Source organism: Methylobacterium sp. UNC378MF, assembly GCF_900103195.1.
In the GTDB taxonomy this organism is placed as follows: domain Bacteria; phylum Pseudomonadota; class Alphaproteobacteria; order Rhizobiales; family Beijerinckiaceae; genus Methylobacterium.
The window spans coordinates 53,168-109,388 of the sequence record NZ_FMWU01000002.1; the positions used below are offsets into that span (position 1 = coordinate 53,168).

General features: G+C 71.5%; 52 protein-coding genes (2 of these 52 cut by a window edge). 26 read left to right on the forward strand and 26 right to left on the reverse strand.

Features of this window, described 5'->3' with window-relative positions; all coding sequences use genetic code 11:
- The 3 genes from BLT59_RS02165 to BLT59_RS02175 form a co-directional block, all read left to right on the forward strand.
- Positions 1-24 carry the end of an acetyl-CoA carboxylase carboxyltransferase subunit alpha gene (locus tag BLT59_RS02165; protein WP_091775941.1) on the forward strand. Its footprint begins 939 nt before the window's first position, so the window shows 24 of its 963 coding nt (coding positions 940-963); the start codon falls outside the window, past its left edge; it ends in the stop codon at positions 22-24.
- Positions 21-752 (forward strand): DUF1796 family putative cysteine peptidase, encoded by a 732-nt coding sequence (locus tag BLT59_RS02170; protein WP_091775943.1) that lies wholly within the window; start codon positions 21-23, stop codon positions 750-752. The genes BLT59_RS02165 and BLT59_RS02170 overlap by 4 nt, the downstream gene beginning before the upstream one ends.
- A 214-nt stretch (positions 753-966) precedes the next feature.
- Positions 967-2,460, forward strand: coding sequence for a L,D-transpeptidase family protein (locus BLT59_RS02175; protein WP_091775945.1), 1,494 nt, complete (start codon positions 967-969; stop codon positions 2,458-2,460).
- Positions 2,461-2,464: 4 nt separating this feature from the next.
- Here the strand turns inward: BLT59_RS02175 and BLT59_RS02180 are convergent, their stop codons facing one another.
- From BLT59_RS02180 to BLT59_RS02220, 9 genes are all read right to left on the reverse strand, one after another.
- A complete protein-coding gene (locus BLT59_RS02180) occupies positions 2,465-2,638 on the reverse strand; it encodes a YqaE/Pmp3 family membrane protein (RefSeq protein WP_012318839.1) in 174 nt (57 codons plus the stop codon).
- A gap of 152 nt (positions 2,639-2,790) precedes the next feature.
- Positions 2,791-4,392, reverse strand: a complete 1,602-nt coding sequence (locus tag BLT59_RS02185; protein ID WP_091775948.1) for a c-type cytochrome — start codon at positions 4,390-4,392, stop codon at positions 2,791-2,793.
- Positions 4,393-4,423: 31 nt separating this feature from the next.
- Positions 4,424-4,774, reverse strand: coding sequence for a hypothetical protein (locus tag BLT59_RS02190; protein WP_091775951.1), 351 nt, complete (start codon positions 4,772-4,774; stop codon positions 4,424-4,426).
- Positions 4,774-5,265, reverse strand: coding sequence for a TspO/MBR family protein (locus BLT59_RS02195; protein ID WP_091776538.1), 492 nt, complete (start codon positions 5,263-5,265; stop codon positions 4,774-4,776). Before BLT59_RS02195 ends, BLT59_RS02190 begins: the two co-directional genes overlap by 1 nt.
- Positions 5,266-5,270: 5 nt before the next feature.
- Positions 5,271-6,497: a geranylgeranyl diphosphate reductase gene (locus tag BLT59_RS02200; RefSeq protein ID WP_091775954.1), complete on the reverse strand. Its 1,227-nt coding sequence runs from the start codon at positions 6,495-6,497 to the stop codon at positions 5,271-5,273.
- A gap of 4 nt (positions 6,498-6,501) precedes the next feature.
- A complete protein-coding gene (locus BLT59_RS02205; RefSeq protein WP_091775957.1) occupies positions 6,502-7,833 on the reverse strand; it encodes a BCD family MFS transporter in 1,332 nt (443 codons plus the stop codon).
- On the reverse strand, positions 7,833-8,717 hold the full coding sequence (gene chlG / locus BLT59_RS02210; protein WP_091775960.1) for a chlorophyll synthase ChlG: 885 nt from the start codon (positions 8,715-8,717) through the stop codon (positions 7,833-7,835). Before chlG ends, BLT59_RS02205 begins: the two co-directional genes overlap by 1 nt.
- Before the next feature lie 512 nt (positions 8,718-9,229).
- Entirely contained in the window at positions 9,230-10,675 is a 1,446-nt protein-coding gene (gene ppsR, locus BLT59_RS02215) for a transcriptional regulator PpsR (RefSeq protein WP_091775963.1), read from the reverse strand.
- A 29-nt stretch (positions 10,676-10,704) separates the two neighbouring features.
- Positions 10,705-11,595 (reverse strand): cobalamin B12-binding domain-containing protein, encoded by an 891-nt coding sequence (locus tag BLT59_RS02220; protein WP_091775966.1) that lies wholly within the window; start codon positions 11,593-11,595, stop codon positions 10,705-10,707.
- 318 nt (positions 11,596-11,913) lie between these two features.
- On the opposite strand from BLT59_RS02220, the gene bchF reads away from it, so the two are divergent.
- The 16 genes from bchF to BLT59_RS02300 all read left to right on the forward strand — a co-directional run bounded on the left by bchF (position 11,914) and on the right by BLT59_RS02300 (position 30,721).
- Positions 11,914-12,420, forward strand: coding sequence for a 2-vinyl bacteriochlorophyllide hydratase (bchF, locus tag BLT59_RS02225; RefSeq protein ID WP_091775969.1), 507 nt, complete (start codon positions 11,914-11,916; stop codon positions 12,418-12,420).
- Positions 12,417-13,691: a ferredoxin:protochlorophyllide reductase (ATP-dependent) subunit N gene (locus BLT59_RS02230; protein ID WP_091775972.1), complete on the forward strand. Its 1,275-nt coding sequence runs from the start codon at positions 12,417-12,419 to the stop codon at positions 13,689-13,691. Before bchF ends, BLT59_RS02230 begins: the two co-directional genes overlap by 4 nt.
- A 4-nt stretch (positions 13,692-13,695) precedes the next feature.
- On the forward strand, positions 13,696-15,288 hold the full coding sequence (gene bchB / locus BLT59_RS02235; RefSeq protein ID WP_091775975.1) for a ferredoxin:protochlorophyllide reductase (ATP-dependent) subunit B: 1,593 nt from the start codon (positions 13,696-13,698) through the stop codon (positions 15,286-15,288).
- Entirely contained in the window at positions 15,263-18,967 is a 3,705-nt protein-coding gene (locus BLT59_RS02240) for a magnesium chelatase subunit H (protein ID WP_091775978.1), read from the forward strand. The genes bchB and BLT59_RS02240 overlap by 26 nt, the downstream gene beginning before the upstream one ends.
- Complete coding sequence (gene bchL / locus BLT59_RS02245; protein ID WP_091775981.1) at positions 18,964-19,857, forward strand: ferredoxin:protochlorophyllide reductase (ATP-dependent) iron-sulfur ATP-binding protein; 894 nt, start codon at positions 18,964-18,966, stop codon at positions 19,855-19,857. Before BLT59_RS02240 ends, bchL begins: the two co-directional genes overlap by 4 nt.
- Before the next feature lie 16 nt (positions 19,858-19,873).
- Positions 19,874-20,704, forward strand: a complete 831-nt coding sequence (gene bchM / locus BLT59_RS02250) for a magnesium protoporphyrin IX methyltransferase (protein WP_244513791.1) — start codon at positions 19,874-19,876, stop codon at positions 20,702-20,704.
- Complete coding sequence (locus tag BLT59_RS02255; protein WP_091775984.1) at positions 20,701-22,128, forward strand: BCD family MFS transporter; 1,428 nt, start codon at positions 20,701-20,703, stop codon at positions 22,126-22,128. Before bchM ends, BLT59_RS02255 begins: the two co-directional genes overlap by 4 nt.
- A gap of 18 nt (positions 22,129-22,146) precedes the next feature.
- On the forward strand, positions 22,147-22,926 hold the full coding sequence (gene puhA / locus BLT59_RS02260; protein ID WP_091775987.1) for a photosynthetic reaction center subunit H: 780 nt from the start codon (positions 22,147-22,149) through the stop codon (positions 22,924-22,926).
- Entirely contained in the window at positions 22,923-23,573 is a 651-nt protein-coding gene (gene puhB / locus BLT59_RS02265; protein WP_091775990.1) for a photosynthetic complex putative assembly protein PuhB, read from the forward strand. The genes puhA and puhB overlap by 4 nt, the downstream gene beginning before the upstream one ends.
- A gap of 11 nt (positions 23,574-23,584) precedes the next feature.
- Positions 23,585-24,085, forward strand: coding sequence for a photosynthetic complex assembly protein PuhC (gene puhC, locus BLT59_RS02270; protein WP_091775993.1), 501 nt, complete (start codon positions 23,585-23,587; stop codon positions 24,083-24,085).
- Complete coding sequence (locus BLT59_RS02275; protein WP_091775995.1) at positions 24,085-24,381, forward strand: hypothetical protein; 297 nt, start codon at positions 24,085-24,087, stop codon at positions 24,379-24,381. The genes puhC and BLT59_RS02275 overlap by 1 nt, the downstream gene beginning before the upstream one ends.
- Positions 24,378-25,466 (forward strand): magnesium-protoporphyrin IX monomethyl ester (oxidative) cyclase, encoded by a 1,089-nt coding sequence (acsF, locus tag BLT59_RS02280; RefSeq protein WP_091775998.1) that lies wholly within the window; start codon positions 24,378-24,380, stop codon positions 25,464-25,466. Before BLT59_RS02275 ends, acsF begins: the two co-directional genes overlap by 4 nt.
- 1 nt (position 25,467) lies before the next feature.
- Positions 25,468-26,262 (forward strand): putative photosynthetic complex assembly protein PuhE, encoded by a 795-nt coding sequence (puhE, locus tag BLT59_RS02285; protein WP_091776000.1) that lies wholly within the window; start codon positions 25,468-25,470, stop codon positions 26,260-26,262.
- Positions 26,263-26,375: 113 nt separating this feature from the next.
- Positions 26,376-27,593: a 5-aminolevulinate synthase gene (hemA, locus tag BLT59_RS02290; RefSeq protein WP_091776003.1), complete on the forward strand. Its 1,218-nt coding sequence runs from the start codon at positions 26,376-26,378 to the stop codon at positions 27,591-27,593.
- A 173-nt stretch (positions 27,594-27,766) separates the two neighbouring features.
- Positions 27,767-28,783, forward strand: a complete 1,017-nt coding sequence (bchI, locus tag BLT59_RS02295) for a magnesium chelatase ATPase subunit I (RefSeq protein ID WP_091776005.1) — start codon at positions 27,767-27,769, stop codon at positions 28,781-28,783.
- A gap of 279 nt (positions 28,784-29,062) precedes the next feature.
- On the forward strand, positions 29,063-30,721 hold the full coding sequence (locus BLT59_RS02300) for a magnesium chelatase subunit D (RefSeq protein ID WP_244513792.1): 1,659 nt from the start codon (positions 29,063-29,065) through the stop codon (positions 30,719-30,721).
- A gap of 31 nt (positions 30,722-30,752) precedes the next feature.
- On the opposite strand, the gene BLT59_RS31085 is transcribed toward BLT59_RS02300, so the two are convergent.
- On the reverse strand, positions 30,753-30,899 hold the full coding sequence (locus tag BLT59_RS31085) for a hypothetical protein (RefSeq protein WP_173009180.1): 147 nt from the start codon (positions 30,897-30,899) through the stop codon (positions 30,753-30,755).
- A gap of 209 nt (positions 30,900-31,108) precedes the next feature.
- On the opposite strand from BLT59_RS31085, the gene bchO reads away from it, so the two are divergent.
- The 5 genes from bchO (at position 31,109) to BLT59_RS02325 (ending at position 36,615) form a co-directional block, all read left to right on the forward strand.
- On the forward strand, positions 31,109-32,017 hold the full coding sequence (gene bchO, locus BLT59_RS02305; protein ID WP_091776011.1) for an alpha/beta fold hydrolase BchO: 909 nt from the start codon (positions 31,109-31,111) through the stop codon (positions 32,015-32,017).
- Positions 32,018-32,115: 98 nt separating this feature from the next.
- On the forward strand, positions 32,116-32,901 hold the full coding sequence (locus BLT59_RS02310) for a gamma-glutamyl-gamma-aminobutyrate hydrolase family protein (RefSeq protein ID WP_091776013.1): 786 nt from the start codon (positions 32,116-32,118) through the stop codon (positions 32,899-32,901).
- 296 nt (positions 32,902-33,197) lie between these two features.
- Complete coding sequence (gene gntA, locus BLT59_RS02315; RefSeq protein WP_091776015.1) at positions 33,198-33,950, forward strand: guanitoxin biosynthesis heme-dependent pre-guanitoxin N-hydroxylase GntA; 753 nt, start codon at positions 33,198-33,200, stop codon at positions 33,948-33,950.
- Between the two features lie 102 nt (positions 33,951-34,052).
- Positions 34,053-34,649, forward strand: a complete 597-nt coding sequence (locus tag BLT59_RS02320; RefSeq protein WP_091776018.1) for a DUF1989 domain-containing protein — start codon at positions 34,053-34,055, stop codon at positions 34,647-34,649.
- 226 nt (positions 34,650-34,875) lie between these two features.
- Complete coding sequence (locus BLT59_RS02325; RefSeq protein WP_091776021.1) at positions 34,876-36,615, forward strand: methyl-accepting chemotaxis protein; 1,740 nt, start codon at positions 34,876-34,878, stop codon at positions 36,613-36,615.
- An 18-nt stretch (positions 36,616-36,633) separates the two neighbouring features.
- Here BLT59_RS02325 and BLT59_RS02330 read toward each other — a convergent pair whose 3' ends face one another.
- The 3 genes from BLT59_RS02330 to BLT59_RS02340 all read right to left on the reverse strand — a co-directional run bounded on the left by BLT59_RS02330 (position 36,634) and on the right by BLT59_RS02340 (position 39,760).
- Positions 36,634-37,887, reverse strand: a complete 1,254-nt coding sequence (locus tag BLT59_RS02330; RefSeq protein ID WP_091776024.1) for a cytochrome P450 — start codon at positions 37,885-37,887, stop codon at positions 36,634-36,636.
- A 356-nt stretch (positions 37,888-38,243) separates the two neighbouring features.
- Positions 38,244-39,515 carry an NAD(P)/FAD-dependent oxidoreductase gene (locus tag BLT59_RS02335; RefSeq protein WP_091776027.1) on the reverse strand — a complete coding sequence of 424 codons (1,272 nt, stop codon included), beginning with the start codon at positions 39,513-39,515 and terminating at the stop codon, positions 38,244-38,246.
- Complete coding sequence (locus tag BLT59_RS02340; RefSeq protein ID WP_091776030.1) at positions 39,515-39,760, reverse strand: ferredoxin; 246 nt, start codon at positions 39,758-39,760, stop codon at positions 39,515-39,517. Before BLT59_RS02340 ends, BLT59_RS02335 begins: the two co-directional genes overlap by 1 nt.
- A 213-nt stretch (positions 39,761-39,973) precedes the next feature.
- On the opposite strand from BLT59_RS02340, the gene BLT59_RS02345 reads away from it, so the two are divergent.
- A complete protein-coding gene (locus BLT59_RS02345; protein ID WP_091776033.1) occupies positions 39,974-40,573 on the forward strand; it encodes a hypothetical protein in 600 nt (199 codons plus the stop codon).
- Here the strand turns inward: BLT59_RS02345 and BLT59_RS02350 are convergent.
- The 9 genes from BLT59_RS02350 to BLT59_RS02390 all read right to left on the reverse strand — a co-directional run bounded on the left by BLT59_RS02350 (position 40,540) and on the right by BLT59_RS02390 (position 51,325).
- A complete protein-coding gene (locus BLT59_RS02350) occupies positions 40,540-42,312 on the reverse strand; it encodes a class I adenylate-forming enzyme family protein (protein WP_091776036.1) in 1,773 nt (590 codons plus the stop codon). The two genes, BLT59_RS02345 and BLT59_RS02350, sit on opposite strands and share 34 nt — an antisense overlap.
- A complete protein-coding gene (locus tag BLT59_RS02355; RefSeq protein ID WP_091776039.1) occupies positions 42,309-43,079 on the reverse strand; it encodes an SDR family NAD(P)-dependent oxidoreductase in 771 nt (256 codons plus the stop codon). Before BLT59_RS02355 ends, BLT59_RS02350 begins: the two co-directional genes overlap by 4 nt.
- Before the next feature lie 208 nt (positions 43,080-43,287).
- Entirely contained in the window at positions 43,288-44,064 is a 777-nt protein-coding gene (locus tag BLT59_RS02360; RefSeq protein ID WP_091776044.1) for an SDR family NAD(P)-dependent oxidoreductase, read from the reverse strand.
- Positions 44,065-44,066: 2 nt separating this feature from the next.
- Positions 44,067-45,125, reverse strand: coding sequence for a phosphotransferase family protein (locus BLT59_RS02365; protein WP_091776046.1), 1,059 nt, complete (start codon positions 45,123-45,125; stop codon positions 44,067-44,069).
- A complete protein-coding gene (locus BLT59_RS02370) occupies positions 45,122-46,375 on the reverse strand; it encodes an acyl-CoA dehydrogenase family protein (RefSeq protein WP_091776049.1) in 1,254 nt (417 codons plus the stop codon). The genes BLT59_RS02365 and BLT59_RS02370 overlap by 4 nt, the downstream gene beginning before the upstream one ends.
- Before the next feature lie 159 nt (positions 46,376-46,534).
- Positions 46,535-48,040 carry an ATP-binding cassette domain-containing protein gene (locus BLT59_RS02375; protein WP_091776052.1) on the reverse strand — a complete coding sequence of 502 codons (1,506 nt, stop codon included), beginning with the start codon at positions 48,038-48,040 and terminating at the stop codon, positions 46,535-46,537.
- Positions 48,037-48,957, reverse strand: a complete 921-nt coding sequence (locus tag BLT59_RS02380) for a branched-chain amino acid ABC transporter permease (protein WP_091776055.1) — start codon at positions 48,955-48,957, stop codon at positions 48,037-48,039. The genes BLT59_RS02375 and BLT59_RS02380 overlap by 4 nt, the downstream gene beginning before the upstream one ends.
- A 214-nt stretch (positions 48,958-49,171) precedes the next feature.
- On the reverse strand, positions 49,172-50,047 hold the full coding sequence (locus BLT59_RS02385) for a branched-chain amino acid ABC transporter permease (protein ID WP_043386828.1): 876 nt from the start codon (positions 50,045-50,047) through the stop codon (positions 49,172-49,174).
- A gap of 18 nt (positions 50,048-50,065) precedes the next feature.
- Positions 50,066-51,325 (reverse strand): ABC transporter substrate-binding protein, encoded by a 1,260-nt coding sequence (locus BLT59_RS02390; RefSeq protein WP_091776058.1) that lies wholly within the window; start codon positions 51,323-51,325, stop codon positions 50,066-50,068.
- Positions 51,326-51,650: 325 nt separating this feature from the next.
- Between BLT59_RS02390 and BLT59_RS02395 the strand changes: the two genes are divergently transcribed.
- Positions 51,651-52,676: a cyclase family protein gene (locus BLT59_RS02395; RefSeq protein WP_091776061.1), complete on the forward strand. Its 1,026-nt coding sequence runs from the start codon at positions 51,651-51,653 to the stop codon at positions 52,674-52,676.
- Positions 52,677-52,705: 29 nt separating this feature from the next.
- On the opposite strand, the gene BLT59_RS02400 is transcribed toward BLT59_RS02395, so the two are convergent.
- From BLT59_RS02400 to BLT59_RS02415, 4 genes are all read right to left on the reverse strand, one after another.
- Positions 52,706-54,694 carry an SDR family NAD(P)-dependent oxidoreductase gene (locus tag BLT59_RS02400; RefSeq protein ID WP_091776064.1) on the reverse strand — a complete coding sequence of 663 codons (1,989 nt, stop codon included), beginning with the start codon at positions 54,692-54,694 and terminating at the stop codon, positions 52,706-52,708.
- A gap of 87 nt (positions 54,695-54,781) precedes the next feature.
- A complete protein-coding gene (locus BLT59_RS02405; protein ID WP_091776067.1) occupies positions 54,782-55,633 on the reverse strand; it encodes a DUF1206 domain-containing protein in 852 nt (283 codons plus the stop codon).
- Between the two features lie 119 nt (positions 55,634-55,752).
- A complete protein-coding gene (locus BLT59_RS02410) occupies positions 55,753-56,094 on the reverse strand; it encodes a hypothetical protein (protein ID WP_012318792.1) in 342 nt (113 codons plus the stop codon).
- A gap of 48 nt (positions 56,095-56,142) precedes the next feature.
- Positions 56,143-56,221 carry the 3' portion of a Uma2 family endonuclease gene (locus BLT59_RS02415; protein WP_091776070.1) on the reverse strand. It continues 485 nt past the right edge of the window, so 79 of the gene's 564 nt are visible here — the last part of the coding sequence; the start codon falls outside the window, past its right edge — the gene reads right to left on this strand; its stop codon occupies positions 56,143-56,145.

Sequence of the window (56,221 nt, forward strand, 5' to 3'; positions counted from 1 at the left end):
CTGGCGATCGGCCGGACCCTGTGAGCGAGCCCGGGGCGACGGGCGGCCTGTTCGGCGCGATCGGGCGGCTGCTGGGGCGGCGCGACGCACGGGAGCCGGGCCGGCACAACCACGTCTCCCTCGGCTGCAATTGCCAGATGGCGCACGTGCTCAAGACCCTGGACCTGCGCCATTGGTCGGGCCCGCTGGACTGGATCTTCTCCATGCCCGGCATGGCCCGGGACTGCCTCGCCGACGATTTCGCCGCGCTCATCGACCGGAGCCAGCTGGAGAGCATCCCGGAGGCCGAGCGGCGCGGCCCCGACATCTGGCGCGGGCGCCACCGCCTCTACCGGGAGCGGCACGGGCTCGAATGCGTGTTCAACCACCACGACCCGGCGACGAACGAGGCGGATTACGCCTTCCTGACCGAGGGGGTGCGCCGGATCCGCACGGCCCTCGACACGAAGGGCACCGACAACCGGCTGTGGATGATGACCCATCTCCACACGCCCCGGAACGTGGTCGAGGCGATCGACGACCTGCTCGGGCAGCGCGCCAGCCGCAACCACCTGACCTTCGTGCAGCTGGAGACCGGGCATCCGCGCATGGCGGTGGTCGAGGCGGTCGACCTCCGGCCCACCCTGCGCTGGCTGACCGTGCACACGCCCTCCGAGCCGGTCGGCCTGCGGCTGGCCGACCCGGCCGACGACGCCGCGCTGGTGGCGATCATCCGCACCGAGGCGGCGCGGCGGCCGGTCCTGTTCGGCTGAGCGGGCGGGCCCGGAAGGCCTCGTCGAGCCTCGGCCGCGGCGAGCTGTGGATAGGGTGCATCCGCGGGCTTTCCACACCAGAGAACAATCCAGTGTTGCAGCCGGGTCCTTGCGGTAAGGAAGGCGCAAGCTTAACGAGCCTATTGGGTTGGGGAGTGGCACCCGACGCGGCCAGCAAGGCCCGCGGGCGCGCGTAAGACGATCGAGGTTCCCCATGACGGCGCGTCTCGCGACCGCGCGACTGCTGGCGGCAGCGTCCCTGCTGGCCCTGTCGCTCGCCGCCTGCCAGGACGGTTCCGGGATCAACGGGCCGAGCGCGCGCAGCCTCGCGCCGATCGCCCCCCAGACCGTCGCGTTGATGCAGTCCAAGGGGATGCAGCCCTCCGACCCGATCCTGATCCGCACCTTCAAGAAGGAAGCGGAGATGGAGATCTGGAAGCGGGGGAACGACGGCCGCTACGCCCTGCTGAAGACCTACCCGATCTGCCGCTGGTCCGGCCAGCTCGGGCCGAAGACCCGCGAGGGGGACCGGCAGGCGCCCGAGGGCTTCTACACGATCACCCCGGGCCTGATGAACCCGAACTCCGCGTACTACCTGTCGTTCGACACGGGCTTCCCGAACGCCGTCGACCGGGCCAACGGGCGCACCGGCAAGTACCTGATGGTGCACGGCACCTGCTCGTCGGCGGGTTGCTTCGCGATGACCGACGCCACCATCGCGGAGATCTACGCCGTCGCCCGCGACGCGTTCATCGGCGGCCAGCGCAGCTTCCAGTTCCAGTCCTACCCGTTCCGGATGACGGCCGAGAACATGGCCAAGTTCCGCAACGACCCGAACATCGCCTTCTGGCAGAACCTCAAGGAGGGGTCGGACTATTTCGAGGCCCTGCGCGAGGAGCCGAAGGTCGGCCAGTGCGGGACCAAGTACGTGTTCGGCGGGGCCGACGCGGCGGCGGGCTCGTGCAAGCCGCGGGTCGATCCGCTGGTGGCGGAGAAGAGCGAGCGCGACACGCGCGCGGTCGCCGAACTCGTCGCCAAGGGCACGCCGGCGGTGCGGGTCGTCTACCAGGATGGCGGCCAGAACCCGGTCTTCCGCCCGCAGAATGCCAGCGCCTTCGCGAGCCTCGGCGGCACCGAGACGGTTCTGCCCTACGATGCCAAGGAATACGGCCGGCACAATCTCGGCGACGTGAGCCGGCCCGAGACCCTGGCGGCGGGTCCGCAGGAGATCGAGGTCACGCCGAAGGGGCAGCCGGTGATGATGGCCGGCGCCGAGCCGGCGGCGCCGCTGAAGGCCGCGAAGGCCGGCGGCAAGGGGCATGGGCGGGAGCCCGCCAAGCCGGCGCCCGCGACGCTCATGGCGAACCGCGCCGATCCGGTCCCGCAGGTCGAGACCACGGCGGCCCTGCCCGACAAGCCCGCCCGGATCGCGGTCGCGGACGCGGACGGCGATCCGAGCAGCTACCAGAAGCTGTTCGGCCAGCTCTTCGCCAAGGACAAGCCGGCCCCGGCAGCGCCCCCGACCCCGGCGGTCGACGCCGCGGTCGTGCCCGAGCCGGTGAAGCTCGCCCACGCCGCCGAGACGGTCGCCCCGAAGGCCGCCAAGACCCATGCGGTGAAGACCGCCAAGGTCGACAGCAAGGGCGACGCGAAGGCGGAGGCGAAGCCCGCCCTCCGGAAGGGCGAGCCCGAGGGCCGGAAGCCCTGACGGCTCAGACCAGCGGCCGGTCGCGGTTCATCAGCCACAGGGCGTGGACCGTGCCGGGCAGCCAGCCGAGGATCCAGAGCAGGATGTTCAGCAGGAATTGCAGGCCGAAGCCGGTGGTCACGAGAACCGCGATCGGCGGGAAGAAGATCGCGAGCAGGATGCGGACGAGGCTGGACACGGGCACTCCGAGCGTGAGGTAGGCACGTCCCCGCTCCAACGAAACACGTTTTTATCCGTTCCCGACAAGGCTGAGCCCGGGCCGTCGTTCCGGGGCCGCGGCGCCCGGACGCGCCGGTCCATTCGGGCGCGCCCGAATGGACCGGCAGCCCCTCAGTTCTTCGCCGGCGGCGTGGTCGCGGAGGGGACGTTGGCCGCCTGCTTCTCCGGGTGCTTCACCTGGCTGTAGGCGACGTTGGCGAAGGTGCCGATCACCGCGGGCCAGCTCGGCTTGCCGTATTGCGGGTCGTCGCGGCCGACCTTGCAGAAGGCCGTGGTCAGGCCGTTGACGATGTCGTCGTCGGTGACGCCGGTCGGCTCGGCCTTCACCTGCTGCACCAGCCGGACGAGCGTCGGCACGAAATCCTGCTGCTTCAGCCCGGTCAGGCTCGCCTGGATGCCGATCCTGTCGAAGGCGGCCTTGAGCTTGTCCTGCTCGATCTCCGCGCAGGGCGCGGTGCCGGCCAGCATGGTCTTGGTGGCGGCGCGCGCCTCCGAGGCCTTGTCGCCGGTCACCGGCGGCGCCTTGTTGCCCCAGGAATTGCGGATGTAGTCGGTGACGTTCTTCACCTCGACATCGGTCATCTGCTGACCGATCGCCACCATCGGGGCGAGCCCGCTCTGGGCGGCGAGCCCCCCGTAGATCACCCGCAGCACCGTCTCGGGCCCCTCCGACATCACCGAGGTGTTGCCGGCGAGCGCCGGAACCGCGCCCTCGATGCCCTTGCCGTCGGGCTGGTGGCAGGAGGAGCAGTAGGTCAGGTAGGTCGAGGCGCCGGGCGCGCCGGCCGCGTCGAAGACCGCGAGGTCCTTGGGCTTGTAGGTCTGCTTGGCCGGCACGGTGCGGAGATACGCGACCATGGCCTTCAGGTCCTCCTCCTTCACCTTGGAGAGGGATTCCATGATGGTCTGGCGCATCGGCCCGGCGGCGACGCCCGGCCGGTCGCCCGGCGCGGTGCCGGTCTTCAGGTAGGTCACCACCTGCTCGTCGGTCCAGGCGCCGATGCCCTGGTGGCCGTCCGGGGTGATGTTGGGGGCGTACCAGCCGTCGATCACGCCGCCGCCGAACCGGCCCGCGAAGCTCGAATTGCCGACGAGCTTGTTCTCGTTGTGGCACATGGCGCAATGGCCGAGCCCCTCCACGAGGTAGGCGCCGCGATTCACCTCGGCGCTGGCCGTCGGGTCGGGCTTGAAGCGCTCGTCGGTGAAGAAGGCCGTCCGCCACGTCACCAGCGCGGTGCGGACGCTGAACGGGAACGGGATCTGGCTCTCCTGCCGCTTCTCGCTCACCGCCGGGACCGATCGCAGGTAGGCCCAGATCGCCTGGGTGTCGTCGTCGGTGACCTTGGTGAACCAGCCGAACGGGAAGGCCGGGTAGAGGTAGCCGACATTCTTGCTGTAGCCGTGCCGGAACGCCTTATCGAAGTCGTCGTAGCTCCAGTTGCCGAGCCCGGTCTCCTTGTCGGGGGTGAGGTTGGGGGTCATGATCACGCCGAAGGGCATGTTCAGCGCGTAGTTGCCGGCGAGGTACTTGCCGCCCGGCGCCGTGTGGCAGGCCGCGCAATCGCCCATCGTGACGAGGTACTTGCCGCGCTCGATCTGGTCGGCCGACCCGTCCTGCCCGTGCGCCGGAACGGTCAGGAGGAGGCCCGCCAGGAACGGGGCCGAGGCCCAGCCGGATGCGGGGGAATTCGTGCGCTGCCTCGTGCGCTGCATGATCACGTCTCCCCAGCGAACATTATAGTCATTAGAAAGTAGTGACGCGCGTGAACGCATCCGTTCGCGGCGTTGTTCCTGTTGTCGGAGACCTGCGGCGATGCGCCATGGCGGTGCGGATCCGCAGGCCGAGATCGACGAGATGGGCGACGAGCCCGGCGAGCATCCAGGCGGCGATCACGCTCCAGGGGGAACCGGCCAGGGCGGCGCGCAGGGCCAGCATCAGGGCCGCCCCGGAGGCGAGGGTGGCGAGCAGCGCCGGCCGGGACAGGCCCGCGAACGGCGCCGTGCGCCGGCTCAGCCAGAGCAGCAGCAGCGCCTCCAGGGCGACCAGCAGCAGGATGCCGTCGACGATCCGTCCCGAGGCGAACAGGCCCTCCATCACGCGGCCTCCCCGAAGGGTGCGTTGAGACGGACGATCCGCAGGTTCAGGCAGGCGGCGACGCTGACCCAGGCGAGGTAGGGCAGGTTCATCAGCCCCGCTGCACCCGAGACCCGGCCGGTGACCAGCACCAGCACGAGGATCGACAGCCACAGGGCCGCCACCTCGGCCAGCGCCCAGTCCGGCCGGCGGAACCGGAAGAACAGCACGCTCCAGGCGATGTTGAGCACGCCGTTCGCCACGAAGGCGGCGAGCAGCACGCCCCGGGCGACGGGGTCGGCATCGCCGGTCCAGGCGAGCACCCCGGAGGTGGCGGTGAGCGCGAAGATCACGGTCCAGACCGGCCCGAACGCCCAGTCCGGCGGCTTCCAGGCCGGCACGCGCAGGCCCCGGTACCAGCCGTCCGTGGTGGTCGCGAAGGCGCCGGCCACCGCCACCAGCACGGCAGCCACGGCCGCGACCGCGGGGGGCCCCCAGCCGGCGCCGGCCAGGACGCTCACGGCGAGACCCAGCGGAACAGGTGGGCGAGGTCCTTGAAGAAGATCCGCGCGTGGGCGGCGGGCTTCGCCCGGACCAGCTCCTTGTTCATGTAGCTGTCCCAGGTGAGCTGCTGGACATCCTTGTCCCGGCAGATCGAGACGAAGCGCTCCCGCAACCCGTCGCTGCGGTACCAGACCCACTGCATCATCCCGAGGATCCAGAACACGCGGCCGTGCAGCTTCATGAACTGCTTCCGCGCGCCCGCGAGCGCGCGCGCGTCCCCGGTCCGCAGGAAGGCGGCGGCGGCCTCGGCCGACAGCCGGCCGCCGAGCATCGCGTAGTAGATCCCCTCGCCGGAGGCCGGCGCGACCACGCCCGCGGCGTCGCCCGCGAGCAGCACGTCCCGGCCGTTGTCCCACCGCTTCAAGGGCTTGAGCGGCAGCGGCGCCCCCTCGCGGCGGACGGTCTCGGCGTGGTCGAGGCCGGTGGCGGCGCGCAGCGCCCGGATCGAGGAGCGCAGCGAGAAGCCCTTCCGGGCGCTGCCGGTGCCGATGCTCAGCGTGTCCCCGTGGGGGAAGATCCAGCTGTAGAAATCCGGCGAGTGGCGGCCCTGGTAGTAGACGTCGCAGCGCGTCGCCTCGACCGAAGCGGCCCCGGGGCTGCCGGCCTCCGGCACCCGCAGGATCTCGTGGTAGGCGAAGACCTGCCGCATCTTGGCGTGGCCCGGCACCTCCGCGCGGCCGACCGGCGAGCAGGCGCCGTCGGCGCCGACAACGAGGCGCGCCCGGACGGCGTGGCGGGCGAGGCCGGCCCCCGCGCCGGTCGTGAAGTGGACCAGCGGCGGCCCGTCGTCGGGCCGGGTGATCCGGTCGTAGGCCGCCGCGCGCAACTCGGCGCCGGCCTCCTCCGCGCGGGCGCGCAGCCAGGGATCGAAATGCTCGCGGTCGACCATGCCGACGAAGCCCTCGCCCACCGGCATGTCGACGGCCTTGCCGCTCGGCGCCACCATCCGGGCGGACCGGATCTTCGCGACCAGGAGCGCATCGGGGATCGCGAAGTCGCGGATCAGCCGCGGCGGGATCGCGCCGCCGCAGGGCTTGATCCGGCCGGGCTTGTCGAGGAGCAGCACCGCGTGGCCGGCCCGGGCCAGGTCGGTCGCCGCCGTGGCGCCGGCCGGCCCGCCGCCGACCACGACGACGTCGTAGCTGTCGCGGCCGGAGCCGCCATCGTCCAACCGGGCCATGGCCTCACCTCGCGCTGAAGGCAGGTTCGAGCGGCACCGTATCGGGTGCCGGAGCGGGTTCGAGCCGCGCCGCCAGGACGACCGCGACGAGGAACAGCAGCCCTTCCGCGGCGAAGACCGTCGCGTAGGCCTGGACGGGTTCGGCGGTGACGAGCCGGACGGCGTCGACCGCCGCGGCCCCGAGGAAGCCGCCGGCGCCGAAGGCGACGCCCTGCGCGGCGCCCCAGACGCCCATCCGGGTGCCGCGCTCCCGCGCGTCGCCGCGGCCGGCGAGCGCCATCATCGAGCCGATGGCGGCGACCGCGTAGGCGCCGTTGGCGACGCCGAGCGCGAACACCGTCGCGCGCAGGGGGACGTCCGCGCCCGACGCCGCGCCGCTCGCCAGGGCGAACAGGGCGGCGGCCGAGCCGGCGCAGCCGATCCCGATCCAGAGCCGCAGGGAGGCGAGGGCGGTGCCGCGGGCGGCGAGCGTCACCGCCGCCACCAGCAGCATGCCGGCGAGCACGCCGCCGTGCTGGAGACCGGCGAGCTTGGTGGTGGCGCCGGGCGTCATCGCGAAGACGAGGCCGGCATAGGGCTCCAGGATCAGCTCCTGGGCGCTGTAGGCCAGCATCGAGACGAAGACGAAGATCGTGAAGGTCCGGGCCACGGGGTCGGCCAGCACCTGGCCCAGCACGGCGAGGAACGGCCGGCGCGCCTCCGCGGCCTCGGGGGCCCGGACCGGCAGGCGGCGCTCGATGCCGGCGACCGCGAGCGCCGCCACGCCGAAGGCGACGAGCGAGACCGTGCCCGAGACCGCGACGAGCCGCAGGCCGGAGAACGGATCCAGGAAATGCCCGGCGAGCGGCGCCGTGACGGCGAAGCCGACGATCATCATCACCCAGACGATGGTGGCGGCCGCGCCCCGCCGGGACGGCGCGACGCCCCCCGACAGGAGGACGAGGAGCGAGGTCCCGGCCGCGCCCACGCCCATCCCGACGCACAGGAAGGAGAGGGCGGCCAGCGCCAGCCCCAGGGCGAGGTTCTCGGCCGCCAGCGCGGTGCCGCAGGCGGCGCCGAACCCGCCGAGGCAGAGGGCTGCCATGCCGCCGACGATCCAGGGGGTGCGCCGGCCGCTGCGGTCGGACCCGTAGCCCCAGCGCGGGCGCAGGACCTGCACGGCGTAGTGCAGGGCGACCAGCAGGCCCGGCACGACGGCGGGGAGCGCCAGCTCCACCACCATCACCCGGTTGAGGGTGGCGGTCATCAGCACGACGACGCTGCCGAGCGCGGTCTGGACGAGGCCGAGGCGGACGATCTGGGGCCAGCCGAGGCCTGCGTTCGGGTCCGTTGCCATCACGCCCCTCCCACCAGCGGGCGCAGCGCGAAGGCCGCGACCAGCATGCCGAGGACGTAGAGGGTGGTGCCGGTGCCGTTGTACCAGATCGCCCGCTCCCGGGGATTCTCGAGGAACCGGGCCATCAGGGCGGCTTGGCCGGCGAGCAGCGCCGCGACGAGGCCGGCATGCCAGTACCGCTCCCAGCCGACGAGGAGCGCGATCACCGCCACCTGCGGCAGGGCCATGACCAGGCAGGCGAAGCGCGCGGCGCGCTCCGAGCCCATCTGCACCGGCAGGGACAGCAGGCCCATGCGCCGGTCGCCCTCCACCGACTTGAAATCGTTGAGCGTCATGATGCCGTGGGCGCCGGCGGCGTAGAGCAGCGCCACCAGGAGCACCCGCCGGTCGGGCAGGGCGGCGGCCATGACGGCGGCGCCGGTGAACCAGGGCAGCCCCTCGTAGCAGAGCGCCACCGCGGCGTTGCCCCACCAGCCGTTCCGCTTCAGCCGCACCGGCGGGGCCGAGTAGATCCAGGCGAGCACCAGCCCGAACAGGGCGGCTCCGAGGATCCACGGTCCGAGGGCAGCGGCCACCACCAGCGACAGCAGCGTCCAGCCGAGCGCGAGGTAGAGGCCCCAGCGGCCCGGGATGCGCCCGGAGGGAATCGGCCGGTCCGGCTCGTTGATCGCGTCGACGTGGCGGTCGAACCAGTCGTTGGCGGCTTGGCTGGTGGCGCAGACCAGAGGGCCGGCCAGCAGCACCCCGGCGGCGATCACCGGCCATTGGCCGCTCGCCGGCTGGCCCGAGGAGATCACCCCGCAGGCGAAGGCCCACATCGGCGCGAACCATGTCAGCGGCTTCAGCAGCTCGATGACGGCGCTCGGGGCGGGCGTGGCGGTCATGGCAGGAGGCTACCGAGCTCCGGCCGAGTGTCAAGACAGATTTACACCGGGCGATAGAATGTGCGCGGCGCTTGTCGGACGAATACAACGGCAGGACGAAAATACATTATCCGGCTCCTGGGACAACTATACCGGTTCGCGCCTCCGCGGCGGACGGATCCGGCACGACGGCGGCGGCGGCGCTGCGTCCCATCCGCCCTGATGCGCGGCCGGATGCAGGGGGAGCCGGCGCGGCGCAGCCTGACGCACGCACCCGGACGAAGCAGGCCGCCGGGACATCCCCTGCCCGTCATCCCAGGGGGCACGCAGCGGAGCCCGGGGTCCAGGATCGCCGAAGCGCCGCACCGCCTGCGGCACCGGATGGCGAGCGCGCCTTGCGGGTTCTGGAGGGAGCGTCTGGATCAGGGATGGCGCGGCTCGGCGCGGCGCCGAATCGTCGAACGGGCGCAGCGCCTTAACCCGTGGGCAGGACAGGACAGGGCAGCCGCCTGCCCGGTCCCGATCGCCCTGCCTCAGACGTCCTCGACCGGATCGTCCAGATCGCCGACGCCGTAGCGGCGCATCTTGACGTAGAGGCCCTGCCGGCTGAGGCCGAGCATCTCGGCCGCCGAGGCCCGGTTGTCCCGGGTAACCCGCAGGGCCGCCTCGATGCAGAGCTTCTCGATCAGGTCCGTCGTCTCGCGCACCAGGGTCTTCATCGAAACCCGGCCCACCAGCTCGGTCATCTGCTCCACCGAGCGCGGCACCTCCCGCCCGACACCCGGGCGCCCCTCGGGGATCCGCCGCGGGGCCGGCCGGATGGCGAAGCCGAGACAGGGGCGGGGGCCGGCCACCGAGACCGCTGCGACCTCCACATCCTCCACGCCGCCATAGGCGCCGCGGATGACGGTGGCGAACCGGCGCACGGCGCCGTGGTCCACGAGCGTCGCGAACAGCGCCTGCGCCTCCGTCTCGTCGCGGCCGAGCCACTGGTCGAGGGTACGGCCACGGGCCTGCCCGGCGGTGGCGAGCTGCGCCAGTTCCAGGAAGGCGGCATTGGCCATGAGGACGCGCCGCGACGTGTCGGTGACCACGAATCCCTCCGGCATCGCCTCCAGCACGGCGGTGGTGGGGGCCTCCTGATCGGGCCCGGCCATTGCGGCCGCGGGGTCGGCGACCAGCTGCATCAGGACGCTCGCGCCGCCCTCGCCCCGGAACAGCGAGGCCGAGACCGTGACCTCTCCCCGCCCATGGGGCAGGGTCGCCCGGATCTCCGCGGCCTGCCCGGTCGCCCGCAGGGCAGCGAACTGCGCCTCCAGGGCCCGGACGCTGCCGGCATCGAACAGGTCGACGGCGTCCTGACCGGTGATCCGCTTGGCGGGCCGCCCGAGCAGCCGCGCCGCGGCGGGATTGACCTCGGCCACCCGGCGCGTCCCGGCATCGACCACCAGCACCGGCTCGCCGGAGATCTGGAACAGCAGCCGATACCGGGTCTCGGCGGCGCGCAGCCGCTCGTAATCCCGTTCCAGGGCCTGCTGGGTCTCCAGCAGGCGGCGCTGGAGGGCCGCCACGGCCCGCATGTCGCGGCCGAGCACGAGGATCGGGCCATCCTCCGACGGGCGGATCGAGGCGTACCGGATCGGCAGGTCGGCGCCGTCGGGCGAGGGGTGGTTCACCTGGCGCCATCGGGTGACTCCCTCGGCCCGGGCGTCGCGCAGGAGGGCGTCGATCTTCGGGCGGCTCTCCACCGTCACGGTGTCGATCCAGCGGCGGCCCAGCCAGCCCGCCACGGTCTCCGCCTCGAGTTCGGCGCCGACCACGGCGTCCCGAATCACACCGTCGGCATCGATGACGAGCGACAGATCCGCGGACGCCGCGACGATGCGTCCGACCGCCTCGCCCTGGAGGAGGCCGGCCACCTGCTGCAGGGCCGCGGGCGGCTGCTGCGGGGAGGGGCGAGGCTGAGGCGTCACGGTCACCGCAATGTGATAATCGGGTTAGGCCCCTTTCAGCAGGCCAATGCCTGTCTGTCCAGCAAAGCTTCCGCCGCGGCGGGCGCCAGGCACGCATCCGACGCGCAGGCATCGGCACCGACGATCCCTGCCTCGCCGCCGTGGCGGGCGAAAAAGGGACCGCCAACCAGCACGCGAATCTCCCGGTTGCGGGAGTGGCGGCGCACCTCCGTCACCGTCGTCGCCAGGGTGGGCAGCAGGACATCGCAGGAGAGCGACAGGCCGACCACGTCGAACCAGTCGATGCGGAGCAGGTCCAGGGGATCGACCCCCGGCCCCGGCACCGCCGTGGTCACGTCCCAGCCGGTCTCCCGGAAGAAGCTCGCGACGAGCGACAGGCCGAACACATGGGTCTCGCCGGGGCAAGGCAGCAGCAGCACGCTGCGCCCGTTGGCCGGAACCGATTCGTTCTCCAGCTCGGCGCAGAGGCGGCGGCTGATGGCGTGGAGGCGCCCGAGCGCCTCCGTCACCGCCAGGAAGTCGCAGGCATCCTCCTCCCAGAGCGCGCCGAGATGCCGGGCGGCCGGGGCGAGCAGGTCGAGGAGCAGGCGCGCCAGGGGCAGGCCGCCGTCGCGCAACGCCTCCACCCGGGCGTCGAGATCGACCGGACCGGCCGTCAGGAGCAGGGTGCTGAAATCGGCGATTTCCTGCGGACTCGGCGCACGGTCCGCCTGGACGCGGCGCCCGGCGGGCCGGTGGGCGAGCATCAGGCGGGGCAGGATCTCCGCCTCGACCACCCGGGCGAGCGTATCCGGAGCAGGCCGCCTGGGTTCGGACCAGCCGAGGGGAGCGTCGCGGAACACAGCCAGACCATCGCTCACCGGGCTGCAGCCGGCCGCCGGCGCATCGTAATCCAGGCGGTGACCGAAATGCCTCCAGTTTCCCATCGGCCCCCCTCCCTGAGACGACCCCGGCCCGGAGGGACCGGCAGCACCGTGCGTGCATTCGGTGAAGCGTTGCTCGCCTGCCTATTCTTCGTGTCCGTCAGTTCCTGGGGCTGACAAGCCAAACTGCGGCAATCTCTGCCGTAGAGCCCGACGATACGCTTCCTGGCGATCTTGGCAATGATCTTATTGAAAGAAAAAATGTCTCGCGCGCTGTCATGCCCCAAAACCGTCAACTACACTTGACACTTCCGGGATCTCCGCCCTAGCCTCTGTCAACGACGGGGCCACCGGCGGCGCCGAGCACGAGGGAGCGGATGCATGGGCCCCGAGGGCCGACCGGCTCAACCGCTCTACACGTTCGCCGAACGGCGCCGGCGTGATTCCTCACCCTGGACCCTGGTCCAAGGGGTGCTGGCACCGGTGCAGTTCGCGATTTTCCTGATCAGTCTTGGCCTGGTGCTCCGCGCTCTGGTCACCGGCGAAGGTCAATGCGCGGCCGAGATCTCGGTCGTCGTGAAGACCTTGGCGCTCTACGCGATCATGGTCACCGGCTCGATCTGGGAAAAAGTCGTGTTCGGCCGCTGGCTGTTTGCCCCGGCCTTTTTCTGGGAGGACGTGGTCAGCATGCTCGTGCTGGCCCTCCACACCGCCTATCTCGCGGCCCTCGCTACGGACGCCATGAGTGGGCAGGCGCTGCTGCTTCTCGCGCTGGCGGCCTACGCGGCCTACGTGGTCAACGCGGCCCAGTTCCTTCTGAAGCTCCGGGCAGCGCGGCTGGAGGGTGCTGGTGGCCACGCGCCGCGTCTCGCGGAAGCGCTGCCATGAACGCTCCTGTGGCTCACAAGCCGCCCTGCGGCGGCATCGATCTGCGCCAGGAGCAGGGTCAGCGGGCCGTGTTCTGTGGGCTCACCGGCATCGTCTGGCTTCACCGGAAGATCCAGGACGCGTTCTTCCTCGTGGTCGGCTCGCGCACCTGCGCGCACCTGATCCAGTCCGCCGCCGGCGTGATGATCTTCGCCGAGCCGCGCTTCGCCACGGCGATCATCGATGAGCGCGACCTCGCCGGCCTCGCCGACGCCAACGAGGAACTCGACCGGGTCGTCACCCGGCTGATCGAGCGCCGGCCCGACATCAAGCTCCTGTTCCTGGTGGGCTCCTGCCCTTCCGAGGTGATCAAGCTCGACCTATCCCGGGCGGCGCAGCGCCTGTCGGGACGACTGACACCGGTGCGGGTGCTGAACTATTCGGGCTCCGGCATCGAGACGACCTTCACGCAAGGGGAGGATGCCTGCCTCGCCGCCCTCGTGCCCGACCTGCCTCGCGAACCTGTGGCAGCCGCACCATCGCTGCTGGTGGTCGGAGCGCTGGCCGACGTAGTGGAGGATCAGTTTCTCCGAATGTTCGCCGCGATGGGTATCGCGGATGTCCGGTTCCTGCCCGCCCGCCGGGCCGGCGCGATGCCGGCCGTCGGGCGTGGCACCCGCTATCTGCTGGCCCAGCCCTTCCTGACCGACACGGCCCGGGCCCTCGATGAACGCGGCGCCCACCGGCTGCCCGCGCCATTCCCGTTCGGCGCCGAAGGCACGACCGGTTGGCTGCGGGCAGCCGCCGAGGCGTTCGGCGTCTCCGAGGCCGCGTTCGAGCGGGCCACAGCCGCGGGCCGCGCCCGCGCCGAGACCGCCCTCGCGCCCCACCGCGAGAAGCTCGGCGGCAAGCGCGTGTTCTTCTTCCCCGATTCGCAGCTGGAGGTGCCGCTTGCCCGGTTCCTCGTCCGTGAACTCGACGCAGAACTCGTAGAGGTCGGGACGCCGTACCTGCACCGGGGGCATCTCGCAGCCGAGATCGAGCTGCTGCCCTCGGGCACGCGGGTGACGGAGGGGCAGAGCCTCGACGACCAGATGGACCGCTGCCGGGCGGCACGGCCGGATCTCACAATCTGCGGCCTCGGCCTCGCCAACCCGCTGGAGGCGGAGGGGCTCTCGACCAAGTGGTCGATCGAACTGCTGTTCACGCCCGTGCAGGGCTACGAGCAGGCCGGCGACCTCGCCGAGCTGTTCGTGCGCCCGCTCCGGCGCCGCGCCCTGCTGGAGGTGTAGCGCCATGCAGCTCACCCTCTGGACCTACGAAGGCCCACCTCACATCGGCGCGATGCGCGTCGCCACGGCGATGTCCGGGCTGCACTACGTGCTGCACGCGCCGCAGGGCGACACCTATGCCGACCTGCTGTTCACGATGATCGAGCGGCGGGACGCGCGCCCGCCCGTCACCTACACCACCTTCCGCGCCCAGGATCTCGGCCGCGACACCGCCGAGCTGTTCAAGCAGGCGGTCTCGGCCGCCCACGCACGGTTCCAGCCGCAGGCGATGATCGTCGGCGCCTCCTGCACGGCCGAGTTGATTCAGGATGATCCGGGCGGCCTCGCCAAGGCGCTGGACCTGCCGATCCCGGTGATCCCGCTGGAGCTGCCCGCCTATCAGAAGAAGGAGAACTGGGGCGCCTCGGAGACCTTCTACCGGCTCGTCCGGGCGCTAGCTGGTCCGCCCGCCCCGCGTCCCGCACGGGAGCCCGGGCAGCGCCCGCTCTGCAACATCCTCGGGCCGACGGCGCTCGGCTTCCGCCACCGGGATGACCTGATCGAGATCCGCCGGCTGCTCGACACCCTCGGCATCGTGGTGAATGTCGTGGCGCCGCTGGGGGCAACCCCCGCGGATCTCGGCCGGCTCCGCGACGCCGACTTCAATGTCGTGCTCTATCCCGAGACCGCCCGGTCGGCCGCGGATTACCTGAAGAAGAATTTCGGGCAGCCGTTCACGCAAACCATCCCGATCGGCGTCGGCGGCACCCGCCGGTTCGTCGAGGAGATGGCGGGCCTCGCCGGGATCGATCCGGCACCGGGGCTCGACGGCCCCGGCTCGCGGCTGCCCTGGTACTCCCGCTCGGTCGATTCGACCTATCTCACGGCCAAGCGCGTCTTCGTGTTCGGCGATGCCACGCATGCGATCGGCATCGCCCGGGTCGCCGCGAAGGAGCTGGGCTTTACCGTCGTCGGGCTCGGCACCTACGGCCGTGAATTCGCCCGCGAGGTCCGCGCCGAGGCGGCCGAGCACGGCATCGAGGCGCTGATCACCGACGATTACCTCGACGTCGAAGCAGCGATCCGCGCGGCCGCGCCGGAACTGGTCCTCGGCACCCAGATGGAGCGCCACGTCGCCAAGCGGCTCGGCATTCCGTGCGCGGTGATCTCCGCGCCGGTCCACGTCCAGGACTTCCCGGCGCGCTACGCCCCGCAGATGGGCTTCGAGGGCGCCAACGTCCTGTTCGACACCCTGGTCCATCCGCTGATGATGGGCCTCGAAGAGCACCTCCTCGGCATGTTCCGGGAGGATCCCGAATTTCACGACGGCGTCGGCCCCTCGCATCTCGGCGGCAAGTCCTTCGAGACTCCGGCGGACGGGGCGTTCGAGGCCGCGGAACGGGCGCCGGCCGACACCCCTCCGACGCCGGCGCCCGTTCCGATTCTGCTGGACCGTGCGGCCCCTTGGTCGCCGGAAGCCGAGAAGGAACTGAAGAAGATCCCGTTCTTCGTGCGGGGCAAGGCACGCACCAACACCGAGACTTTCGCCCGGGAGCGGCACCTGCCGCTCATCACCCTCGAGACCCTCTACGATGCCAAAGCGCATTACGGCCGTTAGGCCGCCGATCCGCATCGTCATCGTCACGCTCGACAATCATTTGGCGAGCGCGGTGGAGCGGGCGCGCCTGCGCCTCCGGTCCGAGATGCCCGGGCTGGTGCTGGGCTTCCACGCGGCGGCCGAGTGGGACAACGATCCCGCGACGCTGGAAGCCTGCAGGGCCGACATCGCGCAGGCCGACATCGTGCTCTCGGCCATGCTGTTCATGGACGAGCATGTCCGGGCGATCCTGCCGGCGCTCGCGGCGCGGCGGGAGGCCTGCGACGCGATGATCGGCTGCCTCTCGGCAGGCGAGGTGGTGAAGACGACGCGGCTCGGCCGCTTCGACATGAGCGGCACCAAGCGCAGCGCCCTCGACTTCCTGAAGAAGCTGCGCGGCAAGCCCGGCCAGCAGGGCAATGCTGGCCGGCAGATGGCCCTGGTGCGCAAGCTGCCGAAGATCCTGCGCTTCATCCCGGGCTCGGCCCAGGACGTGCGCGCGTACTTCCTGACCCTGCAATACTGGCTCGCGGGCTCCGACGAGAACGTTGCCGCCCTGGTGCGCTTCCTCGTTCATCGCTACGCGGCCGGCGAGCGGTCCTCCTGGCGCGAGGGCCCGGCGGCGCCGGCGCCCCTCGACTACCCCGAGACCGGCCTCTACCACCCGCGCCTGCCTGGCCGGATCGGCGCCGATCCGTCGCGGCTGCCGTGCCAAGCCGGCGCCAGGGGCCGCGTCGGGCTGCTGGTGATGCGCAGCTACGTGCTCGCCGGCAACACTGCCCATTACGACGGCGTCATCGCGGCCCTGGAGGCGCAGGGTCTCGACGTGGTGCCGGCCTTCGCCAGCGGTCTCGACAACCGGCCGGCGGTGCACGCCTTCTTCATGCGCGACGGGCGCGCCTGCATCGACGCCCTCGTGTCGCTTACCGGCTTCTCCCTGGTCGGCGGCCCCGCCTACAACGACGCCGCGGCCGCCGAACTGATGCTGGCCCGGCTCGACGTGCCCTACCTCGCCGCCCAGGCGCTGGAGTTCCAGACCCTGGAGCAGTGGGAGGCGGGCGACCGCGGCCTGTCGCCGGTCGAGGCGACCATGATGGTCGCGATCCCCGAACTCGACGGCGCCACGGCTCCGATGGTGTTCGGCGGCCGCTCCGCAAATTCAGGCGCCGACAACGCCCGCGACATGCGGGTCCACCCCGAGCGGGCCGTGCGCCTTGCCGAGCGGGTCGCGCGGCTGGTGTCCCTGCGCCGGACCCCGAAGGCCGCGCGCCGGATCGGCGTGGTGCTGTTCAACTTCCCGCCCAATGCCGGCGCCACCGGGACGGCGGCGTTCCTGTCGGTCTACGCCTCGCTCCTCAACACCCTGAAGGGCCTGGCGGCGGACGGCTACACGGTGGAGGTCCCGGAGAGCATCGATGCCCTGCGCGCGGCGATCCTGGAGGGCAACGCCAAGCGCTACGGCACCCAGGCCAATGTCCACGCCCGCCTCCCGGCCGAGGACCATCTGCGCCGCGAGCCCCACCTCGCCGAGATCGAGGCCCAGTGGGGCCCGGCGCCGGGCCGCCACCAGACCAACGGCGGCGAGATCTTCGTGCTCGGGGCCCAGTTCGGCAACGTCTTCGTCGGGGTCCAGCCCGCCTTCGGCTACGAGGGCGACCCGATGCGGCTGCTGTTCGAGCGCGGCTTCGCGCCGACCCACGCCTTCTCGGCCTTCTACCGCTACCTGCGGGAGGATTTTGCCGCCGACGCCGTGCTGCATTTCGGCACCCACGGCGCGCTCGAATTCATGCCCGGCAAGCAGACCGGGCTGTCCGAGGCCTGCTGGCCGGAGCGGCTGATCGGGGCTTTGCCCAACGTCTACCTCTATGCCGCCAACAATCCCTCCGAGGGGACGCTCGCCAAGCGCCGCTCGGCCGCGACGCTGGTGAGCTACCTGACCCCGAGCCTCGCGGCGGCGGGGCTCTACCGCGGGCTGATCGACCTGAAGAGTTCGATGGAGCGCTGGCGCGGCCTCGATCTCGAAGCCACGGCCGAGCGCGCCAGCCTGGCAGAGCTGATCCAGCAACAGGGCGCGGCGCTCGATCTCGTGGCCGCCGAGCCGGCCTGGAGCGGCGACCTCGGTATCCACGTCTCCGGCCTCTGGACCGCGCTGCAGGAGCTGGAGCAGACCCTGATCCCGCACGGGCTGCACGTGGTCGGCGCGGGCACGCCGGAGGAGGAGCGGGTCGACCTGCTGCTCGCGCTCGCCGAGTCGGCGCACGGCATCCGGCCCGAGCGGGCCGGCATCGAGGCTCTGACCGCCGGCCATGGCGTCGAGGCGGCGCTGAAGGCCTCCGGCCTGCCCGCCGACGAGACGACCCGCGCCGCCTTCGCGAGCCTCGCCGAGACCGACCGGCTGCTGTCCCGCGACCACGAGGTGCCGGCGCTGCTGCGGGCGCTCGACGGCCGCTTCGTGCCGCCGGTGGCCGGGGGCGACCTGCTGCGCAACCCCGCGATCCTGCCGACCGGCCGCAACCTCCACGGCTTCGACCCCTACCGCCTGCCCTCGGCCTTCGCGGTGGCCGACGGCGCCCGGCAGGTGGCCCGGATCCTCGAACGCTTCGCCGCCGACGGAAAGCCCTGCCCGGAAAGCGTCGCCCTGGTCCTGTGGGGCACCGACAACCTCAAGAGCGAGGGCGGCCCGATCGCCCAGGCCCTGGCCCTGATCGGCGCCGCGCCCCGCTTCGACGGCTACGGCCGCTTGAGCGGCGCCGAGCTGATCCCGCTGGAAACCCTCGGCCGGCCGCGGATCGACGCGGTGGTCACCCTCTCCGGAATCTTCCGCGATCTGCTGCCGCTTCAGACGAAGCTCCTGGCGGAGGCGTCGTACCTCGCCGCCACCGCCGACGAGCCCCTCGAAAAAAATTACGTCCGGAAGCACGCCCTGGCGATCCAGGCCGAGCAGGGCTGCGATCTGGAGACGGCGGCGCTGCGCGTCTTCTCCAACGCCGAGGGCGCCTATGGCGCCAACGTCAACCACCTCGTCGATTCCGGGAACTGGGACGACGACGCGGAACTCTGCGAGACCTTCTCCCGCCGCAAGAGCTTCGCCTACGGCCGCACCGGCCGCCCGGCGCCGCAGCGCGCCCTGATGCAGGCGGTGCTCGCCTCCGTCGACATGGCCTATCAGAACCTCGATTCGGTCGAGGTCGGCGTCACCTCCGTCGACCACTATTTCGACGGGCTCGGCGGCATGGGCCGGGCGGTGGCCCGGGCCAAGGGCGAGTCGGTGCCGATCTACATCAGCGACCAGACCCGCGGGGAGGGGCGCGTCCGCTCCCTGGAGGAGCAGGTGGCGCTGGAGACGCGCACCCGGATGCTCAACCCGAAATGGTACGAGGGCCTGCTCGGCCACGGCTACGAGGGCGTCCGCCAGATCGAGACGCATCTCACCAACACGGTCGGCTGGTCGGCCACCGCCAACGCGGTCCAGCCCTGGATCTACGAACGGATCACCGAGACCTACGTCCTCGACAAGGACATGCGCGAGCGCATGGCCGCCTTGAACCCCACCGCCTCCGCCAAGGTCGCCCAACGGCTGATCGAGGCGCACCGCCGCGGCTTCTGGACTCCCGACGCAGAGATGCGCGACGCCCTCGACCGGGCCGAGGAGGAGCTGGAGGACCGCCTGGAAGGCGTCACCGCAGGAGTGGCCGCATGAACATCGCGATCCGCAATCCCGTCGTCGCCCGGAAGGAGGAGGGGAGCCTTCAGGTCGCCCTCGATCCCGATCTCAGAATCGAGACCGCCAAGGTCTTCGCGGTCTACGGCAAGGGCGGGATCGGCAAGTCGACCACCTCGTCGAACCTGTCGGTGGCCTTCTCCAAGCTCGGCAAGCGGGTGCTGCAGATCGGCTGCGACCCGAAGCACGACTCGACCTTCACGCTGACCAAGCGCCTCGCCCCCACGGTGATCGACGCCCTGGAGGCGGTGAACTTCCACTCGGAGGAGCTGCGCGTCGAGGATTTCGTGGTCGAGGGCTACAACGGCGTGATGTGCGTCGAGGCCGGCGGCCCGCCCGCCGGCACCGGCTGCGGCGGCTATGTGGTCGGCCAGACCGTGAAGCTCCTCAAGGAGCACCACCTCCTCGAGGATACCGACGTCGTGGTGTTCGACGTGCTGGGCGACGTGGTCTGCGGCGGCTTCGCCTCGCCGCTCCAGCACGCGGACCGGGCTCTGATCGTCACCGCCAACGATTTCGACTCGATCTTCGCCATGAACCGGATCGTGGCGGCGATCCACGCCAAGTCGAAGAATTACGGCGTGCGCCTCGGCGGCGTCATCGCCAATCGCTCGGCCAAGACCGACGAGATCGACCGGTTCAACGACGCGGTCGGGCTGAAGCGGCTGGCGCATTTTCCCGACCTCGACGTGGTCCGGCGCTCGCGGCTCAAGAAATCGACCCTGTTCGAGATGGACTCGTCCCCGGAGCTCGACGCCGTGACCGCCGAGTACATGCGGCTCGCCGAGACCCTCTGGGCCGGCGCGGAGCCCTGCGAGGCTTTGCCCATGAAGGACCGCGACCTGTTCGAGTTCCTCGGTTTCGATTGAGTCTGGAGTTCGACCGATGGCCAGCGCCAGCTACGACGCCCGCCGGGGCGAGCTGACCACCTATTTCGACCGCACCGCGGTCGAGGCGTGGTCGCGCCTGACCTCGGACGCGCCCGTGAGCCGCATCCGCGCCACGGTGCGCGCCGGCCGCGACGCCATGCGGGCGACGCTGCTGTCCTGGCTGCCGGCCGACATGACCGGCCTGCGCCTGCTCGATGCCGGCTGCGGCACCGGGGCGCTCAGCGTCGAGGCAGCGCGGCGCGGCGCCGAGGTGGTGGCGATCGACGTCTCGCCGACGCTGGTCGGCCTCGCGCAGGAGCGGCTGCCGGCGATTCCGGGAGCGGGCCGCATCGACTTCCGCGTCGGCGACATGCTCGATCCCGGGCTCGGGCGGTTCGACCACGTGGTGGCGATGGATTCGCTGATCCACTACCGCGCCGCCGACATCGCCCGGGCGCTGGCGGTTCTGGGCGCGCGCACGGACGGCTCGGTGCTGTTCACCGTGGCGCCGCGCACGGCGCTGCTGACGCTGATGCATGCGGCCGGACAATTCTTTCCGCGGGGCGACCGCTCACCGGCGATCGTACCAGTGACCGAGCATGGGCTACGGCGGCGGATCTCGTCCGAGCACGCGCTCGACGGCTTCGCCTGGGCGCGATCGCACCGGATCAACAGCGGCTTCTACCTGTCGAACGCGATCGCACTGACACGCTCTTCCCCTCCCCCTTGCGGGGAGGGGCCAGGGGTGGGGGTGGTTCAGGAGGAACCGCGGAGCCCCATCCTGCGCGACCCCCACCCCTACCCTTCCCCGCAAGGGGGAGGGGAGCCCGGCGGAGGGCGGACATGAACCCCACCCAAAAACTCACCGCCGCCCTCATGCGCCTCGGCCCGGCGATCCTGCCCTTCGCGGATGCCGCCACGGTCGAGCTGCCGCTGGGCCGCCTGCTGCGCCTGGCCCTGTTCCAGGTCACCGTCGGCATGGCCGCGGTGCTGCTGATCGGCACACTGAACCGGGTGATGATCGTCGAACTCGGCGTCCCGGCCTGGATCGTCGCCATGATGCTGGCCCTGCCGCTGATCTTCGCCCCCCTGCGGGCGCTCGTCGGCTTCCGGTCGGACACACACCGCTCGGTGCTGGGCTGGCGGCGGGTGCCCTATATCTGGTTCGGCACGCTGCTGCAGTTCGGCGGGCTGGCGATCATGCCGTTCGCCCTGCTGATCCTGTCGGGGGACACGACCGGGCCGCTCTGGGTCGGCGACCTCGCGGCGGCGCTCGCCTTCCTGCTGGTCGGCGCCGGCCTGCACACGACCCAGACCGTCGGGCTGGCGCTCGCCACCGACCTCGCCCCCGCGCATGCACGACCGAAGGTGGTGGCGCTGCTCTGCGCGGCGCTCCTGTTCGGCATGATGGCGAGCGCCGTGCTGTTCGGCCTGTTCCTCGCCCACTTCTCGGCCGTGCGCCTGATCCAGGTGATCCAGGGCGCGGCTTTGGTCACCATCATCCTCAACGGCTTCGCCCTGTGGAAGCAGGAGCCGCGCGATCCCAACCGGACGCGGACGGCGCCGCAGCGGGACTTCCGTGCCTCCTGGCGGGCCTATGCGGGGCAGGGCACCGCCCGCCGGCGCCTCGTGGCGATCGGGCTCGGCACCGCAGGGTTCTCCATGCAGGACATCCTGCTCGAACCCTATGGCGGCCAGATCCTGCACCTCTCGGTGGCGGCGACCACGGCGCTGACCGCGCTGCTGGCCGCCGGCGGCGGCCTCGGCCTGCTGGTCGCGGCGCGCTGGCTCGGCCGCGGGGGCGACCCGTTCCGGGTCTCCGGCGTCGGCGTCGGGATCGGGATCCTGGCCTTCTCGGCGGTGGTCTTCGCCGCCCCCCTGGCCTCGGCCGACCTGTTCGCCGCCGGCGTCAGCCTGATCGGGCTCGGCGGCGGCCTGTTCGCCCACGGCACCCTCACCGCCTCGATGAACCGCGCCGGCCCCGAGGATACCGGGCTGGCGCTCGGCGCCTGGGGCGCCGTGCAGGCGACCGCCGCGGGTCTGTCGATCGCGGCGAGCGGTCTCGTGCGCGACGTCGGCGGCGCCATCGCCCAGTCGGGCGTGCTCGGCGAGGGCATGAACGAGCCCGCGATCGGCTACCTCATCGTCTACCACATCGAGATCGCCCTGCTGTTCGCGGCGCTGCTCGCGCTCGGACCGTTGGTGCGTGAGGACGCGCGGACAGAGGATCGGGACCGCATCGCCAATGGCCTTGCCGGCCGGACGGCCTGACATTCGGGGAGGACATCCATGCCAACCGGCGCACTTACGGGCTATGTCGACGTCGCTCAGGTCGTGCTCTACGCGTTCTTCATCTTCTTCGCCGGGCTGGTCTTCTGGCTGCGCCGCGAGGACCGGCGGGAGGGCTACCCGCTCGAGAACGAGGCCGTCGGCCGCCGCAAGGCGGACGATCCGATCCTGATCCCACGGTCCAAGGCCTTCCACCTCCCCGGCGGCGAGACCACCTACGCACCGCAGGCGGTACACGGCCGAACCGACATCGAGACCGGCATCCCGGCCCGCAAGGTCGAGCCCTGGCCGGGTGCCCCCTACGAGCGCACGGACGCCTCGCTTCAGGCCGGCGTCGGTCCCGGCTCCTGGGTGTTGCGGCACGACGTGCACGACCGGACCTGGGACGAGGAGATCCGCATCGTACCCCTGCGGGTGGCGAAGAATTTCGTCATCCACGAGGACGGCCCGAATCCGATCGGCATGACGGTGTTCGGCACCGACGATGCCGTGGCGGGCGTCATCAGCGACGTCTGGGTCGACCGCGGCGAGTCGCTGATCCGCTACTACGAGGTTGAACTTCCGACGGGCGGCCGCCGGCTGATGCCGGCCACCTTCTGCCGGGCCGGCGGCTTCACCAAGACGGTGACGACCGAGGCGCTGCTCGCCAGCCAATTCGCCGAGATCCCGGCCACCCGTGATCCCGACAGCGTGACCTTCCTCGAGGAGGAGCGGATCATGTCGTATTTCGGCGCCGGCACGCTCTACGCCACGCCGGCCCGGGCGGAGCCCCTGATATGAGCGGCGACTTCCTCCCTGAGGGCACCCTGCGGGGTCTGCCCGGCCCGTTGCCGGCGGGCGAGCGCATCCTCTGGCAGAGTGCGCCGACCACCGCCGGCCTTCTGGTCCGGGTATTCCACGCCCGCCTGGTGATCGCGTGGTTTGCGGTCTGCGCCCTGGCCTTCGGCCTCGCGGCGGGATCCCCCGCCGCGGCGCTGAAGGTGGTGGGGCCGACCCTGGTGATCGGTGCCGGGGCCGTCGCGCTGCTCTGGCTGCTCGCTTGGCTCAGCCACCGGACGACGCTCTATACGGTGACCAACCGCCGCGTCGTGCTGCAGGCCGGCATCGCCCTGCCGGTGACCCATAACCTGCCCTTCGCGCAGATCGAGAGCGCGTCCCTGCGCGCCTTCACGGATGGCAGCGGCGACCTGCCGTTACGGTTGCGGCCGGGCCTCCGTATCGCCTACCTTCATATCTGGCCGCATGTCCGCCCCTGGCGTCTCGCCCGGACGGAGCCCATGCTGCGCTCCGTGCCGGAGGCGGAGGCTGCGGCGGCCTTGCTGGCACGCGCCCTCGCGGCCCATGCCGACGGCAACGCGCCGCCGGTTCGGGTGGCGCAGCTCGGGCGCGCGGGCGAGAATCCCGGTCGCCTCGTCGCGGCCGAGTAGGGAGGGGCACGATGGGCGAGCGGGCGGAGGGCACCGGCCGGGCCATGGGGCCGGCAGCCTCGGGACCGGCACCGGCGCTGCTGATGATCGGCGCGGGCGCGCTGATGGGCTTCACCATGCTGGCGGTCCTGATCGGCCGGAGCGAGGGCGTCGGCCTCGTCGCCCTGCCGCCCGCCAAGGCGCTGGCGCGGCTCGAATTCCGTGCCGAGGATCAGGTCGACGGCTCGATCGCCCTGCGGGACGTCGCCGACCGGCACATCGTCGCGTGGATCCGCCCCGGCGAGGACGGCTTCCTGCGCGGGACGCTGCGGGGCCTCGCCCAGGCCCGGCAGCGCGAGGGTCTCGGTCCCGAGCAACCCTTCAGCCTGACCCGCTACGACGACGGCCGCCTCGCGCTGGCCGACGAGGCCACCGGCCGCCGCGTGCCCCTGGAGGCCTTCGGCCCCACCAATGCCGGGTCGTTCGCCCGGTTGATGCCCGCGCCCGGCGCGCCAGCCACGGAGACGCGGTGATGGGCCTGTTCGGCGGCCGCACCGTCACCGTGCCCTGCACGGTGGAGATCGAGCAGACGCCCGAGAGCCTGCACGCGCACGTGATCCTCGATGCCGGCTTCGAGATCGAGCCCGGCGACGAGGTCCAGGTTCACGACGCGCCGACCTCGGTGCCCTATGGCGAGCGGCTGACGGTGCGCCGCACCGCCACAATCACCCGGGCCGGAGCGCTGGAGCGGGCCTGGACCAAGCTCATTGCCCATCTCGAGCTGACCGAACTCTACGAGGTCAGCTTTTCCGAGAGGAGGAAGCTGTGAACGCGCCCGTCACCCCGACCATCGGACAGCCGGTCCCGAAGACGCCGGTCAACGAATCGACCAGGGCCGCGCAGGAGACGACCTTCCTGTCGCCCCGCTTCTACACCACCGATTTCGAGGAGCTCGACCGGACGAATGTCGAGCCGGTGCGGCGCGACTGGGACGTGCTCATCGCCGAGCTGCGCTCCGATCCGAACAAGCGCCACTTCACACGCAACGCGGAGTTCGACTGCGACCTGTCGCAGATGGAGCCCGAGCTGCGGAAGGAGTTTCTGGATTTTCTGGTCTCGTCGATCACCGCCGAGTTCTCCGGCTGCGTCCTGTACGCCGAGATGCGCAAGCGGGCGAAGAACAAGGACATCCAGGAACTGTTCGGCTTCATGAGCCGCGACGAGGCGCGGCATGCCGGCTTCATCAACGACACGTTGAAGGATTTCGGCATCGGCGTGGACCTTGGCTTTCTTACGAAATCCAAGAAATACACGTTCTTCCGGCCGAAATTCATCTTCTACGCCACCTATCTTTCGGAAAAGATCGGCTACGCCCGCTACATCACGATCTTCCGCGAGTTGGAGCGCCACCCGGAGCGGCGCATCCACCCGATCTTCAAGTGGTTCGAGCTCTGGTGCAACGACGAGTTCCGCCACGGCGAAGCCTTCGCGCTCCTGATGCGCGCGAATCCGAAGCTGACGAGCGGCGTGAACCAGTACTGGATCCGGTTCTTCCTGCTCGCTGTCTTCGCGACCATGTATGTGCGCGACCATCACCGCCCGGCCTTCCACGCGGCGCTCGGAGTCGACCCGACCGACTACGACTTCAAGGTCTTCCGGATCACCTCGGAGATCTCCCGCCAGACTTTCCCGCTGGAACTCGACCTCGACAACCCGAAGTTCAAGGCGGGACTCGACCGGCTGCTCGCCTGCTCCCGGGCGATCGCCGACGCCAAGGCGAAGGGCGGATTTGCCGGCAAGGTCCTGCAGGGCGTCCACGCGGCGCGGGCGGCCTTCACCTTCGCGCGGCTCTATCTGCTGCCCGTCAAGGCCAACGCCCTGCCGGCCGACATCCGCCTTCAGCCGGTCTGGTAGAATGGGGACCTACGCCGCCCCGGTCCTGTACGCGGTTCTGCTCTGGTGGTTCTCCACCGGGCTGATCCTGCTGCTCGACCACGCCCCGCGACGGACGCATCCGTGGAGCATGGCCGCGGCGACGCTGCTGCTCGCCGGTGCGCTGGTGGCGATCCGATCCAGCGCCGCCGACACGAGCGCCACGGGGGCCTACACGGCTTTCACGGCGGCGCTCGTCGTCTGGGGCTGGCAGGAGATGAGCTACTATATGGGCTTCCTATCGGGCCCGAAACCGGCCGCCTGCGCGCCGGGGGTGCGGGGGTTCGACCGGTTCCTGGCGGCGCTCGCGACCAGCCTGTGGCACGAATTCGCCATCGTGATCGGGGGCGTCGCGATCCTGGCGCTCGTCTGGGGCAGTCCCAACCGCTTCGCCCTGTGGACCTACGGCACGCTGGTGGTGATGAACCTCTCGGCACGGCTCAACCTGTTCTTGGGGGTGCGCAACCTCCACGCCGAGTTCCTGCCGGACCATCTCGGCTACCTCGCCTGCTACCTATCCCGGAAGCCGATGAACCTGCTGTTCCCGGTCTCGGTGAGCCTCGGGACCATCGCGGCGGCGCTGCTCGGGCGCGCGGCTCTGGGCCCGGACCTGCTGGAACACGAGCTGATCGGCTTCACGGTCCTGGCGACGCTGACCGCGCTCGCCACCCTGGAGCACTGGTTCCTGATGCTGCCGCTGCCCTCGACGGAGCTGTGGCGCTGGAGCCTGCCGGCCCGGGCATCCGGGGAGGCGGCGGGACCGCGGGATCCTGTGTAGAGCCGAGGGATCATCAACGGGCGACGCACGTCCACCAATCTGGAACTGGTCTTGTGCGAAAACCGGTGTCACAGGCGGGATCAACCCGCAGGATTTGTTCGGGGAGAGGCGACATGGACTACGAGACCTTCTTCGGGGCTGAGATCGCCGGGCTCCACCGGGAGGGGCGCTACCGAGTCTTCACCGACCTCGAGCGCCACGCCGGCAACTTCCCGCACGCGACCCACCACCATGCCGGCGGCACGCGACCCGTGACCGTCTGGTGCTCCAACGATTATCTCGGCATGGGCCAGCACCCGGCCGTCACCGGGGCGATGCACGAGGCGATCGACCGCTGCGGCGCGGGCGCCGGCGGCACCCGCAACATCTCGGGCACCAACCACTACCACGTGCTCCTGGAGCGCGAGCTCGCCGACCTCCACGGCAAGGAGGCGGCTTTGCTCTTCACCTCCGGCTACGTATCGAACTGGGCGGCGCTCGGGACCCTGGCCTCGCGCCTGCCGAACTGCGCGGTCTTCTCCGATTCCGAGAACCACGCCTCGATGATCGAGGGCATCCGGTTCTCCCGCGCCGAGCGCCACATCTTCCGCCACAACGATCCGGAAGACCTGAACCGCAAGCTCGCCCTGATCGACCCGGCCCGGCCGAAGCTGGTCGCCTTCGAGTCGGTCTACTCGATGGACGGCGACATCGCGCCGATCGCCGAGATCTGCGACGTGGCCGAGGCCCACGGGGCGCTCACCTATCTGGACGAGGTCCACGCGGTCGGCCTCTACGGCGCCCGCGGCGGCGGCATCTCGGAGCGGGACGGAGTCGCCCACCGGCTCGACGTGATCGAGGGCACGCTCGGCAAAGCCTTCGCCGTGCATGGCGGGTACATCACGGCCTCGGAGAAGCTCTGCGACTTCGTGCGCAGCTTCGCCTCGGGCTTCATCTTCACCACTTCGCTGCCCCCGGCCGTCGCGGCGGGCGCGGCGGCGAGCATCCGCCATCTGAAGGGAAGCGGCGGCGAGCGCGCCCGCCATCAGGAGCGCGTCGCGAAGGTCCGGCAGGCCCTGGAGGCCGCCGACATCCCGACCATGCCCAACGACAGCCACATCGTGCCGGTGATGGTCTGCGATCCGGTGCTCTGCAAAGGGATCTCCGACACCCTGCTCGACGAGTTCGGCATCTACGTGCAGCCGATCAACTATCCGACGGTCGCCCGCGGCACCGAGCGGCTGCGGATTACCCCGTCGCCGCTGCACACGGATGCCGACATCGCCCATCTCGTCGAGGCGCTCACCACGATCTGGGGGCGGATCGGGCTCCGCCAGAAGGCGGCGGAATAGGCTTCCGTTCCCCCAACCGCACCCTCATCCCGAGGCGCCCGCGTGAGCGGGCCTCGAAGGAGGGCTCCAGCCAGCCGCGCGAATTCTGGAGATCTCCTTCGAGGCCTCCGCTGCGCTTCGGCACCTCAGGATGAGGGGGTGGGTTGGATGCCCCCGCAGCATCGAGTCAACGCGTGCCCACTTTCCCCTTCTCGGCCATCGTTGGCCAGGACGAGATGCGCCAGGCGCTGCTGATCGCGGCGGTGGACCCGGCCGTCGGCGGCGTGCTGGTCTTCGGCGACCGCGGCACCGGCAAGTCCACGGCGATCCGGGCGCTGGCCGCCCTGCTGCCGCCGATGCGGGTCATGGTCGGCTGCCCGTACAATTGCGACCCCGACAGCCCGGCGGAATCCTGCCCCCACTGCGCGAGCTTGCCGGGCGCGCGGAGAAAGTCCGAAAAAAAGCCGGTGCCGGTGGTGGACCTGCCGCTCGGCGCAACCGAGGACCGGGTCGTCGGCACCCTCGACCTTGAGCGGGCGCTCGGCGCCGGCGTGAAGGCCTTCGAGCCGGGCCTGCTCGCCCGGGCCAATCGCGGCTTCCTGTACATCGACGAGGTCAACCTCCTCGAGGACCACCTCGTCGACCTGCTGCTCGACGTGGCGGCCTCCGGCGTCAACACGGTCGAGCGCGAGGGCCTGTCCCTGCGCCACCCGGCGCGGTTCGTGCTGGTCGGGTCCGGCAACCCGGAGGAGGGGGAGCTGCGCCCGCAGCTCCTCGACCGGTTCGGCCTCGCCTGCGAGGTCGTGACCCCGAAGGACATCCCCACCCGCATCGCGGTGGTGCGTGCCCGGGACGCCTACGAGCGTGATCCGGAGGGGTTCTGCGCCGCCCGCGCCCGGGACGAGGCCGCGATTCGAAAGCGAATCCTGCTGGCGCGGGAGCGCCTGCCGACGGTGACCGTGCCGGATGCCGCCCTGGAGCGCGCGGCGCAGCTCTGCCTGGCGCTCGGCACCGACGGATTGCGCGGCGAGCTGACCCTGATGCGGACCGCCCGGGCACTTGCGGCCCTCGACGGCGTCGGAGACGTCACCGACGACCACCTCCGCCGCATCGCTCCGGCGGCCCTGCGCCACCGCCTGCGCCGCAACCCGCTGGACGAATCCGGATCCACCGCCCGCGTGGAGCGGGCGCTGGCGGAGGTGTTTGCGTGACGGGCGCGCCACCCTTCGCCGCCACACCAGCGGACCCAGCCTGCGGCCCGCGTCGCGTGGTTTCAGAACGGTGCGCCGGTCCCCTCGCCTCGAGGGAGAGGGACAGGGTGAGGAGGGGTGCGTGGCGTCGGGAGACGACGCGCCCTCGACGCGCATCGAAGCCGTGCTCTGTCCTGAACCTCCTCATTCCTCACCCCAGCCCTCTCCAGCACGGGAAAGGGGGCCGGCTGCGGCCTGCACACGCCGATGCGTGACCATCGTCACTCCGCAGGGGAGAACGTGGGCACTCCATCCTGGGCCGACGCCCGCCTTGCCGCCCGGCTGCTCGCCGCCGACCCGCACGGGCTCGGCGGCGCAGTGCTGCGCGCTGCCCCCGGCCCGATCCGCGAGCGCTGGCTTGAAGCCTTGCGCGCCGCGCTCACGCCCGGAACACCCTGGCGCCGCCTGCCCTCCGGCATCGGCGACGATGCCCTGCTCGGCGGCCTCGATCTCGCGGCGACCCTGGCGGCCGGCCGTCCGATCTCCCGGGCGGGCCTTCTGGCGGAGGCCGATGGCGGGATCATCGTCGTCCCCATGGCCGAGCGCCTGCCGCCCGGCACCGCGTCCCGTCTCGCGGCCGTTCTGGATACCGGCATGGCCTCGGATCAGCCGGCCCGGTTCGGACTGATCCTCCTCGACGAGGGCGAGGCGGACGAGACCGTCGCCGAGGCGCTGGCCGATCGCCTGGCCTTCCGGATCGACCTGCATGGCCTCGGCCGCGCGGAGGCCTCGGCGCCCGAGCCAGAACCCGCCCCGGGCGCTCCGGAGCCGGACCCGGTCGGCAGCCTCTGCGCCCTGGCCGAAGCCTTCGGCATCGCGTCCCTGCGCGGTCCGATCCTGTCGGCACGGGTGGCGCGCGCCCTCGCGGGAGCGTGGCCGATCGGCCAGGCCGAGATCGTGTCGGCCGCGCGCCTCGTCCTGGCACCGCGCGCCACGCGCCTGCCGGCGCCCGAGGAGCCAGCCCCCGAGACCGCGGAGGTGCCGCCGGCGGGCCCGCCTCAGGAACAGCCCGGGCAGGAGAGGGCGGATCCGTCCGCCGCGGAGGCGCCGGACGACATTGTGCTTGAGGCGGTGCGCGCCGCGATTCCGCCCAACCTCCTCGACCAGTTGCTGGCGGGTGGCCAGCGTCTCGCGGCCGCGAAGGCGGGCCGGGTGGGGCAGGCGGCCTCCGCCCGCACGGGGCGCCCGGTCGGGAGCCGGCGGGGCGACCCGCGGCGGGGACGCCTCGACCTGCTCGCCACCTTGCGGGCGGCGGCGCCCTGGCAGGCTCTACGGCGGAATGTGGCGGAGCCGCGCGCCATCGTGGTGCGGCGGGACGACCTGCGGATCCGAGTCCTGCGGCAGCGGACCGAGACCACCACGGTGTTCTGCGTCGACGCATCGGGCTCGGCCGCCCTGGAGCGGCTGGCAGAGGCCAAGGGCGCCATCGAACTATTGCTGGCCGAAGCCTATGTCCGGCGCGACCGGGTGGCGCTGGTGGCGTTCCGCGGCACCGGTGCGGAGCTGGTCCTGCCGCCGACCCGCTCCCTCACGCGGGCCAAGCGCGGGCTGTCGGGGCTGCCGGGTGGGGGCGGGACGCCGCTCGCGGCAGGGATCGACGCCGCCATCGCGGTGGCCCTCGGCGTGCGTCGCGGCGGCAGCCGGCCTGCAATCGTGCTGCTGACCGACGGACGCGCCAATGTCGCCCGCTCGGGGGAAGGAGGCCGCGTGCGGGCGGGTGCGGAGGCCCTGGAGGCGGCGCGCGCCTTGCGAGCGGCGGGGCTGCCGGCTCTGGTGGTCGATACCGGCAACCGGGGCGAAGAGGCTCGAGTGGTCGCGGACGCGATGGGCGCTCGCTACCTGAAGCTGCCGCGGGCCGAGGCCGGTCAGCTCAGCGCGGCGGTGCGGGCGGCGCTCTGAGCGCGGTGCTTCCGACGCGCGAGACGGTGACTCAGAGGTCGCCGCCGATGCCGCTGTCGGCGAGGCGCTGGTGGTGGGCGAGCCACGAGTTCAGCATCTCGCGGACGAGCGCCTTGAGGCTCCAGCTGCCGGAGACCGGAGCGGCGATGTTCTGGGTCGAGGAGGTGAAGAGGATCATGGCCTTCTCCAAAGTCGGGGGCGTGTCTTGCTCTTGTTCACCCGTGATATGCCGCCCCTGTTGCGTCGCAGCAATCGACCTCCGCTCACCCGTGGCATGCGGCCGCCGCATAGGATTGTTCAGTGTTACGAAATACTTCCGGCCATGAACGATAGCGCCCCTGCCGCCTCCGGCCCGTCCGGTCCTATCGCAGTGCGGGATGTGCTCCCATGCTGACCAAGTTCGACGCGGACCGGCCCGACTGGGCCGTCGAGGGCCGCGACTGGCCTCATCGGGAAGCCAGCCGCTTCGTGGAGGCGGCGGGCCGGCGCTGGCACGTCCAGGAATTCGGGAGCCCGGACGCCCCGGCTCTGCTGCTCCTGCACGGGACGGGGGCGGCCAACCATTCGTGGCGCGGGCTGGCGCCGCTCCTCGCCCGTGACTTCCGCGTGATCGCCCCGGACCTGCCGGGTCACGGCTTCACGGATCCGCTGCCCGACGCCGACCTGTCCCTGCCCGGCATGGCCAGGGCCGTGGCGGGCCTCGTGGCGGCGCTCGACCGTCCGCCCGTCCTGGCGGCGGGCCACTCGGCCGGTGCGGCCGTGCTGGCGCGGATGTGCCTCGACGGCACCATCGCACCGCGATTGCTGGCGGCCTTCAACGGCGCCCTGGCACCCCTGCCAGGGGCGGCCAGCCTCCTGTTTCCCAGCATGGCGCGGCTGCTGTTCCTCAACCCCTTCACCCCGAGGATCTTCGCCTGGACGGCGGACCGATCCGCGGCCAAGCGGCTGATCGAGGGAACCGGCTCGCGCCTCGATCCGGAGGGGGTCGATCTCTACCGCCGGCTCTTCGCCCGGGCCGGCCATGTCCGCGGGGCGCTGGGGATGATGGCGAACTGGGATCTCGCCGGGCTGCACCGGGCGCTGCCCGGCCTCGCGACCCGCACCCTGCTGATCGTCGGCGGCGACGACAAGGCCATCCTGCCGGACACCGCCTTCGCCCTGCGCGATCGCCTGCCCGATGCCCGCGTCCGCCTGATCCGCGGTCTTGGCCACCTCGCGCACGAGGAGGCGCCGGAACGGGTGGCCGAGGTGCTCCGCGCGGAGGCTTTGGACGCGGGCCTTCTGTCGCCAGCGTGACCCAGACGGGACTGGCGCCGGCCTTGCGTGGGTCGTAGAGCCTGCCGCGGGCCGCGAGGGCCCGACATGCAGCCAGCACCGAGGAGCAGCCGGGAACGATGGCGAGACCCGTGATCGGCGTCATCGGCAACGCGCGCCTGATCGACAGCCGGTTCCCGGCGCAGATCGTCGGCGAGAACAACATGCGGGCGGTGGCCGCGGTGGCCGGTGCCCTGCCGCTGATGTTCGCCGCCGCCCCGGCGATCACCGATCTCGGCGACCTCCTCGACACCGTGGACGGCGTCCTGCTGACGGGCGGCCGCGCCAATGTCCACCCGGCCCGGTTCAACGCCGAGCCCTGTGCGGCGCACGAGCCCTACGACGAGGACCGCGATGCCGTGGCGCTGCCGCTGATCGAGGCCTGCGTGGCGCGCGGCGTGCCGCTCTTCGGCATCTGCCGCGGCTTCCAGGAGATGAACGTCGCCTTCGGGGGCAGCCTGCACCCGGAGATCCGCGAACTGCCCGGCCGGCTCAATCACCGCATGCCGCGCCTCGCGAACGGCGAGATCCACCCGGACCTGGAGGTGATCTTCGCCGACCGTCACGCGGTCCGCCTGACGCCCGGAGGCGCTTTCGCCCGCCTTCTGGAGCGCGAGACGATCCGGGTGAACTCCCTGCACGGACAGGGTATCCTGGAGCCGGGCGAGCGGGTGGTGATCGAGGGCGTGGCCGAGGACGACACGGTCGAGGCGATCCGCATCCGCGACGCGGCGGGCTTCGCGCTCGGGGTCCAGTGGCACGCCGAGCACGACCCGGCAACCAATCCGATCAACCGCGCCCTGTTCGAGGCCTTCGGAGCCGCCGCGGCGACGCGGCACCGGGCACGTTCGGCAGGCCGGACCTGAGCCCCTGTTTCGGCGCGGATTGCCACAATCCTGGAGGCCGGTGCGGCAACACAGCACCGAGCGACCGCCGACGTTTCGGGTCATTTTCGCATTAACCTATGTTCATTCTGACCTTTTGATCACTGGAATATTGCTTCTTCCACCGGACAAATCTTGGCCCCGTGCGTGGGGATTCACCTTTCCCCCGGGCGACCTGTCGCAGGAGGGAACGGCAGCAGCCCGATGGTGTTGCCGGAGTCCCGAACAGCGGGAGCCTCGCAGCGAGGCTTCCTGCGCAGAGAACGGGCAGAACGCGCATGCAGCTACCCCGCGACGACCGAGAGCACCCCCGTGCCGAGGCCTTCCGCGACTTCATCCGGAACCCGCCCTTCCCCTGCGTGGGCGCCAAGTCGGCCCTGTCCCGCGGACGGATGCGGATCGTGGTGGCCCGGGACATCACTTCGGGCTGGGACGACATGCGCATCTACCCGGCGCTGCTCGCCTTCGTGGCCCAGTACCGGGCGCAGCCGGACCTGTTCCAGAGCTTCGCCGTCGTCTTCGAAGGTCCCGGCGATCTCTCGGAGGAAGCGTTCGAGCGGAACCTCTGGGCGCGGGCGCAGTCCCTGACCGACAAGGATGCCTGGCTCGGCCAGCCCCACGATGCCCGCGTCGCCGACGATCCCGACAATCCGCATTTCTCGCTCAGCTTCGGCGGCGAGGCCTTCTTCGTGGTCGGCCTCCATCCGAATGCCAGCCGCCCGGCGCGGCGCTTCTCGTCGCCGGTTCTGGTCTTCAACCTGCACGCCCAGTTCGAGCGCCTGCGCGCGGAGGGACGCTACGAGAAGCTGCGCGCCGCGATCCTGGAGCGTGACGAGGCCCTCGCCGGGAGCGTGAACCCGATGCTGGCGCGCCACGGCGAAGCGTCGGAGGCGCGCCAATACAGCGGCCGCGTGGTCGATGCGGACTGGCGCTGCCCCATGCAGGGCCGTCCGGCGCCTGCGCCCGAAGCGGACGTCTGGCACCCGCCGGTCCTGCCTGTGGACCACAGTCTGCCGGGCAGTGGGGTCTGAGGCACACGGATCGCAGGGCCGGACGGCGCGTTCCCGGAGGCGGGGCGGCACGGCCTGCAATACGGGTTTGATGCAGCCGACAATGGAGTGAGTCGACCCATCATGTGCCAAGCGGACGTGCAGCAGATCGAACCGCGCTCCGGCGTCGCCTTCACCCTCGACCGGGGCCAGCGCCTCACGGTGATCGACCCCTGCGGCGAGCAGGTGGCCGACCTTGTAGCCTACAACCGCCACGATACGGGGGAGGTGATCTCGTCGGGCCGGACCCTCGACTATGCCAGCCGGATCTACCTGACAACCGGTGACCCGCTCTACTCGAACCGCTCCAACATCCTGCTGCGGATCGTCGAGGATACGGTGGGGCGGCACGATTTCCTGCTGACACCGTGCTCGGCCGACACGTTCCGCATCATCTACGGCGACACGAACCCGCATCGCGGCTGCTTCGGCAACCTCGCGGCGGCGCTCGCCCCCTACGGCATCGCGCCGGACGCGATCCCGGTGGCGTTCAACTGCTTCATGAACGTGCCGATCGACAGCGCGACCGGGGCGCTCACCGTCGCGCCGCCGCTCAGCCGGGCAGGGGACCGGATCGTGTTCGTGGCGGAGACCGACCTGATCATCGGGCTGACCGCCTGCTCGGCCCTGCAATCGAACAACGGCAGCTTCAAGCCGATCCAATACGGCGTGAGCGGATAGCCGCCACAACGTTGATCAACGCCAAATCCTGGCCAATCCTCGCCGCTGGTCAATGAAAATCCGCAGATCAGATCGAACCCCAAGATAAGTATCGATATTCTCCCGCCCATTGCCGGCAATCCACTGGAAATCTTTGTGCTTTACTAACCTGATTGCACGAGGTTGACCCTGTGCAACGCCGGCGGCGATTCCATGCCGGCCGCAGGCGTCCTTTTCCGGTGCTTGGATGATCCCCACCCAGACCAGCCGCCCGCCCGCCGAGCGGGTCATGCCGGGGCAAGGCCTCGCGAACCTCAAGCTCCGCCACAAGCTCGCAGCCGTGATGGCCCTGGCGCTGCTGGCAATCGGCGCCTTGAGCGCCCTGAGCTTCGTCGATATGCGCCGCTCCGCCCTCGCGGACCGGGCCCTGATGACGAAGCGCCTGACCGAGGTCGCGCAGAGCCTGCTCATCCACTACGAGGCGCAGGCCAGGACCGGCCAGATATCCCTGGCGGAGGCGCAGAAGGCGGCCCTCGCGGCGATCACCGCCCTGCGCTTCGGCAACGAGGATTACTTCTTCGTCCTCGACGCCCAGGGGCATCTGATCGCCAACGCCTTCAACGCCAAGAACGTCGGCAAGCTGGTGCTGGACCAGACCGACATCGCCGGCGGCAAGCGCTACTTCGCCGAGATGGTCGAGACCGCCACGCGCGACGGCTCCGGCTTCGTCGACTACATGAAGCCGCGCCCCGGCGCGGCCGTACCGGTGGAGAAGGTCGCGAGCGTGCAGATGTTCAAGCCGTGGGGCTGGATCGTCGCCGCCGGCCTGTACCGGGACGACGTCCACGCGGCCGTGCGTGACCGGGCGATCACCATCGCCCTCTGGTCGACCGGCCTCGGCCTGCCGATCCTTGCGCTGCTCCTGCTCGTCGGCAACAGCCTGTCCCGGCCGATCACCCGCCTGACCGCGGCGATGCGCGGGCTCGCCGACGGCGATCTCGCGGTGGCGGTCGCCGATCAGCGGCGCGGCGACGAGGTCGGCGCCATGGCCCGCGCCGTCCAGGTGTTCAAGGACGCCCTGATCGCCAAGCGCGCGGCCGACGCGGCCGCCGTGGCGGAGAACGCCGCGAAGATGCGCCGGGCCGAGATGCTGGACGCGGTCACCGCCCGGTTCGACGCGCAGGTCAGCACGCTGACGCGCGGCCTGTCCGCCGCCGCGGCCGAGATGGAGGCCACAGCCCGGGAGATGACGGGAACGGCCGCACGGACCACCGACCAATCCGTGCGTGTGGCCGCGGCCTCCGAGCAGACCTCGAGCAACGTGCAGACCGTGGCGGCCGCGAGCGAGGAGATGGCCGCCTCGATCCACGAGATCGCGTCGCGCGTCGCCCAGTCCTCCGCGATGGCCGACCGGGCCAGCACGGATGTGGCCCAGACGAACGCCCTGATGCAGGTGCTGTCCCGCGGCACCGACCAGATCAGCGAGGTCGTGGGCCTGATTTCCGGGATCGCCGCGCAGACCAACCTGCTGGCCCTCAACGCCACCATCGAGGCGGCGCGCGCCGGCGAGGCCGGCAAGGGCTTCGCCGTCGTGGCGGGCGAGGTGAAGGCGCTCGCCACGCAGACTGCCCGGGCCACCAAGACCATCGCGACGCAGATCGCGGCGATCCAGACCGAGACGCAGCAGGCGGCCGAGTCGATGCGGACGATTGGGGGCACGATCGACGCGATGCGCACGGTGGCGCTCAGCGTGGCCGCCGCCATGGAGGAGCAGGGCGCGGCCACGAGCGAGATCGTCCGCAATGTCACCCAGGCGGCGCAGGGCACGCAGGCCGTGAGCACCGACATCGCCGACGTCCGACAGGCCGCCCGCGAGACTGGTGCGGCCTCAAGCCAGGTCCTGATCGCCGCCCAGGAGTTGGCCCGCTACTCCACGAACCTCGGCCAGGAGGTCACGACCTTCCTCGCCGCGGTGAAGGCCGCCTGAGGGCAGCCGGGCGGGCACTCACGCGATCCCGTCGATCGCCACCCGCAGATGCTCCGGGCCGCGCAAGGCCGCGCCCGGCCGGTAGGGCGGTGGATCCGCGATCAGCCGCGGCGCCTTCAGCCGGCGCGCGAGGGCGGTCAATGCCGCCTCCGCCTCGAACCGGGCGAGCGGCGCGCCCACGCAGTAATGCAGGCCGCCGCCGAAGCCGAGATGGCGGATCCCGGTGCGGTCCGGGTCGAATCGGTCGGGATCCGGGAAGACGGTCGCGTCGCGGTTGCCGGCGGCCAGCAGCAGCAGGAGGTCGGCGCCCTCAGGGATCGTGACCCCCGCGATGTCGATGGCCGCGAGCGTCCGGCGGGTCCGGAACTGCACCGGCGGCTCGTAGCGCAGCAGTTCCTCGATGAGCCGCGGTGCCCGGAGCGGATCCTGCCGCAGGCGCTCCAGCTCCTCTGGGTGCCGGAGCAGGGTCAGCAGGCCGTTGGTGATCAGGTTCACGGTGGTCTCGTGGCCCGCCACCAGCATCAGGATCGAGGTGGCGATCAGGTCGTAATCGCCCATCTTCACCCCAGCCGGGGTCGCGTGGTTGGCGAGCCCCGACAGCATGTCATCCTGAGGGTGCCTGCGCTTCTCCTTGATCAGGTCAGCCATGTAGCCGCCGATCGCGTCGAAGGTCCGGCTGTTCTTGGCGCGGATCTCGGGGTCGGACAGGCTGTCGGGTTCGAGCGCGGTGGCGAGCTGCGTCGCCCAGCCGTGGAACTTCGGCTCGTCCTCCCGGGGTACGCCGAACAGCTCGCAGATCACCGTCACGGGCAGCGGGTAGGCGAGGTCGTCGACCGCGTCGATCTCCCGGGCGCCGCATTTCTCGTTGAGCAGGTCGGCGACCAGCCGGTCTGAGCGCGCGCGCATCGCCTGGACGCGCTCGCGGCTGAATTGGTGCATCACAGCCGAGCGCAGGGCGTCGTGGTCCGGCGGGTCGCGGAAGATGAAGACCCGGTGCCGGTCCATCATCCAGTCCTTGAGCGGCTTGACGATCAGGTCGGTGAGGGGATTGCCGGTGCGCGGCCGGTCGGCTGGCGGCAAGGTGTCGGAGCTGACCCGCGGGTCCTGCAGCAGGCTGGCGATGGTGCCGTGGGTCGCCGCCACCCAGGTGCCCGCCTCGGTGCCGTCCTCCTGGCGCGAGACGGGATGCTCCCGCAGCTTCGCGTAGACCGGGTAGGGGTTCGGCCGGTTGGCAAAATCCTTGACCTGATCGAGGAGGGTGGCGTCCGGCATGCGGTCTCCTTCGCGCATCGACCCGGAAGGCGGCCACCGGCCTTCGGGAAAAGATGCCGCGACAGCAAAGGCTTCGCGCGTCGTGGCGGTTCCGTCTCCGGGTCCGCGCTACACGGGTGGCGGGGTCGAGAGGCCCTGGTTGTCGACCGGGATGCGCCGGGCTTCCGCCCCCGCATCGTCACCCAGGGGCCGCGCAGCGCAGCCCGGATTCAGGGCCGCCGGCGTACCAAGCCCTCGCGGAACCTACGGTTCTGGATTCCGGGCCGGCATTCGGCATCCCGGAATGGCGGAGCGGGAGCCGGTGGCGCCGTTCACCGCGGTGAACGGCACGCACGTCGTGTCCAGAGGACGATGCGTTAGGCAAAGCCCGGCTCGAAGATCGCGACGCCGTTCGGCCGGTCGGTCGCGGCGCCGCGGGGTGGGAACGGCGCGCGCGCGGCGATCAGCTCGGCATGGGCCGGCAGCCAGCGGGCGGAATCCACCGAGACTGCCGCGATGCAGCGTCCTGCACGGCCGTAGAGGGCGACGAAGCGGCCGGCGGCCGGATCGCCCTGCGTGATCGCCACCGCGTCGGCGCCCTCGGTCAGGCCGGCCGATTTCACTACGAGGTCTCCCTGGGTCGACCAGAAGGTCGGCAGGGCGTCATAGGGCGATTCGGGCTCTGCGCCGGCGAGCAGCCGGCCAGCATGGATGCCTTGCGCCACCGCGTGGCTCCAGTGCTCCAGCGCGACGCGTCGGCCGTCGTAGATGGGGTGCGGAAAGCGCGCCACGTCGCCGGCGGCGGCGATGTGCGGGTCGGGCCTTCCCTCGGTATCGAGGACATGGCCGCGCGCATCGCAATCGACCCCGCCTGAATCCGCCGACAGGCCGGCCCCGTCGAGCCACTCGGTGTTGCGGACCGCTCCCAGCGCAACGACGGCAACGTCGGTCGCAAGGCTGCTGCCGTCGACGAGATGCGCGCGGGTCAGCCGGCCGTCCTCCGCCTCCAGCCACTCGACCTCGCTGCCGCAGCGCAGCGCCACACCGTGTCCCTCGTGGATCGCACCGATGAACGCCCCGACGGTGCGGCCGAGGACGCGGGCCAGCGGCGTCGGGCCGGGCTCGACCAGGGTGACCGGCAAGCCGAGCTGCCGGCACAGGCTGGCGACCTCGCAGCCGATGAAGCCGCCACCGATCACCAGCACGTGCTTCGGGCCCGCGGCCAGGGCCTGCCGCAGGGCGGCGGCGTCGTCCCGCCCCCGCAGGGTGAAGACGCCGGCGAGGCGGCCCTCGTGCGGGTTCGGCCAGGGGCGGGCGCGGGTACCGGTGGCGATGAGCAGACGGTCGTAGGGGAGGGTCCGCCCGTCCGCGAGGCCCACCATACGCGCTTGCCGGTCGAGGCGCAGAGCCGCGCTGCCGAGTTGCCAGTCGGCCGCGAGGCCGCCGACCCCTGGCAGAGTCGTAGCATCCGCCGGGATCGCGCCGGTGAGGACGTGCTTCGAGAGCGGCGGCCTGTCGTAGGGCGGATGGGGCTCGTCGCCGACGATGGTGAGCGGGCCGGAAAATCCTGCCGCCCGCAGGGCCTCGGCGCCGCGCAGGGCCGCGAGGCCGGCGCCCACGATCAGGGCACGCCCGGGTTCTTGCGCCATCAGGCGGTGCGCTCCGGCTCCTCGACCCGGATCGCCTGGACCGGGCAAGCGACGCGCGCCCGCTCGATAGCGTCCCGGTCCTGCACGGCGGGTGCGGGATCGTAGAACAGGGCTTCGTGCCCCTCGATGCGGAAGTGCCGCGGCGCCGCATAGCAGCACTGGGCATAGGCTTGGCACAGGTTGAGATCGACGCTCACCCGCAGGCCGGGCGGGGGACCGGAGGACACATCGGCGGGGGCGGACATGGCGGGGCAACCGCGGGCGGCGCCCCGGGTTCCGCGGGCCGGAGTCACGAGGAACGGCCCCGAAGCGTCCCCGGTCGGAGCGTCATCGGTATTAAACGTGTTTGGGCTATCTTCGTGGGAATGCAGCGACGGAATTCCCCTGCGCGGCGGTTCGATCTATTGTTGCGCCGCCCAGCGGACCTGTCCAAGACGCCGCGATGTCAGGAGGGCACCATGCCGCACGCCGCGCGAACGGGCCTCGCCGCCCTCATGCTGGCTCTCGGACTCGGCGGCGCCTCCGCCGAATCCGTTGCCACGACCTGGACGGATCCACCGGCCCACAAGCCGGCCGCCGAGAAGGCGCCGGCCGCTGACCAGAAGGTCGCCGCACCGGCGCCGGCCGCATCGACCCCCGCCGCATCGACCGGTGCCCGGCCGGCGTCCAGCCGACGGAAGGCCGTCGCGGCGCGGCGTGTGCCGGAGAAGACGGTGCGCGCCGCATCTCCGGGGGCCAAGCGGGTTGCCGCCACGCCACGCCGGGCGCGCGTCGTCGCGGCACCGACCCGAACGATCCGCAGCGCTCCGCAGAGCGTCGCCGCCGCCCCGCCGCCTCCGCCTGAAGGCTACGCGCGCTACCGGGCCTACAATTACGGGCCGGGCTACGGCTACGCGCCGGCCTACGGCTACGCCCAGGGCTATACCGACGATCGCCTGGACCGCCTGAGCAGCGCGCAGGCCGCCGGCTACGTCGTGGTCCGCCGCCGGACGGTGCAGTTCCCCGACGGCCGGACTCTGCGGGTCTACCGCCCGGACGATGAGGGCGAGCCGTTCTGATCTGAACCCTCCGCGAATACCGCCCGCAAGGGAGCCCGCATGATCTTCCCGGCGGGATTGCGCGGCAGGAGTTCGTCCCAGATCATGATTCGCACCGGCACCTTGAACGCGGCGAGCCGCTCGGCCGCGAAGGCGCGGATCTCCGCCGCCCCGGCGCTCGCCCCCTCGGCCAGAACCACGATGGCGCCGGGCTCCTCGCCAAGTGTTGGATGCGGCACCGGCAGCACCACGGCGTCGATCACGTCCGGATGCGCGTAGAGGGCGTTCTCGACCTCGCAGCAATAGATGTTCTCGCCCCCGCGGATCAGCATGTCCTTGATCCTGTCGACGATGGTCAGGAAGCCCTCGTCGTCGGCGCGGGCGAGGTCGCCGGTGCGCAGCCAGCCCGCGGAGAGGACCTCCGCGGTGGCCCTCGGGTCGTCCCAGTAGCCGCGGACCACGTTGGGTCCCTTCACGCAGAGCTCGCCGACCTCGCCCGGCGGAAGCGCGTCCCCGAGGGAATCCACGATCCGCACCTCGCAGACCGGCAGGGGCGGGCCGCAGGAATCCGGGTGGGCGAGGTAATCCTCACCCTGGTGATGGGTGAAGGTCGCCGAGGTCTCGGTCATGCCCCAGCCGGTGCCGGGGACGACGTTGGGCAACGCCTCGCCCAGCGTCCGCACGAGGTCGGCGGCCGCAGGGGCGCCGCCATAGGTGACGCCCTCGAGGGTCGGCAGCGGCCGGCCCGCCTCCCGGGCGGCGGTGGCGAGCTGCCACGCGATGGTCGGCACGCCGCCCGCGCTGGTGCAGCCCTCCGCCTCGATCAGATCGAGGGCCGCGTTCGCGTCCCAGCGGTGCATCATCACCAGCCGGTGGCCGCCGTAGAGGGCTGCCCCCAGGCTGGCGTGGCAACCAGTGACGTGGAACAGCGGGATTACCAGCAGCGCCGCCCGCTGCGGCGCGGACGGGTCAGGCTTCGGCGGCGCCTCGCCCCGGCGCAGGGCGCTGCGCGAAGCCGAGTAGGGATAGGCCATCACGGTCGTGGCGGCCGCCCGGTGGGTGCCGACCGCCCCTTTCGGCTTGCCGGTGGTGCCTGAAGTGTAGAACAGGGTCGCGTCGTCCTCTGGATCGAGGGCGATGTCGGGCAGGGGCCAGTCGGGCAGGGCGGCCCAGTCCTGCACCGGGCCGACGATATCGGAGAGCGGCATCGCCCTGGGATCGGGCTCCATCCGGGTGGTGAGGACCCGCTCCAGCGCCGGACATTCGGTAAGGTGCGGGGCGATCCGTTCGAAGCGCGCATCGTCGGCGATCAGGATCCGCGCGCCGGAATGCCGGAGGCCGTAGGCGAGTTCCGGCCCGGTCCACCACGCGTTGAGCGGCGTCGCGATCGCGCCGGCGAGCAGGGCGCCGAAATAGCTCACCGGCCATTCGGGCAGGTTGCGCATCGCGATGGCGACGCGGTCGCCTTTCTTGATTCCGGCTGCCGCGAGCGCCCGCGCCAGCGCGGTCGCCGCGCGGGAGAAGCCCGTAAAGGTGACGCGCTCGTCGCCGTAGACCACGAAGGTCCTGTCCCCGTGGCCCTGGGCGATCCGGAACAGGTCTCGCAGGGTCGGCGGGGCCTTCTCCCAGATCCGGGTCGGCACGCCCCGGATATCGATCGTGGCGATCGCGAAGGGCGCGCCCGGGGCGGTAAGCCGCGCCTCGGCCTCGCGAAACGTCAGGGCCGGCCAGCCAGCGGGGATGCGGGGATCGGGGCTCATCGGGCGATGGTCACGCCGCCGTCGATGACGAGCGCCTGGCCGGTGACGAACCGGCCCGCCGCGGAGGCCAGGAACACGGCCGCGCCCGCGATCTCGTCGGGCTCGCCGATCCGGCGCAGAGGCGCGGCCTCCGTGGTGGCGGCCAGCATCGCGGGATCCTCCCACAGGGCGCGGGCGAAATCGGTGCGGATCAGACCCGGGCAGAGGCAATTCACCCGGACGTTGGCGGGCCCGTACTCCACCGCGTAGTTGCGGGCGAGCTGGAGGTCGGCGGCCTTCGAGACGTTGTAGGCGCCGATCACTGGCGAGCCCTTGAGCGCCCCGATCGAGGAGACGATGACGATCGCGCCGTCGCGCCGCGCGACCATGCCGGGGGCGACCCTCTGGATCAGCCAGTGGTTCGACAGGACGTTGTTCTCGAGGATTTTTTTGAATTGTGCGTCGGAGATGCCGGCGAGGGGGCCATAGTAGGGATTGCTGGCCGCATTGCAGACCAGCACGTCCACGGGACCGAGCTGCCTTTCGGTCTCGGAACCCAGGGTTTCCAGCTCCTCCTTCACCGAGATGCTCGCCGGGATCGCCACGGCGCGGCCGGCGCCGTGCGCGGCCTCGATCTCGGCCACGACGGCCGCGCAGGCCTCGCGCTTGCGCGAGGAGATCACCACCCGGGCGCCGTGCTCGGCCATCCGCAGGGCGATCGCCCGCCCGATGCCCCGGGAGGATCCGGTGATGAGGGCGACCTTGCCGGTCAGATCGAACAGGGACATGGCGAGACTCTGCGCTGGATGAAGCGGCGAACGGCTTCCATCCTCGTTCCGCGGGACATCAGGGTCGCGACGCGCCCCCTTTCCCGAGCGGGAGAGGGTTGGGGTGAGGGGTGTGACCTCTCCGGACAGTTCTCGTCCCTCCCCCGCTCGGGCGAGGGGACCAGCGCCCCGTCCGGCCACCGACAATGTCGCCGGACGCCGCCCATTCTCACGCCCCCGCCCGCATCGACCGGCGCAGCCGCGCCATGCCGGCGAGCCATCGCTCGGGATCCTCGGCCCGGCGGCGGGCGTATTCGACCACCTGCGGGTGCGGCAGGATCAGGAAGCGCCCTGCCGCCAGCCCGTCGAAGGCGGCCTCGGCCACGGCCTCCGGCGCCAGGACGCCGTCGCGCGACGCGGCGCTGGCGGCGCCCAGCATGGCGGTGTCGACGCCCTGCGGGCACAGGGCGGCGACCCGGATCCCGTCCTCGGCATGGGCGATGGCGAGGTGCTCCAGGAAGGCGAGCGCCGCGTGCTTGGTGGCCGAGTAGGTGGCGCTGCCGATCTGGCTGAGCAGCCCCGCCGCCGAGACGGTGCCGAGGAACGCGCCCCCGCCCCGGGTGCGCCAGAGTGGGACCAGCACCCGCGCTGCGTGGACATGGCCCATCACGTTCACCGCGAAGGCACGCGCCCAGCTCTCCGGATCGGCGGAGGTGGCGAGATCCGGATCGGGGTCGCGCTCCAGGATGCCGGCGTTGGAACAGTACAGGGCGACGGGACCGATCTCGGCCTCGATGCGCGCCAGGATTGCGGCGACCGCCGCGGCGTCGCTCACGTCGAGCGCGAAGGCCTGCCCGCCGAGCCCGGCCGCCACGGCCTCCGCCCCGGCCCCGTCCCGGTCGAGAGCTACGATCGTCGCGCCGCGGGCCTTGGCCGCGACCGCGAGCGCCCGGCCGATCCCCCGGGCGGCCCCCGTGACGGCGACGACGCGGCCGGCGAGATCCATGCTCAGGCCCCCGCCCGCTCGGCGAAGCCCCAGGCCGCGGCGGCGAGTTTCGGCACCCGCGCCGCCATGGCGGCGGCGTGCTCGCTCGCGGCGTTGCCGGCCTTGGCGCGGGCGGCCACACCCTGGAGGATGCCGACCAGCCGGAACAGGTTGTAGGCGAAGTACCAGTCGAGGTCGGGCAGGGTTTTCCGGTCCGCCGCCCGGCAGTAGAGCGCCACCGCCTCGTCGCGGGTGGGGATGCCCAGAGCCGTCAGGTCGAGGCCGCCGAGCCCGCTGCGCCCGTCGGCCGGCAGTTCCCACTGCATCAGCAGGTAGCTGAAATCAGCGAGCGGATCGCCGAGCGTCGACAGCTCCCAGTCGAGCACCGCGCTGACGCCGCCGTCCCTGGAAAAGATCAGGTTGTCGAGGCGGTAATCGCCGTGGACCACGCAGGCGCCCTGCTGCTCGGGCACCGTCCGGGGCAGCCACGCGATCAGCCGCTCGACATCCTCGAGGCGCCCGTCCTCGGCGGCGCGGTACTGGCGGGTCCAGCGGTCGACCTGCCGGGCGAAGTAGTTGCCGGGCCGGCCGTAATCGGAGAGCCCCGCCGCCTCCGGGTCGATGGCGTGGAGGCGCGCCAGCGTGGCGATCATGCCGGCATAGTGCCGGTGGCGGGCGTGGCGGTCGAGGCCCGGCAGCGCTCCGTCCCAGTGCACGGCGCCGTCCACCGCCTCCATCACGTAGAAGGCAGCGCCGATGATCCCGGAGTCTTCGCACAGCGCGAAAGGGCGCGGCACCGGAAAACCCTCGCCGTAGAGGGCGCCGATCACCCGGAACTCGCGCTCCACCGCGTGCGCGGAGGGCAGGAGCGGGCCGAAGGGTTTTCGGCGCAGCACGTATGTCTGGGCGGGCGTGTCCAGCCGGTAGGTCGGGTTCGACTGGCCACCGCGGAACTGCTGCACGGTGAGCGGGCCGGAGAAGCCGCGGACGTGCCCTTCCATCCAGGCGGCGAGTTTCGCCTCGTCGATCCGGTGGCGCGGCTCGACCGGCTTCACGCCGGAGAAGACATCGGCGTCGCTCATGCGCGCTCCGCTTCCGGGGCTCCTGGCCGGGCATTGGTGTAGCGCCCGAATTCCAGCCGGGCGATCGAGCGATTGTGGACCTCGTCGGGCCCGTCGGCGAGCCGCAGGGTGCGGATATGGGCGTACATTTTCGCCAGCCCGAAATCCTCCGAGACGCCGGCCCCGCCATGGGCCTGGATCGCGTCGTCGATCACCTTCAGCGCCACCCGGGGCGCCGCGACCTTGATCATGGCGATCTCGAGCTTGGCGCCCTTGTTGCCGACCTTGTCCATCATGTCGGCGGCCTTCAGGCAGAGGAGGCGGGTCATCTCGATATCGATCCGCGCCTCGGCGACCCGCTGCTCCCAGACCGACTGCTCGCTGATCCGCTTGCCGAAGGCGACGCGGGAGACCAGCCGACGCGCCATGGCCTCCAGCGCCACTTCCGCCGCCCCGATGGTGCGCATGCAGTGGTGGATGCGGCCGGGCCCGAGCCGCCCCTGCGCGATCTCGAAACCCCGGCCCTCGCCGAGGATCAGGTTCTCGGCCGGCACGCGGACGTTCTCCAGCACGACCTCGCCGTGGCCCTTGGGCGCGTCCTCGTAGCCGAAGACCGGGAGCAGGCGCTCGACGCGCACGCCCGGCGTGTCCATGGGGACGAGGATCTGCGATTGCTGACGGTGGCGGGGCGCCTCCGGGTCGGTCTTGCCCATCAGGATCGCGATCCGGCAGCGCGGATCGCCAACGCCGGTCGACCACCATTTGCGGCCGTCGATGACGTAGTGGTCGCCGTCGCGGCGGATCGCCGTGCTGATGTTGGTGGCGTCCGAGGAGGCGACCTCCGGCTCGGTCATCAGGAAGGCCGAGCGGATCTCCCCCGCCATCAGGGGCTTCAACCACCGGTCCTTCTGGGCCGCGGTGCCGTAGCGGTGCAGCACCTCCATGTTGCCGGTGTCGGGGGCCGCGCAGTTGAACGCCTCCGAAGCGATCCCGACCCGGCCCATCTCTTCGGCGCAGAGGGCGTAGTCGAGGTTGGTCAGGCCGGCGCCGCGATAGGCGTCGGTGTCGTGCTCCGGGGAGGGCGGCAGGAACAGGTTCCACAGACCCTCGGCCCGGGCCCTCTCCTTCAACCGCTCCATGGTGGGCGAGGGATCGCGGCTCGCGGCGCGCTCGGCCGCCACCGCGGCGGCGGCCGGCAGGATCGCGTCGGCGATGAAGGCGCGCACGCGGGTCAGCCAGTGGGTCTGGGATTGGGAGAGGGTGAAGTCCACGGTGTCCGCTCCGCTCACATCCGTCGCTGCGGGCTTCTCTCCTCCCCCTTGCGGGGAGGAGTTGGAGGTGGGGGTGGCGCAGAATGAGGCGTTGCGGTGCCTTCTGGACCACCCCCACCCCTAGCCCCTCCCCGCGAGGGGGAGGGGGAAAATCAGCCCTCACAGATAGGCCGATCCCATCTCGCTGGCGAAACGCTGCGGCGGGCCTTCCCAGACGATCCGGGCCTGTTCCAGCACGTAGACCCGGTCGGCGTGGGGGAGCGCGAAGGTGACGTTCTGCTCGCCGAGCAGGACCGTGATCGGCGTCGTCTGGCGCAGCTTCTCCAAGGCCTTCGACAGCAGCTCCAGGATTACCGGGGCGAGGCCGAGCGTCGGCTCGTCGAGGATCAGGAGGCGCGGGCGCATCATCAGTGCCCGGGCGATGGTCAGCATCTGCTGCTCGCCGCCCGAGAGGGTGCGGGCGCTCTGCGTCTCGCGGTCCTTGAGGATCGGGAACAGCTCGTAGAGCCAGTCGCGCTGCCTGGCGCTCTCGGCCTTCGGGAAATGCTGGCCGCCGAGGTCGAGGTTCTCGCGCACGCTGAGGTCGCCGAACAGTTCGCGGGTCTCGGGCACCTGGACGATGCCGGCCCGGGCGATGGCGGCGGGCTTCATCCGCGAGAGATCCTGGCCGGCGAACCGGATCGTGCCGGTATGCGGCACGAGACCCGAGATGGCGTTGAACAGCGTGGTCTTGCCGGCACCGTTCAGGCCCACCACCGAGACGAACTCGCCCTCGTGGACGTGGATCGAGGCGGCGCGCAGGGCCTGCGCCTTGCCGTAGAGCACGTCGACGCCCTCGACGGTGAGCAGCGAATCCGGCTTGAACGCCGCCTCGGGCCGGGCCGCCGTCTCGATGCTGCCGCCGAGATAGACCCGGCGCACGGTCGGGTCGGCCATCACGGACTCGGCCGAGCCCTCGGCGATGCGCTCGCCGAGATACATGGCGAACACCCGGTCCACGAGGGCCGAGACGCTCTTCACGTTGTGGTCGACGAGGAGCACCGCCTTGCCCTCGTCGCGAAAGCCGCGGATCAGCTCGGAGAAGGCGCCGACCTCGCCGCCGGTCAGCCCGGCGAAGGGCTCGTCGACCAGCACCACCCGGGGATCGCGGGCGATGGCCTTGGCGAGCTCCAGCCGGCGGAGATCCGCGAAGGGCAGGGTGCCGGGGCGCCGGTCGACGACCGCGCCCAGGCCGACGCGCTCGGCGATTTCTCTCGCGCGCCGCGCCACGTGGGGGTCGGCCGCCAGCCGGATCAGGCTGTCGGGCAGGAGCGCGAGGCTGATGTTCTCCAGCACGGTCTGCCGCTGGAGCGGCCGCGCGTGCTGGAACACGAGGCCGATGCCGGAGCGCGCCACCCGGTGAGCCGGCATCCCGCCGATCTCGGCGCCGTCGAGGCGGATCGAGCCGGCGCTCGGCCGTTCCAGCCCCATGATCAGCTTCATCACGGTCGACTTGCCCGAGCCGTTCGGGCCGATCAGGCCGAGGATCTCGCCGGGCCGCAGGTCGAGGTCGATCTCCTTGACGGCGACGAGGCCGCCGTAGCGCTTGGTCAGGCCGCGCACGGTGAGGCAGGGCTCGGCCAGGACGGGCGACACGGCCGGCGGGGGCGCCACGGCGACGGTCATCGGGCTCTCCGGAGCGATCCGAGGCCGAGCAGCCCCGAGGGCACGAATAGGATCACCAGCAGAGCCACCGCCGAGACCACGAAGGTCGAGAGGCCGCCGAGCGGCCGCAGCAGCTCGCCCGCCGCGATCAGGAACACGGCGCCAAGCGCCGCGCCCACGATGGTGCGCCGTCCGCCGAGCACCGCCGCGATGATCACCTGCACGCCCACCGACGTGTTGATCAGCGTGCCGACCGAGGCGGTGCCCATGTAGAAGACCACCAGCCCGCCCGCGAGGCCCGAGAAGGCGGCGCTGACCGCGAAGGCCGCGAGCTTGTGCTTGGCGACGTTGAAGCCGAGCGCCCCGGTCACCACCGGGTCCTGGCCGGCGGCCTGGAGGATCAGCCCCGCGGGCGAGCGGGCGATGGCGGTGAGGATCAGGCCCGAGACCGCCATGAAGCCGAGCGCCAGCCAGTAATTGGTGTCGGCGTCGATCGAGATGACGTCGGGCACGGTCAGGCCGATCTCGCCGCCGGTGAGGCCGGAGAAGACCACGATCATGTTCTGCAGGAGCAACACCGCCACCAGGGTGATCAGGCCGAAATAGGGTCCGCGCACCTTCAGCGCCGGCAGCGCCAAAGCGAGGCCGCCGACCACGGCGAGCACGGTCCCGGCCGCGAGGCAGTAGGGGATCGGCAGTTCGTAGCGGTTGTTGAGGATGCCGGCGCCGTAGGCCCCGAGGCCGATCAGGAAGGTCGGGCCGAAATTCACCTCGCCGGCGAAGCCGAAGAGCAGGTCCCAGGCCATCGAGAACACGCCGAAATAGTAGGCGATGGTGAGCAGGCCGAGGATGTAGCCGGAGACATACCAGGGGAGGGTGGCGGCCAGCGCGACGGCGAGGATCGCGATCCAGAAGCCGGGGGTGGTGAGGAGCTTCATGATTGCTCGCTGCGGGCGGGACTTTCCCTCCCCCCTCTGCGGGGGAGGGTACCGGATTCACACTTCTGGGTCTGAGAGTAACACTCTGAAAAAAGAGCGCTTTCCCCTCCCCCTTGCGGGGAGGAGAGAGCCCAGCGACCAGCGATGCGTGAATATCCTCCCCCGCAAAGGGGGGAGGGAGAGACGCGGCGCGGGCCAGCCAGGAAAACAGCCATCACCGCCGCCCCAGCAGGCCCTGCGGGCGCAGGTACATGACGGCGACCAGCAGCAGCAGCGCCGGGATCACCCGGTAGGCCGGGGAGATCAGGTAGGCGGTGGCCGTCTCCAGATACCCCACCACGTAGGCCGCGATCAGCGAGCCGGTGACGCTGCCCAACCCCCCCAGCACCACGATCGAGAAGGCGCTCGCGGTGAGCGGCCCCACCGAGTAGGACGAGACGCCCAGGAACATGCCGAGCAGCACCCCGGCGATGCCGGCGAGCAGGCCGTAGATCGCCCAAACCGCCACGTAGATCTTCGCCATGTCGTGGCCGAGCAGCGTGACGCCGCGCGGGTTCATGGAGGCGGCGAGCAGGACCTTGCCGGCCCGCGCCCGGTTCACGAACAGCCAGAGCAGCCCGATCACCACCCAGCAGATCAGCGCGGTGAAGAGCTCGTTCTTCGGCGTGCGGACGCCCGCGATCTCGACCACGCCCTCGATGAGCGGCAGCACGGTCTTCGGATTGTCGGTGAAGAAGTAGGCCACCAGCTCCTGGATCATGATCCCCCAGAGCAGCGTGCCGGTGAGCACGAAGATTTCTTTCTCTTCTCGCGGGATCGCCCGGCTGCGCTCGATCGGCGCCACGACGGCGAAATAGGTGACGAGGGCGCCCGCGAGCCCGCACAGCACGCCGATCGCCGCGCCCGCGTAGGAGCCGAGGCCGAACAAAGCCGAGGCCGCCCAGGCCGCCACCGCGGCCATGACCATCAGGGCGCCGTGCGTCAGGTTGAGGACGCCCGAGACCCCGAAGATCAGGGTGAAGCCCATCGCGCCGAGCGCGTAGAGGGCCGAGATCGCGAAACCGTCGACGAGGATCTGGAGACCGATCACCGCGCTCTCCCCGCCCGCCTACTGGACCGCCGGCTTGACCGCAGGGGGCAGGATCATGGCCCCGTTGGCGGTCGCGGCCGGCCAGATCGCGACCTGCTTGCCGTTCTGCCACTGCCCGAGCACGCTGGTCATCAGGCCGGGCCCGTACTGGATCGAGTGGGTGAACGGGTCGTCCTTGCCGTAGAACTTGAGATGCCCGACCGTGCCGACGTAGTCGGTCTTCTCCAGGGCCTCGACGAGCTTGTCGGCCTCCGTGGAGCCGGCCCGCTTGATCGCCTCGGCGGTGTAGTAGACGGCATCGTACGCCATGTAGCCCGCGTAGGAGGGCGCGCCGCCGAAGCGCTTGGTGAAGGCGTCGGCGAACGGAATCGTCTTCTCGGTGAGCGCCACGCCCGGCAGCGCCACGCTGTCGAACAGCACGCCCTGCGTCCCGCCGTTGGTGTTGGCCCAGAAGGTCGAGGAGGTCGCCTGACCGCTGATGCCGGTCATGGCGATCGGCACCTGCTGGTTCTGCCACTGCACAGTCGGCTGCACGCCGACATGGGCGATGCCGGTGACGATCAGGTCGGGCTTGGCCGCCTCGATCTTGTTGTAGATCGGCGTGAAGTCGCCCGTGTCCGGCGAGAAGCGGACATGCTCCACCACCTTGAGCCCGGATTTCGGCAGGCATTCCTGGTAGGCGGCGTCCAGCGGCCGGGTCCAGGCGGCGTCCTCGCTCATGATCGCGGCGGTCTTGGCCTTGAGCCTCTCGACCAGCACCTCCTTGGCCGAATCGCAGACCGCCTGCGCCAGGGCGTGCGAGGTCAGGTAGCCGTGGAAGGTGTACTTGTTGCGGGCGTAGTCCTTGTGGACTGCGACGCTGATCTCGTTCGAAGCCGCGCCCGGCGTGATCATCGGCGTCTTGAGCCGGGCCGCCCAGGGCATCAGCGCCAGCACGACCTCCGAGATGTAGCTGGCGATGACGAAGTTGACCTTGTCCTCGGAGACCGCCCGCTGGAAGGCGCGGACCGCGTCGGAGGCGGAGGACTTGTCGTCATAGGTGACGACCTGGATCTGGCGCCCTTCGATGCCGCCCTTGGCGTTGATCTCGTCGGCGGCGAGCTGCACCGCCTGGGGGATCGAGGCCCCGGCCACCGACTGCGCCTCGGCGATCACCCCGATCCTGATCGGATCCGCGGCTCGCACGGGCCCGGCGGCGACCAGCCCCGCCGCGACCAGCGCGGGCAGCGCGCGCCGAATCGGCGCAATCCGGGCGGCGGCGCGCACGGTCTCGGACATCGGCGTTCCCTCATCCCAATGCCCGAATTTTATATTCGCGGGCTTGGCACGAACTGTACCCGCGCTCCGACGGATCACAAGGGGCCGATCGGGACCGGCCGGTGACGTTTGCACGGAGTCGTTTTCCCCCTGGACTATCGCCGCGCGCCACAGCGTCCTAGTCTCGCAGCGGCCCTGCGATGCGCGGGCCCAGTGGCCTCGAAGAAGGGCACGGTCTGGTGAGGAACGCACGCTCGGCCGCGGCCGGGGTTCGCCCCGGACCGCGGCCCTGGAGCCGCAGGAAGCGACCCGCTCCGCGGCCGGCACGGGCAGGGGAACCACAGGCATGACCCTGCGCTGGACGCGGCGGCCCGAGGGCTCGACCTGGGGGGATTTCGGCCCCGACGACGAGCTGGGGCGCCTGAACCTGCTCACCCCCGAAAAGGTGCTGCAGGGCGTCGCCGAGGTGCGCGAAGGGCTCACCTTCTGCCTCAGCCTGCCGCTGGACCTGCCGGGCGGAAACGTCCTGAACCCGCGTCGCCACCCGCCGCAGATCACCCCGACCCGCCGCGCCGACGGCCGGCCGAACATGAACTTCCCGGTCTGCGAGGAGGTCGACGGCGCCACCGACGTGGTCTGCGACGACCGGGCGCTGATCCACCTGCAATACTCGACGCAGTGGGACTCGCTCGCGCATGTCGGCTCGCTGTTCGACGCGGACGGCACTGGGGCGGCGCCGACCTTCTACAACGGCTTCCGCGGCGGCCGGGATATCGTCGGGCCGAGCGCCCCGGAGGCGGCGGACCAGCCGTCCCGGGCGAAGCGCCTCGGGATCGAGCGCCTCGCCGAGACCGGCATGCAGGGCCGGGCCGTGATGATCGACCTGCGCGCCCATCTCGGCGACGCCAAGACCAAGGTGGGCTACGACCAGCTCGCCCGGATCCTGGAGGCCGACGGCGTCGTGGTGGAGCCCGGGGACATGGTCTGCCTGCACACGGGTTTCGCCGAGCGGCTGATCGCCATGGGCGGCGAGCCGGACCCGAAGCTCGTCCACAACCTCTGCGCCGGGCTCGACGGGCGCGATCCGCGCCTCCTCGACTGGATCACACGCTCCGGCCTGTGCGCGCTGATCGCCGACAATTACGCGGTGGAGGCCTACCCGGCGGGCCCTGGCCCCGCCTGCTGCGCGACGCTGCCGCTCCACGAGCACTGCCTGTTCAAGCTCGGGGTCAATCTCGGCGAGCTGTGGCACCTGACGCCGCTCGCCGACTGGCTGCGGGCCCGCGGCCGCAGCCGCTTCCTGCTCACCGCCCCGCCGCTGCGCCTGCCCGGCGCGGTCGGCTCGCCGACGACGCCGATCGCGACGGTGTGAGAGCCGCGGCGGCCTGGAAGCCGCCGGGATCAGCCGAGGGCGAAGGGTGCGGCGTCGGCGTGCGGCGGATCGCCGATCGCTTCCACGGCCTCCTGGGGCGGCCCGGGACGGAGGACGGCGCGCTCGCGGAAATGCGGGATGGCCGCCTCGAACACGGAATCGGCGGCCGCCCGGTCGCCGGCCGCCACGGCGTCGCGCAGGCGCGCTACCCAGGCGTCGAGCCGGTCCCGGTCGGCGAAGACCGGCCGCGCCGCCATCACCCCGTCGATGCCCGGCAGGGCGATCCGGGGCTCCTCGCGGGCGAACAGGATCTCGTTGAGCCGCTCGCCGGGCCGGGCGCCGGTATAGGCGATCTCGATCTCGGTGCCGGGCTCGAAGCCGGCGAGGCGGATCATCCGCTCGGCGAGGTCGGCGATCCGCACCGGCTGCCCCATCTTGAGCACGTAGACGGCGGCGCGCTCCGCGCCGCCGCGGGCCTCGCCGTCGGCATGCGAGGCCGCGGTCAGCACGAGGTCGCAGGCCTCGCGCACGGTCATGAAGTAGCGGACCATGTCGGGGTGGGTGACGGTGACCGGGCCGCCCCGGGCGATCTGCGCCTTGAACACCGGCACCACGGAGCCCACGGAGCCCAGCACGTTGCCGAACCGCACGGCGATCAGCCGGGTCGGGTGGTCCGGCCGCACGGATTGCTCGGCGTCGAGGGCCTGGGCGACCATCTCGGCGAAGCGCTTGGTGACGCCGAGCTGCGAGACCGGCTCGATCGCCTTGTCGGTGGAGATCATCACCAGGGCGCGGGCGCCGGCCGCCACCGCCGCCTCGGCGACGTTGATCGAGCCGAACACGTTGGTCTTGATGCCCTCCTGCCAGTCCCGCTCCAGGTAGGGCACCTGCTTCAGCGCGGCGGCGTGGAGCACGTAGTCGGGTCGGAACGCCGCGATCACCGCGTGCGTCCGCTCCCGGTCGCGGATATCGGCCAGCACGCCGGTCACGGCGGTCTCCGCGGCCAGGATCGCGGGGTGGCTGAGGATGCCGTGGAGCGCCGGCTCGGAGGATTCGAGCACCAGCACGGCGGCGGCCCCGAAGGCCACGGCCCGCAGGCAGATCTCCGAACCGATCGACCCGCCGCCGCCGGTGACCACGACCCGGCGGCCGGCGAGGAACGCCTCCAGGCGCGGCCGGTCGATGGCGACGGTCGGCCGCAGCAGCAGGTCCTCGATCTCGAGCGGCGCCAGTTCCGGCCCCTGCACGCCCTCGCCGAGGCCGACCACGCGGGCGAGGGGCAGGCCGAGGCGCCGGGCGCGGGCGATCAGGTCGTCCGGCGCCGCCTCGGGGACGAGGGCGCTCGGGGCGGCCACGAGCCGCCGCACCGGCTCGCCGCGGCCCGCGAGGTCGGCGACCACGCGCTCGAGATCCGGGAAGCCGCCCAGCACCGGCACGCCGCGCATGAACTGCCCGCGCTCGTCCGCGCGGGGCGACAGGATGCCCCGCGGTGCGAGCTTCTTCACAGAGCCCGACTCGATCGCCCGGATCAGCACGTCCATGTCGGCCCCGCGCCCGAGGAGCAGGGTCGGGACGGTGGCGGCCCGCGCGCTCGATTGCCGGGAGCGGGTGTCCTTGAGGTAGCGGAACGCCAGGCGCGTGCCGCCCAGGAAGAAGATCTGCAGGACCCAGTAGAGCAGGATCGCGATCTTGCCGAAGAAGTAGAAGCCGTAGAGGTCGGACGAGACCAGCACCCAGTCGGTCACCAGGAGCGCCAGGGCCAGGACGCTGGCCGCCCGGACGATGCCGGCGAGGTCCTGCAGGGAGGCGAAGCGCCACTTGGTCCGGTAGAGCCGGAAACGGCCGTAGACGAGGCCGGCGAAGACCAGGAACGGCGGCAGCAGCAGGGGCAGGGCGTGCAGGCGCTCGGCCAGCATGCCGCCCTGGAAGCGGAACAGGAAGGTGAGCACCACGGCGGCAGCGGTCGCCGCGAGGTCGTGGGTCACCATCACCGCGGTCTTATAGAGGCGCTGCTGCATCGTGTGCCGGATGGGATGCCGCGGGGTATCCGCCGCGGCACCGGCCCTGTCAACGCGGCCCGTCCGGGGCCGGAGGGCGCGCGAGCCTCAGCCCAGAGCCCGGGCGGCCGCGCCCGCCGCGTCGTCCACCCGGTCGATGTCGGGGGCGTCGATGTGCCGGTAGCGGGCCTGGATGAGCCCGAAGGCCCCGAAGGCGGCGTGGCCGGCCGCCACGAGCCCGAGGAGGATCCAGCCGTAGGGCTGGGCGCGCAGCAGCGCGAAGGCCTCGGTCAGGCCCTTGGCATCCGAGGAGCGCTGGTGCCACGCCGCCGCGACGAGGAACCCGCCGATGATCAGGAAGGCGAGGCCCCGTGCCGCGTAGCCGAACCGGCCGATCGGGCCGGCCCAGCGGTCACGGTCCTGAGCGTCGAGGGCGAGCCGGTCCGTGACGTCCCCGCGCCAGGCCTTGCCGAGGAAGCCGAAGCCACCGCCCACGACCGCGAGGCCGACGAGGGCCACGAGCCAGCGGCCAAAGGGCTTGCTGAGGAGCCACGCGGTCCCGTCATGCACGCCGTCGCCGCCGCTCATGCCCAGGCCGAGGCTGAGAGAGGCCGCGCTTGCGGCGAGACCGAGATAGAGAACGGCGCTGATCAGGTGGGCGCCGCGCACCGCGAGGCCCTTGGCCGAGGTGCCCCGCCGGTCGGCATCGGTGATCCCCTCGACGAGGCGCCAGAGGGCGAAGCCGGCAAGGCCGAGGGCGATCAGACCGACGACGGCCGCCCCGAACGGCCCGGCCATCACGGCGCGCAGGGCATCCTTGCTGTCGCCGGCCCGTCCGCCATGCCCGAGTGCCGCCAGCAAGGCGAGGCCGCCGACTACGATGTAGACCACGCCGCGGGCGCCGTAGCCGAAGCGGGCGATGCGCTCGATCGTGTTGCGACCGCCGGGAAGAGTCCTCATCGGCGGGGCCGGGCAGTGGGGAATCGGGCAGCGGGCACGGGCGGCATCCTGTCGGGCGGGACCGATCAACGCCTGGCGGCGCCCACCCGATCCGTTGCCGGCACAACCTTCGGGGCCGCCTACATCGGCGTCCGCTCGGCCCGCCCGGTGAGCGCCACGTAGAAGCCGAGCCCGTCCTGGGCCGGCAGGGTCTGCAGGCGCTCGATCAGGCCGCGGCGCTTCGCGTCGAGGAGCAGGCGCCCCGCCGGCTGGAACAGGGTCTCGCCGCCGCCCTCGGGTGGCGGGTCGAGCCGGATCGCCACGGTCTTGCCCTTGGCGAAGCGGCTGCGCTCCAGCATGTCCTTGAGCGAGGCCTCGGCGGTCGCCCGGTTGGTGCCGCGCAGGTCAAGCACCGACTCGGCGTCGGTGACGCCGAGGGAGCCGCGCAGCTTGGCCGCGTAGAAATCTTCGAAATGGGGCAAGTCCGGTGCCTTGATGCTTCGCCGTTCGATCAGGTGGGGTGCGGGCGCTCAGAAGGCGAGCCCGCGATAGAGGTCGCGCACCGGCACGGTGCCGTCGAGCTCCGGCAGCGACACGGTACCGTCCAGC

Excerpts from the sequence above, each read along its gene's own strand:
- puhC (WP_091775993.1), top strand. The coding sequence starts at position 23,585 with ATGGGCGAGCGGGCGGAGGGCACCGGCCGGGCCATGGGGCCGGCAGCC.
- BLT59_RS02230 (WP_091775972.1), top strand. The coding sequence starts at position 12,417 with ATGAACGCTCCTGTGGCTCACAAGCCGCCCTGCGGCGGCATCGATCTG.
- BLT59_RS02200 (WP_091775954.1), bottom strand. The coding sequence starts at position 6,497 with ATGGCCCGGTTGGACGATGGCGGCTCCGGCCGCGACAGCTACGACGTC.
- BLT59_RS02330 (WP_091776024.1), bottom strand. The coding sequence starts at position 37,887 with ATGCCGGACGCCACCCTCCTCGATCAGGTCAAGGATTTTGCCAACCGG.
- chlG (WP_091775960.1), bottom strand. The coding sequence starts at position 8,717 with ATGACCGCCACGCCCGCCCCGAGCGCCGTCATCGAGCTGCTGAAGCCG.
- gntA (WP_091776015.1), top strand. The coding sequence starts at position 33,198 with ATGCAGCTACCCCGCGACGACCGAGAGCACCCCCGTGCCGAGGCCTTC.
- BLT59_RS02390 (WP_091776058.1), bottom strand. The coding sequence starts at position 51,325 with ATGTCCGAGACCGTGCGCGCCGCCGCCCGGATTGCGCCGATTCGGCGC.
- BLT59_RS02405 (WP_091776067.1), bottom strand. The coding sequence starts at position 55,633 with ATGAGGACTCTTCCCGGCGGTCGCAACACGATCGAGCGCATCGCCCGC.
- BLT59_RS02340 (WP_091776030.1), bottom strand. The coding sequence starts at position 39,760 with ATGTCCGCCCCCGCCGATGTGTCCTCCGGTCCCCCGCCCGGCCTGCGG.
- BLT59_RS02205 (WP_091775957.1), bottom strand. The coding sequence starts at position 7,833 with ATGGCAACGGACCCGAACGCAGGCCTCGGCTGGCCCCAGATCGTCCGC.
- BLT59_RS02255 (WP_091775984.1), top strand. The coding sequence starts at position 20,701 with ATGAACCCCACCCAAAAACTCACCGCCGCCCTCATGCGCCTCGGCCCG.
- BLT59_RS02325 (WP_091776021.1), top strand. The coding sequence starts at position 34,876 with ATGATCCCCACCCAGACCAGCCGCCCGCCCGCCGAGCGGGTCATGCCG.
- puhB (WP_091775990.1), top strand. The coding sequence starts at position 22,923 with ATGAGCGGCGACTTCCTCCCTGAGGGCACCCTGCGGGGTCTGCCCGGC.
- BLT59_RS02345 (WP_091776033.1), top strand. The coding sequence starts at position 39,974 with ATGCCGCACGCCGCGCGAACGGGCCTCGCCGCCCTCATGCTGGCTCTC.
- BLT59_RS02380 (WP_091776055.1), bottom strand. The coding sequence starts at position 48,957 with ATGAAGCTCCTCACCACCCCCGGCTTCTGGATCGCGATCCTCGCCGTC.
- BLT59_RS02185 (WP_091775948.1), bottom strand. The coding sequence starts at position 4,392 with ATGCAGCGCACGAGGCAGCGCACGAATTCCCCCGCATCCGGCTGGGCC.
- bchF (WP_091775969.1), top strand. The coding sequence starts at position 11,914 with ATGGGCCCCGAGGGCCGACCGGCTCAACCGCTCTACACGTTCGCCGAA.
- BLT59_RS02240 (WP_091775978.1), top strand. The coding sequence starts at position 15,263 with ATGCCAAAGCGCATTACGGCCGTTAGGCCGCCGATCCGCATCGTCATC.
- BLT59_RS02350 (WP_091776036.1), bottom strand. The coding sequence starts at position 42,312 with ATGAGCCCCGATCCCCGCATCCCCGCTGGCTGGCCGGCCCTGACGTTT.
- BLT59_RS02395 (WP_091776061.1), top strand. The coding sequence starts at position 51,651 with ATGACCCTGCGCTGGACGCGGCGGCCCGAGGGCTCGACCTGGGGGGAT.
- hemA (WP_091776003.1), top strand. The coding sequence starts at position 26,376 with ATGGACTACGAGACCTTCTTCGGGGCTGAGATCGCCGGGCTCCACCGG.
- BLT59_RS31085 (WP_173009180.1), bottom strand. The coding sequence starts at position 30,899 with ATGATCCTCTTCACCTCCTCGACCCAGAACATCGCCGCTCCGGTCTCC.
- BLT59_RS02360 (WP_091776044.1), bottom strand. The coding sequence starts at position 44,064 with ATGGATCTCGCCGGCCGCGTCGTCGCCGTCACGGGGGCCGCCCGGGGG.
- bchO (WP_091776011.1), top strand. The coding sequence starts at position 31,109 with ATGCTGACCAAGTTCGACGCGGACCGGCCCGACTGGGCCGTCGAGGGC.
- puhA (WP_091775987.1), top strand. The coding sequence starts at position 22,147 with ATGCCAACCGGCGCACTTACGGGCTATGTCGACGTCGCTCAGGTCGTG.
- bchL (WP_091775981.1), top strand. The coding sequence starts at position 18,964 with ATGAACATCGCGATCCGCAATCCCGTCGTCGCCCGGAAGGAGGAGGGG.
- BLT59_RS02335 (WP_091776027.1), bottom strand. The coding sequence starts at position 39,515 with ATGGCGCAAGAACCCGGGCGTGCCCTGATCGTGGGCGCCGGCCTCGCG.
- BLT59_RS02190 (WP_091775951.1), bottom strand. The coding sequence starts at position 4,774 with ATGGAGGGCCTGTTCGCCTCGGGACGGATCGTCGACGGCATCCTGCTG.
- BLT59_RS02355 (WP_091776039.1), bottom strand. The coding sequence starts at position 43,079 with ATGTCCCTGTTCGATCTGACCGGCAAGGTCGCCCTCATCACCGGATCC.
- BLT59_RS02220 (WP_091775966.1), bottom strand. The coding sequence starts at position 11,595 with ATGGGAAACTGGAGGCATTTCGGTCACCGCCTGGATTACGATGCGCCG.
- BLT59_RS02275 (WP_091775995.1), top strand. The coding sequence starts at position 24,085 with ATGGGCCTGTTCGGCGGCCGCACCGTCACCGTGCCCTGCACGGTGGAG.
- puhE (WP_091776000.1), top strand. The coding sequence starts at position 25,468 with ATGGGGACCTACGCCGCCCCGGTCCTGTACGCGGTTCTGCTCTGGTGG.
- BLT59_RS02310 (WP_091776013.1), top strand. The coding sequence starts at position 32,116 with ATGGCGAGACCCGTGATCGGCGTCATCGGCAACGCGCGCCTGATCGAC.
- BLT59_RS02175 (WP_091775945.1), top strand. The coding sequence starts at position 967 with ATGACGGCGCGTCTCGCGACCGCGCGACTGCTGGCGGCAGCGTCCCTG.
- BLT59_RS02320 (WP_091776018.1), top strand. The coding sequence starts at position 34,053 with ATGTGCCAAGCGGACGTGCAGCAGATCGAACCGCGCTCCGGCGTCGCC.
- BLT59_RS02365 (WP_091776046.1), bottom strand. The coding sequence starts at position 45,125 with ATGAGCGACGCCGATGTCTTCTCCGGCGTGAAGCCGGTCGAGCCGCGC.
- BLT59_RS02400 (WP_091776064.1), bottom strand. The coding sequence starts at position 54,694 with ATGCAGCAGCGCCTCTATAAGACCGCGGTGATGGTGACCCACGACCTC.
- bchM (WP_244513791.1), top strand. The coding sequence starts at position 19,874 with ATGGCCAGCGCCAGCTACGACGCCCGCCGGGGCGAGCTGACCACCTAT.
- bchB (WP_091775975.1), top strand. The coding sequence starts at position 13,696 with ATGCAGCTCACCCTCTGGACCTACGAAGGCCCACCTCACATCGGCGCG.
- BLT59_RS02375 (WP_091776052.1), bottom strand. The coding sequence starts at position 48,040 with ATGACCGTCGCCGTGGCGCCCCCGCCGGCCGTGTCGCCCGTCCTGGCC.